Source organism: Lysinibacillus sp. NPDC097214 (assembly GCF_050277945.1).
In the GTDB taxonomy this organism is placed as follows: domain Bacteria; phylum Bacillota; class Bacilli; order Bacillales_A; family Planococcaceae; genus Lysinibacillus; species Lysinibacillus xylanilyticus_B.
On the sequence record NZ_JBNNSS010000002.1, the window covers coordinates 57,672 to 114,335 of the forward strand.

At 34.3% G+C, this 56,664-nt stretch carries 64 protein-coding genes, 1 pseudogene and 1 other annotated feature (2 of these 66 running past the window's edge); of the genes and pseudogenes, 23 read left to right on the forward strand and 42 right to left on the reverse strand.

The window, feature by feature from the left end; genetic code table 11:
• Both ACQKMI_RS04080 and ACQKMI_RS04085 read left to right on the forward strand, forming a co-directional pair.
• Positions 1-373 carry the 3' portion of an ABC transporter permease gene (locus tag ACQKMI_RS04080; protein WP_427487420.1) on the forward strand. 371 nt of this gene lie to the left of the window's left edge, so 373 of the gene's 744 nt are visible here — the last part of the coding sequence; the start codon falls outside the window, past its left edge; its stop codon occupies positions 371-373.
• Between the two features lie 27 nt (positions 374-400).
• Positions 401-1,297: a sensor histidine kinase gene (locus ACQKMI_RS04085; RefSeq protein ID WP_427487421.1), complete on the forward strand. Its 897-nt coding sequence runs from the start codon at positions 401-403 to the stop codon at positions 1,295-1,297.
• A gap of 296 nt (positions 1,298-1,593) precedes the next feature.
• Here ACQKMI_RS04085 and ACQKMI_RS04090 read toward each other — a convergent pair whose 3' ends face one another.
• Entirely contained in the window at positions 1,594-3,573 is a 1,980-nt protein-coding gene (locus ACQKMI_RS04090; RefSeq protein ID WP_427487422.1) for a Na+/H+ antiporter, read from the reverse strand.
• 313 nt (positions 3,574-3,886) lie between these two features.
• Complete coding sequence (locus tag ACQKMI_RS04095) at positions 3,887-4,144, reverse strand: hypothetical protein (RefSeq protein WP_427487423.1); 258 nt, start codon at positions 4,142-4,144, stop codon at positions 3,887-3,889.
• 582 nt (positions 4,145-4,726) lie between these two features.
• On the opposite strand from ACQKMI_RS04095, the gene speD reads away from it, so the two are divergent.
• Positions 4,727-6,232, forward strand: coding sequence for an adenosylmethionine decarboxylase (speD, locus tag ACQKMI_RS04100; RefSeq protein WP_427487424.1), 1,506 nt, complete (start codon positions 4,727-4,729; stop codon positions 6,230-6,232).
• A gap of 97 nt (positions 6,233-6,329) precedes the next feature.
• Here the strand turns inward: speD and ACQKMI_RS04105 are convergent.
• The 5 genes and pseudogenes from ACQKMI_RS04105 to ACQKMI_RS04125 all read right to left on the reverse strand — a co-directional run.
• Positions 6,330-6,520: pseudogene (locus ACQKMI_RS04105) on the reverse strand (IS3 family transposase); the annotation flags it as partial.
• A gap of 415 nt (positions 6,521-6,935) precedes the next feature.
• Positions 6,936-8,414: an Lsa family ABC-F type ribosomal protection protein gene (locus tag ACQKMI_RS04110; protein WP_427487425.1), complete on the reverse strand. Its 1,479-nt coding sequence runs from the start codon at positions 8,412-8,414 to the stop codon at positions 6,936-6,938.
• A gap of 471 nt (positions 8,415-8,885) precedes the next feature.
• Positions 8,886-9,941: a Cfr family 23S rRNA (adenine(2503)-C(8))-methyltransferase gene (locus ACQKMI_RS04115; RefSeq protein WP_427487426.1), complete on the reverse strand. Its 1,056-nt coding sequence runs from the start codon at positions 9,939-9,941 to the stop codon at positions 8,886-8,888.
• 147 nt (positions 9,942-10,088) lie between these two features.
• Positions 10,089-10,250: a hypothetical protein gene (locus tag ACQKMI_RS04120; RefSeq protein WP_427487427.1), complete on the reverse strand. Its 162-nt coding sequence runs from the start codon at positions 10,248-10,250 to the stop codon at positions 10,089-10,091.
• Positions 10,251-10,428: 178 nt separating this feature from the next.
• Positions 10,429-11,019 carry an undecaprenyl-diphosphatase gene (locus ACQKMI_RS04125; RefSeq protein ID WP_427487428.1) on the reverse strand — a complete coding sequence of 197 codons (591 nt, stop codon included), beginning with the start codon at positions 11,017-11,019 and terminating at the stop codon, positions 10,429-10,431.
• Between the two features lie 332 nt (positions 11,020-11,351).
• Between ACQKMI_RS04125 and ACQKMI_RS04130 the strand changes: the two genes are divergently transcribed.
• Positions 11,352-11,750: a glucosamine 6-phosphate synthetase gene (locus ACQKMI_RS04130; RefSeq protein WP_427487429.1), complete on the forward strand. Its 399-nt coding sequence runs from the start codon at positions 11,352-11,354 to the stop codon at positions 11,748-11,750.
• Positions 11,751-12,045: 295 nt separating this feature from the next.
• Here ACQKMI_RS04130 and ACQKMI_RS04135 read toward each other — a convergent pair whose 3' ends face one another.
• The 3 genes from ACQKMI_RS04135 to ACQKMI_RS04145 form a co-directional block, all read right to left on the reverse strand.
• Positions 12,046-12,822 carry a class I SAM-dependent methyltransferase gene (locus ACQKMI_RS04135; protein ID WP_427487430.1) on the reverse strand — a complete coding sequence of 259 codons (777 nt, stop codon included), beginning with the start codon at positions 12,820-12,822 and terminating at the stop codon, positions 12,046-12,048.
• 149 nt (positions 12,823-12,971) lie between these two features.
• A complete protein-coding gene (locus ACQKMI_RS04140; protein WP_427487960.1) occupies positions 12,972-13,409 on the reverse strand; it encodes a DJ-1/PfpI family protein in 438 nt (145 codons plus the stop codon).
• A 307-nt stretch (positions 13,410-13,716) separates the two neighbouring features.
• The gene (locus ACQKMI_RS04145; protein WP_427487431.1) at positions 13,717-14,337 is read right to left on the reverse strand and encodes a TetR/AcrR family transcriptional regulator; all 621 of its coding nucleotides are present in this window, start codon (positions 14,335-14,337) and stop codon (positions 13,717-13,719) included.
• A gap of 154 nt (positions 14,338-14,491) precedes the next feature.
• Between ACQKMI_RS04145 and ACQKMI_RS04150 the strand changes: the two genes are divergently transcribed.
• Positions 14,492-15,661 carry a YhgE/Pip domain-containing protein gene (locus ACQKMI_RS04150; RefSeq protein WP_427487432.1) on the forward strand — a complete coding sequence of 390 codons (1,170 nt, stop codon included), beginning with the start codon at positions 14,492-14,494 and terminating at the stop codon, positions 15,659-15,661.
• 629 nt (positions 15,662-16,290) lie between these two features.
• On the opposite strand, the gene ACQKMI_RS04155 is transcribed toward ACQKMI_RS04150, so the two are convergent.
• The 3 genes from ACQKMI_RS04155 to ACQKMI_RS04165 form a co-directional block, all read right to left on the reverse strand.
• Entirely contained in the window at positions 16,291-16,500 is a 210-nt protein-coding gene (locus ACQKMI_RS04155) for a hypothetical protein (RefSeq protein ID WP_323646167.1), read from the reverse strand.
• 334 nt (positions 16,501-16,834) lie between these two features.
• Positions 16,835-17,365, reverse strand: coding sequence for a GNAT family N-acetyltransferase (locus ACQKMI_RS04160; protein WP_427487433.1), 531 nt, complete (start codon positions 17,363-17,365; stop codon positions 16,835-16,837).
• A gap of 105 nt (positions 17,366-17,470) precedes the next feature.
• Complete coding sequence (locus ACQKMI_RS04165; RefSeq protein ID WP_427487434.1) at positions 17,471-18,334, reverse strand: GNAT family N-acetyltransferase; 864 nt, start codon at positions 18,332-18,334, stop codon at positions 17,471-17,473.
• Between the two features lie 474 nt (positions 18,335-18,808).
• On the opposite strand from ACQKMI_RS04165, the gene ACQKMI_RS04170 reads away from it, so the two are divergent.
• Positions 18,809-19,981, forward strand: coding sequence for a multidrug effflux MFS transporter (locus ACQKMI_RS04170; protein ID WP_427487435.1), 1,173 nt, complete (start codon positions 18,809-18,811; stop codon positions 19,979-19,981).
• A gap of 79 nt (positions 19,982-20,060) precedes the next feature.
• On the opposite strand, the gene ACQKMI_RS04175 is transcribed toward ACQKMI_RS04170, so the two are convergent.
• The 3 genes from ACQKMI_RS04175 to ACQKMI_RS04185 form a co-directional block, all read right to left on the reverse strand.
• Positions 20,061-20,567, reverse strand: a complete 507-nt coding sequence (locus ACQKMI_RS04175) for a hypothetical protein (RefSeq protein WP_427487436.1) — start codon at positions 20,565-20,567, stop codon at positions 20,061-20,063.
• Positions 20,568-20,815: 248 nt separating this feature from the next.
• A complete protein-coding gene (locus ACQKMI_RS04180; RefSeq protein WP_427487437.1) occupies positions 20,816-21,259 on the reverse strand; it encodes a GNAT family N-acetyltransferase in 444 nt (147 codons plus the stop codon).
• A 25-nt stretch (positions 21,260-21,284) separates the two neighbouring features.
• A complete protein-coding gene (locus tag ACQKMI_RS04185) occupies positions 21,285-21,602 on the reverse strand; it encodes a MazG nucleotide pyrophosphohydrolase domain-containing protein (protein ID WP_427487961.1) in 318 nt (105 codons plus the stop codon).
• Positions 21,603-21,749: 147 nt separating this feature from the next.
• On the opposite strand from ACQKMI_RS04185, the gene ACQKMI_RS04190 reads away from it, so the two are divergent.
• Positions 21,750-22,325: a TIGR00730 family Rossman fold protein gene (locus tag ACQKMI_RS04190; RefSeq protein WP_427487438.1), complete on the forward strand. Its 576-nt coding sequence runs from the start codon at positions 21,750-21,752 to the stop codon at positions 22,323-22,325.
• 258 nt (positions 22,326-22,583) lie between these two features.
• On the opposite strand, the gene ACQKMI_RS04195 is transcribed toward ACQKMI_RS04190, so the two are convergent.
• Entirely contained in the window at positions 22,584-23,165 is a 582-nt protein-coding gene (locus ACQKMI_RS04195) for a hypothetical protein (RefSeq protein WP_427487439.1), read from the reverse strand.
• Positions 23,166-23,505: 340 nt separating this feature from the next.
• Between ACQKMI_RS04195 and ACQKMI_RS04200 the strand changes: the two genes are divergently transcribed.
• On the forward strand, positions 23,506-24,258 hold the full coding sequence (locus tag ACQKMI_RS04200; protein ID WP_427487440.1) for a hypothetical protein: 753 nt from the start codon (positions 23,506-23,508) through the stop codon (positions 24,256-24,258).
• An 89-nt stretch (positions 24,259-24,347) separates the two neighbouring features.
• Here ACQKMI_RS04200 and ACQKMI_RS04205 read toward each other — a convergent pair whose 3' ends face one another.
• Positions 24,348-25,565 carry an ROK family protein gene (locus ACQKMI_RS04205; protein WP_427487441.1) on the reverse strand — a complete coding sequence of 406 codons (1,218 nt, stop codon included), beginning with the start codon at positions 25,563-25,565 and terminating at the stop codon, positions 24,348-24,350.
• Positions 25,566-25,844: 279 nt separating this feature from the next.
• Between ACQKMI_RS04205 and ACQKMI_RS04210 the strand changes: the two genes are divergently transcribed.
• Both ACQKMI_RS04210 and ACQKMI_RS04215 read left to right on the forward strand, forming a co-directional pair.
• A complete protein-coding gene (locus ACQKMI_RS04210; protein WP_427487442.1) occupies positions 25,845-26,663 on the forward strand; it encodes a purine-nucleoside phosphorylase in 819 nt (272 codons plus the stop codon).
• Between the two features lie 287 nt (positions 26,664-26,950).
• Complete coding sequence (locus ACQKMI_RS04215) at positions 26,951-28,198, forward strand: nucleoside permease (protein WP_427487443.1); 1,248 nt, start codon at positions 26,951-26,953, stop codon at positions 28,196-28,198.
• 152 nt (positions 28,199-28,350) lie between these two features.
• On the opposite strand, the gene ACQKMI_RS04220 is transcribed toward ACQKMI_RS04215, so the two are convergent.
• Together ACQKMI_RS04220 and ACQKMI_RS04225 are read right to left on the reverse strand one after the other, a co-directional pair.
• Positions 28,351-29,016: an HAD family hydrolase gene (locus tag ACQKMI_RS04220; RefSeq protein ID WP_427487444.1), complete on the reverse strand. Its 666-nt coding sequence runs from the start codon at positions 29,014-29,016 to the stop codon at positions 28,351-28,353.
• A gap of 26 nt (positions 29,017-29,042) precedes the next feature.
• Positions 29,043-29,225 carry a transmembrane Fragile-X-F protein gene (locus ACQKMI_RS04225; RefSeq protein ID WP_427487445.1) on the reverse strand — a complete coding sequence of 61 codons (183 nt, stop codon included), beginning with the start codon at positions 29,223-29,225 and terminating at the stop codon, positions 29,043-29,045.
• 229 nt (positions 29,226-29,454) lie between these two features.
• Here ACQKMI_RS04225 and ACQKMI_RS04230 point away from each other — a divergent pair, with 229 nt between their 5' ends.
• The 4 genes from ACQKMI_RS04230 to ACQKMI_RS04245 all read left to right on the forward strand — a co-directional run bounded on the left by ACQKMI_RS04230 (position 29,455) and on the right by ACQKMI_RS04245 (position 33,511).
• Positions 29,455-30,600: a hypothetical protein gene (locus ACQKMI_RS04230; RefSeq protein WP_427487446.1), complete on the forward strand. Its 1,146-nt coding sequence runs from the start codon at positions 29,455-29,457 to the stop codon at positions 30,598-30,600.
• A gap of 347 nt (positions 30,601-30,947) precedes the next feature.
• A complete protein-coding gene (locus tag ACQKMI_RS04235; protein ID WP_427487447.1) occupies positions 30,948-32,105 on the forward strand; it encodes a hypothetical protein in 1,158 nt (385 codons plus the stop codon).
• 336 nt (positions 32,106-32,441) lie between these two features.
• On the forward strand, positions 32,442-32,753 hold the full coding sequence (locus ACQKMI_RS04240; protein ID WP_427487448.1) for an RNHCP domain-containing protein: 312 nt from the start codon (positions 32,442-32,444) through the stop codon (positions 32,751-32,753).
• Between the two features lie 512 nt (positions 32,754-33,265).
• Complete coding sequence (locus ACQKMI_RS04245; RefSeq protein WP_079560313.1) at positions 33,266-33,511, forward strand: YkuS family protein; 246 nt, start codon at positions 33,266-33,268, stop codon at positions 33,509-33,511.
• 150 nt (positions 33,512-33,661) lie between these two features.
• Here ACQKMI_RS04245 and ACQKMI_RS04250 read toward each other — a convergent pair whose 3' ends face one another.
• From ACQKMI_RS04250 to ACQKMI_RS04260, 3 genes are all read right to left on the reverse strand, one after another.
• Positions 33,662-33,961, reverse strand: a complete 300-nt coding sequence (locus ACQKMI_RS04250) for a YfzA family protein (RefSeq protein ID WP_427487449.1) — start codon at positions 33,959-33,961, stop codon at positions 33,662-33,664.
• Between the two features lie 105 nt (positions 33,962-34,066).
• Positions 34,067-34,726, reverse strand: coding sequence for a CPBP family intramembrane glutamic endopeptidase (locus ACQKMI_RS04255; protein ID WP_427487450.1), 660 nt, complete (start codon positions 34,724-34,726; stop codon positions 34,067-34,069).
• Positions 34,727-34,792: 66 nt separating this feature from the next.
• Positions 34,793-35,182, reverse strand: a complete 390-nt coding sequence (locus ACQKMI_RS04260; RefSeq protein WP_427487451.1) for a RidA family protein — start codon at positions 35,180-35,182, stop codon at positions 34,793-34,795.
• A 208-nt stretch (positions 35,183-35,390) separates the two neighbouring features.
• On the opposite strand from ACQKMI_RS04260, the gene ACQKMI_RS04265 reads away from it, so the two are divergent.
• Positions 35,391-35,897, forward strand: coding sequence for a tubby C-terminal domain-like protein (locus ACQKMI_RS04265; RefSeq protein ID WP_427487452.1), 507 nt, complete (start codon positions 35,391-35,393; stop codon positions 35,895-35,897).
• Between the two features lie 165 nt (positions 35,898-36,062).
• Here the strand turns inward: ACQKMI_RS04265 and ACQKMI_RS04270 are convergent, their stop codons facing one another.
• The 3 genes from ACQKMI_RS04270 to ACQKMI_RS04280 form a co-directional block, all read right to left on the reverse strand.
• A complete protein-coding gene (locus ACQKMI_RS04270) occupies positions 36,063-36,290 on the reverse strand; it encodes a hypothetical protein (RefSeq protein ID WP_427487453.1) in 228 nt (75 codons plus the stop codon).
• 747 nt (positions 36,291-37,037) lie between these two features.
• On the reverse strand, positions 37,038-37,973 hold the full coding sequence (locus tag ACQKMI_RS04275; RefSeq protein ID WP_427487454.1) for a PD-(D/E)XK nuclease family protein: 936 nt from the start codon (positions 37,971-37,973) through the stop codon (positions 37,038-37,040).
• Positions 37,974-38,176: 203 nt separating this feature from the next.
• The gene (locus ACQKMI_RS04280; protein ID WP_427487455.1) at positions 38,177-38,917 is read right to left on the reverse strand and encodes a sulfite exporter TauE/SafE family protein; all 741 of its coding nucleotides are present in this window, start codon (positions 38,915-38,917) and stop codon (positions 38,177-38,179) included.
• A 254-nt stretch (positions 38,918-39,171) separates the two neighbouring features.
• On the opposite strand from ACQKMI_RS04280, the gene ACQKMI_RS04285 reads away from it, so the two are divergent.
• The gene (locus tag ACQKMI_RS04285) at positions 39,172-39,669 is read left to right on the forward strand and encodes a DUF1648 domain-containing protein (RefSeq protein ID WP_427487456.1); all 498 of its coding nucleotides are present in this window, start codon (positions 39,172-39,174) and stop codon (positions 39,667-39,669) included.
• 258 nt (positions 39,670-39,927) lie between these two features.
• Positions 39,928-40,647, forward strand: coding sequence for a metallophosphoesterase family protein (locus tag ACQKMI_RS04290; protein ID WP_427487457.1), 720 nt, complete (start codon positions 39,928-39,930; stop codon positions 40,645-40,647).
• Between the two features lie 199 nt (positions 40,648-40,846).
• Here ACQKMI_RS04290 and ACQKMI_RS04295 read toward each other — a convergent pair whose 3' ends face one another.
• The 7 genes from ACQKMI_RS04295 to ACQKMI_RS04325 all read right to left on the reverse strand — a co-directional run bounded on the left by ACQKMI_RS04295 (position 40,847) and on the right by ACQKMI_RS04325 (position 44,379).
• A complete protein-coding gene (locus ACQKMI_RS04295; protein WP_427487458.1) occupies positions 40,847-41,470 on the reverse strand; it encodes a hypothetical protein in 624 nt (207 codons plus the stop codon).
• A gap of 168 nt (positions 41,471-41,638) precedes the next feature.
• Positions 41,639-41,824 carry a hypothetical protein gene (locus ACQKMI_RS04300; protein ID WP_427487459.1) on the reverse strand — a complete coding sequence of 62 codons (186 nt, stop codon included), beginning with the start codon at positions 41,822-41,824 and terminating at the stop codon, positions 41,639-41,641.
• Positions 41,825-42,034, reverse strand: coding sequence for a hypothetical protein (locus tag ACQKMI_RS04305; protein WP_427487460.1), 210 nt, complete (start codon positions 42,032-42,034; stop codon positions 41,825-41,827).
• Between the two features lie 62 nt (positions 42,035-42,096).
• On the reverse strand, positions 42,097-42,705 hold the full coding sequence (locus ACQKMI_RS04310; RefSeq protein WP_427487461.1) for a CPBP family intramembrane glutamic endopeptidase: 609 nt from the start codon (positions 42,703-42,705) through the stop codon (positions 42,097-42,099).
• Positions 42,706-43,032: 327 nt separating this feature from the next.
• On the reverse strand, positions 43,033-43,434 hold the full coding sequence (locus ACQKMI_RS04315; protein ID WP_427487462.1) for a hypothetical protein: 402 nt from the start codon (positions 43,432-43,434) through the stop codon (positions 43,033-43,035).
• Between the two features lie 60 nt (positions 43,435-43,494).
• Complete coding sequence (locus ACQKMI_RS04320; RefSeq protein ID WP_427487463.1) at positions 43,495-43,923, reverse strand: GNAT family N-acetyltransferase; 429 nt, start codon at positions 43,921-43,923, stop codon at positions 43,495-43,497.
• A gap of 15 nt (positions 43,924-43,938) precedes the next feature.
• A complete protein-coding gene (locus ACQKMI_RS04325; RefSeq protein ID WP_427487464.1) occupies positions 43,939-44,379 on the reverse strand; it encodes a GNAT family N-acetyltransferase in 441 nt (146 codons plus the stop codon).
• Between the two features lie 113 nt (positions 44,380-44,492).
• On the opposite strand from ACQKMI_RS04325, the gene ACQKMI_RS04330 reads away from it, so the two are divergent.
• Positions 44,493-45,890 carry a PLP-dependent aminotransferase family protein gene (locus ACQKMI_RS04330; protein ID WP_427487465.1) on the forward strand — a complete coding sequence of 466 codons (1,398 nt, stop codon included), beginning with the start codon at positions 44,493-44,495 and terminating at the stop codon, positions 45,888-45,890.
• 15 nt (positions 45,891-45,905) lie between these two features.
• Here ACQKMI_RS04330 and ACQKMI_RS04335 read toward each other — a convergent pair whose 3' ends face one another.
• The 4 genes from ACQKMI_RS04335 to ACQKMI_RS04350 all read right to left on the reverse strand — a co-directional run bounded on the left by ACQKMI_RS04335 (position 45,906) and on the right by ACQKMI_RS04350 (position 49,385).
• Positions 45,906-46,304 carry a DUF5412 domain-containing protein gene (locus ACQKMI_RS04335; RefSeq protein ID WP_427487466.1) on the reverse strand — a complete coding sequence of 133 codons (399 nt, stop codon included), beginning with the start codon at positions 46,302-46,304 and terminating at the stop codon, positions 45,906-45,908.
• 182 nt (positions 46,305-46,486) lie between these two features.
• Positions 46,487-47,710 (reverse strand): GNAT family N-acetyltransferase, encoded by a 1,224-nt coding sequence (locus tag ACQKMI_RS04340; RefSeq protein WP_427487467.1) that lies wholly within the window; start codon positions 47,708-47,710, stop codon positions 46,487-46,489.
• A complete protein-coding gene (locus ACQKMI_RS04345; RefSeq protein ID WP_427487468.1) occupies positions 47,707-48,435 on the reverse strand; it encodes an AAA family ATPase in 729 nt (242 codons plus the stop codon). Before ACQKMI_RS04345 ends, ACQKMI_RS04340 begins: the two co-directional genes overlap by 4 nt.
• Positions 48,436-48,473: 38 nt before the next feature.
• A complete protein-coding gene (locus tag ACQKMI_RS04350) occupies positions 48,474-49,385 on the reverse strand; it encodes an EamA family transporter (protein WP_427487469.1) in 912 nt (303 codons plus the stop codon).
• Positions 49,386-49,531: 146 nt separating this feature from the next.
• Positions 49,532-49,731 (reverse strand) — a binding site (T-box leader).
• Between the two features lie 241 nt (positions 49,732-49,972).
• On the opposite strand from ACQKMI_RS04350, the gene ACQKMI_RS04355 reads away from it, so the two are divergent.
• The 3 genes from ACQKMI_RS04355 to ACQKMI_RS04365 all read left to right on the forward strand — a co-directional run bounded on the left by ACQKMI_RS04355 (position 49,973) and on the right by ACQKMI_RS04365 (position 52,422).
• Positions 49,973-50,188, forward strand: coding sequence for a hypothetical protein (locus ACQKMI_RS04355; protein WP_427487470.1), 216 nt, complete (start codon positions 49,973-49,975; stop codon positions 50,186-50,188).
• 379 nt (positions 50,189-50,567) lie between these two features.
• Complete coding sequence (gene fumC / locus ACQKMI_RS04360) at positions 50,568-51,959, forward strand: class II fumarate hydratase (protein WP_427487471.1); 1,392 nt, start codon at positions 50,568-50,570, stop codon at positions 51,957-51,959.
• Positions 51,960-52,314: 355 nt separating this feature from the next.
• Positions 52,315-52,422 (forward strand): YjcZ family sporulation protein, encoded by a 108-nt coding sequence (locus ACQKMI_RS04365; protein WP_079561094.1) that lies wholly within the window; start codon positions 52,315-52,317, stop codon positions 52,420-52,422.
• A gap of 317 nt (positions 52,423-52,739) precedes the next feature.
• On the opposite strand, the gene ACQKMI_RS04370 is transcribed toward ACQKMI_RS04365, so the two are convergent.
• Positions 52,740-52,961, reverse strand: a complete 222-nt coding sequence (locus ACQKMI_RS04370) for a hypothetical protein (RefSeq protein WP_427487472.1) — start codon at positions 52,959-52,961, stop codon at positions 52,740-52,742.
• A 187-nt stretch (positions 52,962-53,148) separates the two neighbouring features.
• Between ACQKMI_RS04370 and ACQKMI_RS04375 the strand changes: the two genes are divergently transcribed.
• Positions 53,149-53,742: a YdeI/OmpD-associated family protein gene (locus ACQKMI_RS04375; protein WP_427487473.1), complete on the forward strand. Its 594-nt coding sequence runs from the start codon at positions 53,149-53,151 to the stop codon at positions 53,740-53,742.
• Between the two features lie 141 nt (positions 53,743-53,883).
• Here the strand turns inward: ACQKMI_RS04375 and ACQKMI_RS04380 are convergent, their stop codons facing one another.
• The 4 genes from ACQKMI_RS04380 to ACQKMI_RS04395 all read right to left on the reverse strand — a co-directional run bounded on the left by ACQKMI_RS04380 (position 53,884) and on the right by ACQKMI_RS04395 (position 56,171).
• On the reverse strand, positions 53,884-54,501 hold the full coding sequence (locus ACQKMI_RS04380) for an NUDIX hydrolase (RefSeq protein WP_427487474.1): 618 nt from the start codon (positions 54,499-54,501) through the stop codon (positions 53,884-53,886).
• A 69-nt stretch (positions 54,502-54,570) separates the two neighbouring features.
• A complete protein-coding gene (locus ACQKMI_RS04385; RefSeq protein ID WP_427487475.1) occupies positions 54,571-55,227 on the reverse strand; it encodes a GAP family protein in 657 nt (218 codons plus the stop codon).
• Positions 55,228-55,262: 35 nt separating this feature from the next.
• A complete protein-coding gene (locus ACQKMI_RS04390) occupies positions 55,263-56,003 on the reverse strand; it encodes a MerR family transcriptional regulator (protein WP_427487476.1) in 741 nt (246 codons plus the stop codon).
• 18 nt (positions 56,004-56,021) lie between these two features.
• Positions 56,022-56,171, reverse strand: a complete 150-nt coding sequence (locus ACQKMI_RS04395; RefSeq protein WP_427487477.1) for a hypothetical protein — start codon at positions 56,169-56,171, stop codon at positions 56,022-56,024.
• Between the two features lie 150 nt (positions 56,172-56,321).
• Between ACQKMI_RS04395 and ACQKMI_RS04400 the strand changes: the two genes are divergently transcribed.
• Positions 56,322-56,664 carry the 5' portion of a DUF4097 family beta strand repeat-containing protein gene (locus tag ACQKMI_RS04400; protein ID WP_427487478.1) on the forward strand. 323 nt of this gene lie beyond the right edge of the window, so only the first 343 of its 666 coding nucleotides appear in the window; its start codon is at positions 56,322-56,324; the stop codon falls past the right edge of the window.

Here is a 56,664-nt window from a genome sequence, read left to right on the forward strand (position 1 = left end):
TCTTTCTCATTTTAACGATATGCCTGATTTAAAATACTTTGCTCAAATAATTATTTTTACCATGTTATATGCAGCAGCATTTGCATCAATTATGATGGCATTAGCAACAGTGTTTACGGATAGCGGAAAAACGATTGGGTTGCTAATCTTAATATTCCTTTTATTTGATGGTGTAATGTTCATATTAGCTAGTAAGATCACTTTATTTGAATATATTTATAATTATTCGGTATTTAAGTTATCATATGACTTCATTAATATTAATGCTTTGGAAAACATTGAAGTATTTAAATTAGCGATCGTCCCGATTGTAACTTATGTAATATTTGGATTACTAGGAGTTTTGGTATTCCAAAAGAAAGAAATTAAATAAATAAAAAAAAGAAAGGCGAGTGAAATGATGATCTATATAGTAATTATATCTGTTTTAGCTGTATTTTTTATCCTCATTCGCTTTTATTTATTGAAACTGGAACTAAAACGAGTTACTCGACAATTAAATCAGTTAAACAATAAAGTAATCTCAAAGAAAATAGACCTAACTTTTTATGACAAAGATCTTGAGAATTTAGCAAAAAATATAAATGACCAAATTGATTTAACGAATGAAGCAATTTTTGAGAAATTAAGAACTGAAAATGTAATGAAGCAGGCAATTGCAAATATTTCGCATGATATTCGCACGCCAATGACGTCTATATTAGGTTATATACAATTTTTAGAAACCGATGATATTGGTCCTGAGACAAGGATAAAATACCAAGCAAACATTAAAAATGGAGCACTGAGATTGAAGGTTTTATTAGATGAGTTTTTTGAACTATCGACTATTGAATCCGCTGATTATCCATTAAAGGTGGAAAACCTCAAATTAAATAAATTGCTAGTTGAAGTGTTAATTGGTTTTTATGATGATTTCAATAATGCACAGATAGAACCATCCATCCTTATTCCAGAGGATGAAATTTATATTACAGGCGACTCGTCGGCTGTTAAACGTGTAATTGAAAATTTAATTTCCAATGCGATTAAACATTCGAGTGGCAATGTTACCATTCAACTTGTGAAACATTCATCATCTGTTCACCTTAATATAATGAATCCTGCCAAAGAGTTAAAAGAACAAGATCTCCCTCTTCTTTTTGATCGTTTTTATAAAGTTGATCAAACGAGGACAAAAAAAAGTACAGGTTTAGGATTGTTTATTGCGAAAAGTCTCATGATAAAGATGGATGGAAATTTATCAGCAGAATTAATTGGAGATCAATTACTGATGAAATGTGAATGGAAAAATTGATGTTTCTCTATTGTTTTTATTTAACATTTAATTCAAAAAGAAAATAAGCATATTGGAAGAATAGTTAACTTAATTGTTAGCTGTTCTTTTTATTGTCTAAAAACAATGACTAAACAATGAACTTAAAAAAATTTACGATAAAACATGGATCACACTTTACAGTACTCCTTGGTTATTTAAAACTATTCCAAACGTTGTTATTCAGCTACCATTTTTCGCAATATACCCATCGTTATAAACAGCCAATCCACTAAAGCAAATAAAAAGCCCAGCAAATTATGCTAGGCTGCCACCATTTATTCTTCTTCTTCCAGTAAAATAACACTTTCTAAATTATTTACAAATCTTCTTAATTCTTTTGCTACTTCATTATTTATATCACCAGCTTGATACCATTCATTTATAAGATTTCTTTGTGCTTCAATTGCTATTAAAGCTAAGTATTCCTTTTGTTCTTCCTGTATTGAAGGATCTATTTTATAAGATGAATATTGTAAGTGACGATAATACATCTCTACTTTTTGCGCAATATCTAAAGAAAATTCATTCGTTTCTTGAACATGCTTGATAATTGATGATGACACATAATTTGTTAAATCTTTTTTTACAGTATTAATTTGTTCTACAACATTGGCAGGTAGTTTGCTCATCTTCCTTTCACGTAAAAAATAACGTAAACGACGTTTTAATAAAGTAAATGGACGGTTATTTAACGAGTCTTTTCTTTCTTTAAGACTATACTCGATTTCATGTTGAATGGATCCACTTATTCCATGATCAGCCATATATTGTTTCGTATAGATTATTTCTAGTTCCAACCCAATATTTCTAATTTCCAGTACTTTTTGCTTGTACGCTTGAAGTGCCTCCTCAGACTGTTCTCGCTTAATATTCAATAACATTGCGTTATATTGATTCATTAACCTTAGCGCTATAGGAGCATTTTTTTCATCCGTTTCAAGTTGAATACTATGAATAGCATGTTTGATCATTTTTCGTTTCTCATCCATTAAATTAGACTGTTGGACTGTTTCTTGAGTGTTTAATAAAGGTAAAAATATTGTAGCCATTACTAAAGTGAATAATATAACTCCAGCAGCTAAAAAGATGAGTAATGGACGTTCAGGAAATAATTCTCCTCGATCTGTTAATAGCGGTAATGATAATATCCCTACCATCGTGATAGTTCCACGCACCCCAACAAGTGTTGTCACAATATGATCCTTGATTGTTGTTACTTCTTCGCTTTTAGATAGTTTTTTATCCAGTACATTAAAGAACATCGTCCAAATAAAGCGGATCAATAACACCATCAAACCAATTGCTAGTACATATAAAATAAGTACACTATTGTGTATTTCCTCACTTGCGAGTATAGAATTTGTGGCAGAAGGTAGCATCAACCCTAGTAAAATAAAAATAACTCCATTTAATGTAAAAGTAACGATAGACCAAACATTTTGCGTTACCACTTGTTCCTGTGCAATGATACTTTCCGTTTTTTCTTTAATAATAGTTGCAACAATCCCTCCTGCTACAACTGCAATGACACCTGAAGCATGAAATAATTCTTCTGATATGAAAAATAAAAGAAAGGGTGTTAGAACTTGTAGCAAGACGTAAAATGTTATATCCACAATTCCTATACGACGGAGACGAAGACGTATCCAAAATAATACTAATGCACCAAATATCCCGATAAATGCACCTATAAAAAACATGTAAATAAAGTCATTTGTTGCTGATTTCAATGAAAAATAACCTGTTACAATCGCCGCAACTGCATATTTAAACGCGATTAACCCGGATGCATCATTGATTAAAGATTCCCCGCGAACTAAATTCATAATACGATCTGGAATATGAACTCGTTTGGCAATACCATTTACGGCCACTGGGTCAGTAGGCGATAAAATAGCCATTAAAGCAAAGGCAGCCGCTAAAGGAATCGATGGAATCATCCAGTGAACAAAAAGACCACCAACAATAGTCGTTAATAATACTAATACAATAGCGTTTCCTAAAATCGGTAATCGCATTTTCCATAATTGTTCACGAGGAAAATGTGCCCCATCATAATAAAGCAACGGTGCAATAAACAATAGCAAAAACCATTCTGACTCAATCTCAATGGTGAAATTTTTTGCTACTAAAGCAACAATAACTCCAACTGCAATTTGAATTAGAGCAATCGGAATGAAAGAAATATAATGTGCTAGAACATTTGTCACTAATAATAATACAAGTAGCATTAATATCGATATTAAGATTTCCATGCACGGTCTCCTTTTTATAAAGAATGATGCCTTCAATTTTTCAAAGTCCACCAAATTTTAGCCGACTAATCCCCCTTTTACACATATTTGCTGTAAAATATAGCTTTTTTAACAGTTAGTATTTATTTCACAGACTGTTTTACTCTCAATTTCTCCGCCATTCAGTGTTTTATACGCTACAATAAATAAAGTTAAAGCCGTTTCCATATAGCGAAACGTTTTTTTTGTAATAAAAATAGTAACAAGAATCATTTTTTGAATCAAGAATATTAATAATAATAATTGTTAATTATACTAAAACTTGCTTAAAGGTTTATTTTGATACTTCCATCTTCTTTTTACTTTTTAAGCATAAACCTAATCCTAACTCTATCACTGCATTCACAATTGAAAATATGAATATATCATTGTTACCAGCAATAAATGCATCAATCGAAATTGTTCCTTTCAGCTTTTGAATCGCATCAGCATTCATACCTATCATCTCAGTTTTATACTCTTCCAGCATTCCCTTACCATGAAATTCTGTACGATTCGATATCAACGTAACAATAAGACTTGGACACTTCATCTGGTTTTAGTGCATTCAGTGCGTTTGTTTGTAGAGACATTTATACCATTCCTACACCAATTAAGCGAATGGCATATGTTAAACAAATAACCTATGAAGCAGTTGCTAATCCCAAATTACCTAAAATCACTGAAGACACAATCATTAATGGAAAACCGACAGTTCCCATTAACCGGTGCTAATAACCGTCTTACTTGAATTAACATCTCAAGACATAATAAAAAGCCACACCATGGATGTAACCTTTATATCATCTAAATCCTTTCCTATTAAATTACAATGTTAAGCAAAATTTCTAAAACTTGTTAAATTTCTATTTCTATTGTATAGTAAAAATACTATTTTATTAAAGGGTGAACTTTTTGTTAAATGTAGAATTCTAATCTAAATCAACTTTATAGCTTAATTTTGTTGAACAAACCACCTAATCAGGTGTTATTTGTTGTGCAAAAAATAGCAAGATTAGAATTAGTTAGCTTCGTATAAACATTTTAGCGCGACTAATTTTAGTCGCGCTTTTTCTATTTGTTGATTTAGATAATTTCAATTTTTTCTATTCAAAATTGAGAGGACGAATCTACAATGCAAAAACAATTACAACAAATTACAGCTAATATGCTGCTTGAAGAAAATTATCACACATTAGAAAAGGCTTTACTCGCATTATATTTCCATAAAAATTGTACAACCAAATCTTTAGCTTATATGACAGACTTACCAATACCTATCGTTTCTGCAATGAAGAAAGAATTTTCCAAGCAAGGATGGGGTAAACATAGCTTAACGAAAAAGGGCCAGCTAGCTATCTCACAATATTTTCAACTCTCAGATGCTAATGCTAATCTTTATTTTCAATTAACGACAGATGATACATTTCGTACAGAATGGATTGCACAAAATATTAGCGAGTTAAGCACTATTTATGATGCTAGACCTACAGCTGACGTAGCAATAGATCAAGCCAAATGTACGGTTGATACAGCATTAAAACGTGCATTGCTCGCACTAGACTATACGATGCTACTCAATAAGCGCATTTTATGTTTAGGCGACGATGATTTTATTAGTATTGCATTAGCATTTTTACTAAAGAAAATCGCTCCACATTCTGCAACTAAAATCGTTGTATTAGATATTGATAGACGAGTTTTAAGTACAATTAGTAACATAGCTAAAGACTACGAGCTTCCGATTAAAGCAGATTATTATAACGTTCAGGAGCCTTTGCCTAAAACATACGCCCATCAGTTTGATTGCGTATACACAGATACGCCATATACCTTGATTGGTGCACAGCTCTTTTTATCACGTGCAATTAATGCGCTAAAGCCAGAAGCAATGCGGCATGTGTTTTTTTCCTATGCTAAACGTAGCTATCAAAAGCAGCGGGAGCTACAGCAAAGCTTACAAGCTATGGGCTTCGTGATCAATAGTATTAAATACGACATAAACACCTATGAAGGTGCGCAGATTTTAGGCGCTACAAGTCAGTTTATCGTATTACAAACAACTGAACAAATGATTTCCCACATTCCTAATCAGCGTAAATTTACGCGCCCTATTTACACTGGAGAAGTTGAGCGAAAATCAGTCGTTTATCAGTGTATTCATTGTAAACACTCACTTACAGTAGGTGCTGACAATCAGTACACTACGATTACTCAGCTTCAATCCCGTGGTTGTCCTAGCTGCAAAAATAAAAAGTTTTTACAAATAAAGAGAACAGTACAAAAAATGCAGGATCAGCATGCATTAGGCCATCATATTTTATTAGAGTTGCATGATTGCGATGTTGCATTACTTAATGACTTACAAAAAATTAAAACAATTATGTGTCAAGCTGCCCACAAAGCAAAGGCAACGATTGTAACAGAAAATTTCCATCATTTTTCACCTTACGGGGTTAGCGGTGTCGTCATTATTCAAGAATCACATTTGACGATTCATACGTGGCCAGAGTACGGCTATGCTGCAATAGATGTTTTCACTTGTAACAGTAAATTAGCTCTACAAGAGGCAGTACAATATATTACTGAGCAGTTTAATGCAGGAAATGCCACACAGCATTACGTATATCGAGGTAAATAGAAAAATGAGTAACACTATAAGCCCTTTAAATGCAAAAGCAAAAGAAAAACAACTTGTTAAAATGGCACCTACGTCAAGGACACAATAAAAAAAGAGATTAAGCAACCAGAAGGTGATCCCTATATTGAATAGGGGTCATCTTTTTTAAGTTCCACTGATACCGATAATTGTTATAGTAAACCATTTAATGATTTATTTTTGACTTAAGCTCTTTTAATGTTTTACAAGATCGATAGTCTACTTTTCATCTTTTAAATGACCAAAAAACGACTCTTGGGGCGCATTGTCCCCTTGTCCCTGTATCTTGAATTTTAAAAATACCTGTACATAAAACACTCTTTTTCAAGTGTCCCAATATTACATCGTATACATTACTACCCCACCCTAATACTGAGCTTGGACAAACGTTAAGTATCATATATCTCTGTCATTTCATATGTGAATAAACCGATATTTGACAATAAATAAAAGAATCCATTTTGAAAAAAGATTGATCAAAATGGATTCTTCTTTAAAAGGTTTTAACTTTCATAAAGTGAAACTTTAATTAGTGGGGGGTTTTCTTCATCCCCCACTGATTATTAGTTGAACGAATAGGGCTTTTACGGGCAGTTTATCTCCCACCTAACTTTTTTGCTTTTGCCGAATTTTGAGGTGGATGTATTACTGCCCGTTAAAGCGGGATATAATAGTTTGATCATTTTTACAGAGTTATCGTTTTTGTTGCAATTGTTTGTTGAAATGCTTGATCATGCTCAACAAACACCATTGTGGGATTAAATTTTTTAATAAGCTCTTCAATCTGCATGCGCGAATAAATATCAATAAAATTCAACGGTTCATCCCAAATATAGATATGCGCTTTTTCACATAAACTTTTGGCTATAAGTAGCTTTTTCTTTTGTCCACCAGAATAATGAGATATATCTTTCTCAAATTGAATTCGGTCAAAGTCCATCTTACGTAGGATAGATTTAAATAACGTTTCATCAATTCCATGCTCTTCAATAAAGCCCGATAACATTCCCTTCAAATGAGAAGTATCTTGTTGGACATAGGAAATAATGAGACCTGAACCTACATACATAGAGCCTGTATGCTGTATCGGATCTCCTTGAATGAGTTTGAGGATACTACTTTTTCCGCTTCCATTCTTTCCATCAAGTACAATTCGGTCACCTTGTTCAAGTTTAAAGCTAATTGGCTTATTCACTATTTGGTCATTGTACTGAACAGACACATCGGCCAAAACAATCAATTCATTTGCATGAAACGACAGTGACTCTAATTTTAATGACTCGGTTTTTTCCACATTTTTTAGCAGTTTTGACTTCTCTTCAATAGCTTTTTGCTGCCTTGATTCAATGTTCTTTGCTCTCTTCATCATCTTCGCTGCTTTATGTCCTACAAAACCTTTGTCTAACTTAGAGCCTGAATTCGTTGTTCCATTTTTGGAAGCTTCCACTTGATTAGACCAACCTGATGTACGCTTTGAAGACTGTTTTAATCGCCCTATGTCTTTTTGTAGACGCTCATTAGTTGCCTCTTCGTGTTCTTGCTGTCGATCAAAATTCATCTTCCAAGAAGAATAGTTACCACTCTGAACTTCAATATTTGCCCTATTTATAGATAAGATATGGTCAACACATCCATCTAAAAAGTTTCGGTCATGTGAAATTAAAATAAACCCTTTTTTCTTTCTTAAATATTCAGAGACCATCTTTCGAGCTTCCGTGTCTAGATGGTTAGTTGGCTCATCAATTAATAAAAATTGACCTTCAGTCAAAAATAGTGCAGCAAGCAACACCTTTGTCTGTTCTCCATTTGATAATGTTTTAAAAGGTCGATACATAGCCTCGGCATCAACGTCTAGATAGGATATTTCACGAAGAATTTCCCAATCTTCTGCTTGGGGGCAAATTTCTTCCATGATTTCATGCGTATATTTATTTTTATCCGAAACTGGATAAGGGAAATAATTAAATTCTACTGAAGAATTGATTTTCCCACTATACTCATAATTCCCTAATAATAAATTAAAGAATGTTGTTTTTCCTCGTCCATTTCTACCGATAAATCCAAGTTTCCAATCCGTATCTATTTGAAAGTTTACATTTTCAAAAATATTGTCAAAGCTGCTTGGATAAGAAAAAGTTAAATTTTGAACTTGTATCATTGACATGATAATTCCTCCTTTGTATAGCTATACTTTTTACTTTTTATACAAAGTCGGTATATCCATCCATTCTAAATTTCTCCGTATAAGTTTGACGGATATTAACGACTTGTACGGAGCATTACATGCGTAACAATAGTATCTGAATCGCCCATTTCTCTCTCCCCTTTTCTGATCAGATTATTTATGAGAGCATAAAAAATCCTCCCAATTTGTTAATTGGAAGGATTAGTCTTTCACTTATATTAAATAAGTGTTCTTTTTTGCCATCGGAACCATGACAAATAAAACGTAAACTGATTTATAAAAATGGACAGACTAATCCTATATTTTGTAATTTGAAGTTTGAAGTTGTTCATTTCAAATAAAAATATAGTTTAGTTAATCATCGTCCATTCATCAGTCCTCTCATAATTTGTATTTTCATTTTACCAAATTTTTTTATGAAATACAATTCAGTATCATTTTCATTTAAAATTACTGCTTGTTGCTCTTTTGGTAATTACCATACAACTGACCACAAGCAGCATCGATATCAATGCCAAATTGACTTCTAATCGTTACATTAATACCGGATGATTTTAAATTTTTGTAAAAATTCACAACATGATCTTCATCAACTTCTCCAAATTGTAAAGGAGAACTGACGGTTGGGTTATATCTGATTAAATTTACATGATATAAACGCCCTTCTTTAAATCGACCTTTTAATAAACTTACTACTTCTTTCGCATGGTCATTAGAATCATTCACACCAGGTAACAAAATATAAGCAATATATACTTTTCTTGATGTTATTCGTATATGCTCATCTAATGTGTCCATTACATCTAATAATGGATATTTATCATTAATCGGCATTAACTTACTCCGTTGTTCATTAAAAGGCGAATGTAACGAAAACGTCAAATTAACTTGCGGATAATTCAGCGTCATTTTTTTTATACTTGGGATAATACCAATAGTTGAAATAGATATCCTACGAGGGCTTAAAGCAAACAATGTAGAATCAGTAAGTACATCTAAGGCATCAAAAACTTGTACATTGGCTAACGCTTCACCCATTCCCATAAAAGAAATACTATCAATGGAGTGACCTAGTAAGTAAAAATGGAGGATTTGGTCAGTTATTTCATCTGAAGTCAAATTTCTTTTTAATCCAATGTCACCTGTTGCGCAAAATTTACATCCAAAATTACATCCGCACTGAGAAGATATACAAAACGATTCCCACCCAGCTTTATATTTCATGTTGACCGTTTCTATTTTTTCATTTCCTGGAATTTCAAACAAGACTTTAGTAACTTGCTCAGAATGCTGTTCCTTTAAAGGAACAACATCTAAAATAGACTCTCCAAATTCCTTTACTAAAATTTCTCTTAACGATTTTGGAAGTACATTCATTTCGTTGAAATTATTTATTCTTTCTTTAAAAATAGCATTCAATAGTTGCTTCATTCTAAAATCACGATAATTGTGTTCCTTTAAAAAATCTTTCATTCTTCTATACTTATTGTTTAGTTTTAATTGCATCTCTCTCATCCTTCCATAAAACTCTCTATTTTTATAGGAGTAAATAGAAAGGAGTTGTCTATCCCTTAAAAACAAACGCAAAAAAGCACCGCTAAATTACCGGTGCTAAACTTTAAATAAAATATGCTCAAATAAATGAACAACGACTTAAGTCATTGCTTTGTCATTTATTTGCCATAGAGTGAAAGCGCCGATAACTGTTTTTGTATGATTGTATAGCTTAAAAAAGGACAGACTACTCCCTTTGTGCGCTAAATCATCACCAATTTTCACGTTTTTACCGAATAGAATTCTAAAAACAGTTAACATTGCTTACACCTCCTTTTGCTAAATTCAATATTGAGTAATCTAACATATAAGCAAATAAATGTAAAGTGCAGTTCGTTATTACAAATTATTAATCTATATATTCTTTCCTTAACAAAACAAAGAGCCACATAAAAATGTGACTCTTTGCTTTGCTTTATTAATTTCCCTGACGTAGATTTTAATGGCTGAATTTTGCTAAAAAAGGGATTCGTTTCGTTAGTCTATTATAGATATTAAATAGGATTTGTACGACCGGCTCCAATTTTTCAGAAAACTTGATAATAACTAAACTTGCCCCAAATGACAGAAGGGCTCCGCCAATCACGTCCGCTGGATAATGTACACCGACATAGATACGAGAAATACCTACTAGAATCGCCCATATCAATACAGGATACTTCCACGAGTCTTTTCGTAAAAGCAACGTACATGCTACGGCGAATACTAATACTGAATGATCACTTACAAACGAAGAATCATTAGCATGTGGTACTAATTGATGAACACTATATGTGATAAATGGTCGTGGATGATAGTAGACCATGTGAATAAGTGCATTTAAACCCAATCCTAGTAAACATGTAAAGACAATGTATAAAGCAGTATATTGTTTTTCTACCCTTTTTTCTTTGTTTGCAGTAAACCATAAAAATAACATGAATACGATTACGACATAAGGAACGCTATCAGTGATGAAAATCATCCCTTTATCCAGAAAAGGATAGCGACCCGCTATATCATTAATCCATTGAAATAGTCCATAATTCATTTTGTAAATCTCCTTACTTTTAATTTCTTAGTAAATAAAGTTCTCCAATTCATTTTGACATGTAACAAGTAATGTCTTTTCAGGAACTCAATGTTCAACATTGCACATAAATCACATAAATCTAGTTGAATACTTACTTACGTTCATAAATGACGTCATTATAAGCCTCATAGTTTCCTTCAATATTTAGAAATAAAAAAACCATTCATCACAAACTTCCGTCGAAATGGCGTTTTCTACAATATTAAATCTTAGACTAGAAAATATTATTGTAAGCTAGCAAAAATAAGCGTAAAGATGATAAAATATTCTCATAAAGGGGGCTTGCAAATATGGGGAAATTAAGCAAAAGGAACATTCTATGGATTGTGCCAATCGGGATTTTAGGGGTATTCTGGTATTTTTACGGTCCACAAAAGGACATTACAGATAATGAATATATTACATATGTTAAAAACTATTCATTCGAAAATAGTAATAAAACGTTAGAATCTGGCTTTTCCAACGTTTGTAAAAATCCATATTGGGTGTATTTTGAAACTCAAAAAGGACAGGACGTTGTAGAATTTAAAGGAGATTGTCCTGTCAATAATAAAACTGAAAAAGTGAATGTTCAATTTTTAGTTGATCGGGATATGACAAATGTGAGATACGGTGCAATGCTAGTCGATAATAAAATGCTGGAGGAAGCGGATCGAGATAAATACCTAGTCGCATTAGTAGGTAAATAAATAGATCAATTATGCCTAATTGCGTCCGGAATCGGCTTAGGGCCAACGTGATGTTGGTCACTCAGTCATTGCCACAGGACGTGGCGTTCTTAGACTGAGTTCCTCTATTACAGTGGGTGTTTGAACACCTGCTGAAAGAAGTTAAAAGCTCTCGTTTGAATAGCGCACGAGAGCTTCATTTTATTGAAATGACGGATATGAAGGTCGAACCGACGAATAGTAGAGCCCTACTGACGGATTGAATTACTAAACTGACGGATAACACCTCTCTACATTGATAAAGAACCCTTATTTATCACTTTACAGCTTTCCAAATGGTCCATCTATCCTTTTCCACAATAGAACTCTTAGTTGAAATGGACTTATCAATATAATTCACTAATTCACTTAATTCTTCTACGTCTAACTCGTGTAAAATACTTCTACCTGTTCTTTGCCGTAAATCGTTTAACAATTGCTCTTTCTGTTCATACACATTTCTTGTTTCCAATAATTTCACTTCTGTAATCTCACTAAAACCAATTTCCTTAAGGGTCTCAACTACTAAATCACTACTATGTCTGCGTTTAATTTCTTGTTCCTTTAATTTTGGAAACCGTTCAAAGAAATAGCCTCTAATATGGCAGTCATCCCCTTTTAGTAGACAATCCTCAGGAGTCCGGTCTTGGATAATATAGACCCCTTTATCCTCCAAAATCCTATATGCCTCTTGAAAACAAGCCTTTACATCTTGGATGTGATGAATTAAAGCTCGTTCCAGCACTAACTGAAAGCTGTCATCGTCTAAGCCTGTCGCCAATGCATTTCCTTGCTTGAAAGTTATATGATGATATTGTTTACAGTTTTCTTTTGCCCCAACGAGCATTGTCTGTGAAAAATCCACACCGATCACAGAATTTACGCCCATATCGGCTAATGCTTTAGCGTAAATTCCTCCGCCACAGCCAATATCCGCAGCCCTAGCAATACTCGTGATAGGGACAAGTTCTTTCATTGTTGCAATCCATGAGTGGTCAGCATCCCGAGTTGTATAAGTAGTTTGATTGTCCTTATTGTGAAAATCAATTCCCATCTTCATCACTCTTTTCTGTTTTTAATACCAATCTTTCTGGATAATCTTGCTAACACTATTTTACAATTTCTCTACACATAAGTAAAATTAATGTTAATTATAAATTACCATAAGTTATTGTTATCAGAAATTAACAGTGATTGAAATCATTATTGTGAAAATTCGATCGTTTCAGCTGTCCGCTTCGCTACGGATTCCCCCATAATTTGCTCAACAATATATAACGCCATTTTAATACCCGATGAAACCCCGCCTGAAGTTATGAGGTTATCATCATGTATAACTTTGCTTCCCAATACTACTTGAATCTCAGGATATTTTTCTTGTAAATTTTTCAATGCTAAATGATGAGTAGTTGCTTTTTTTCCTTTTAACAATCCAGTTTGCCCTAAAATATACGCACCCGTACAAACTGAGCATATGTATTCACTATTTTTATGTTTGATAATCCACTCTTGGATGTTTTTGTTTTTAATCATCGTTTGTACAGCTCTTAAAGGCCCTCCTGGAATGATTAGAATATCTAAATCAGGACAATTGTCAAAACTAAAATCAGGTACTACTTGTATCCCTGAATGCGTTTTAATTTGCTTCCCAGTTCAGAAATAGTAAGCACTTCAAATGATTTCGTAGGTAATAATTCTTCTTTGTAAAGAGTAAGTGCTTTCTCTACTTTATTCTTAGTTGTAAGTGATAGTACTTCTGCAGGGCCGTAAAAAATCTAAAACATCTACAAAATCATAAAGTAAAACACCAACTCTTTTTGTTTTCATTATAATATCACCCACAAAATTCTCTTTATGTGTAATTTTAATTTAATTATCTAATACTCTTTGTTTATTCAACTCATTTTGCGACTCCTTCTTCCTCCTCAAAGCACTTATTTGTCTACTCCTACTCGCTATCTTTTTCAATAATTGAACGTAATCCACTAGCTTCAAAAGGTCCGTTTATCATTGTTTCTACCAACATAGTAGCAATTTCCTCTGGAGATTGTTGCATATCGTGTTGCAGCCAGTACGTAATAACCCCTAAAAGGGCATTTGAGTTATACGCTAATATTAATTCAATTGGAAACCTCCATTTACTTTTATCAATACGATTAACTAGATAAGTATTGAAGTATCTCACGAAAAACTGTCTCATTTTTTCATGGAAAAATGGATCACCATGTGGACCTAATATTAATTTTAGGAAATCAGCTTCTTCATAAAACACTTGTAAAATTTGGATCATTATAGGCAATCGTTTATGTTTAAACTGATTGATATTCAAATCTAACCGTGCACCTTCATCTAAAATGACATTGAATTTTTCAAAAATTTCGTTCTCGTACTGTTCTAATAAATTGTATTTATCTACGTAGTGTAGATAAAAAGTTCCACGATTAATATTGGCACGCTCCGTAATATCCCGAACCGTGATTGCTTCAAAATTCTTTTCAGAAAGTAAAGAAAAAAATGCTTGTTTAATGTCATTTTTCGTTCGTATAATTCGTCGGTCCGTTTTTGTCATGAAATCATTCCTTCCTTTTATTGAACACATTTTTTTATTTGTTGAGTATTGAACACTTTTGCAGCTTTTGATTATAGGAAGTTATTTTTTTAGAGTATATAATCAAGCTAAGAAATAATCAACACGATGTACATTATCTGAAAGGAGAATTATTATGAAAGAAAATAAGTTTTTCGGTGTAGCCTTTATTGCTGTACTCTTATTATCCTTCATTTTTGTAGCAACACAAATTCCTGGAGCCCATTCATCCCCTAAAAATCTTCCAATCGGTCTTGTTCTTGAGGATGAGGGTAACATGGGGCAAACGTTTGTCGAGATGATTCAAAAAAATGCACAAGCAACAAAGGAAGTTCCCTTTAAATGGGTAGTATTAAAAAATGAACAAGACATGAAAGAAAAATTAGCGAATCAAGAATTATATGGAGCTATTTATATCCCTAAAGATTTTTCTGAAAAGTATGCTTCATTTCAAACACCAACACCTACATCAGCAATGTTAAAAATTTATATAAACCAAGGAAAAAATGCAAACGTTGCAACTATGGTTACTCAGGCTTTATCAACAATGGTCGAAAAAATGAATGCCAATGTCAGTGCCCAATTATTAGCTGTTTCTGAAAAAAATAATATGGCGTTAAATGCTAATCAAGCACGTACTTATTCAACGCCTATCCAAAACGAAATAGTCACTGTACATGAAACCGGTAAATTAGGCAATGCACCGCTATCATTCTTCCAGCCGATTTGGATCAGTAGTTTAGTCAGTGCTATTCTGTTGTGGTTCACTGGAAGAAATCGTAAGTTTAATTCTGCATTGGAACAAATGAAATTCCGTGGATTCCAGGCTCTAATGGCCATTATCATTGGTTTATTTGGAGGATATTTATTAACTTGGTACACCACTTGGATGCTGGAATATGAGTTTTCAAATTTTACCCATGTTGCTCTATTTTTATCACTGACTTTTACTACATTTATTTTATTAATACTAGCGATCACTACATGGATTCAATTTGCAAGTTTACCGATTTTTGTGCTATTAATGTTCTTTGGTTTACCTCTTCTACAAATCGCACCAGAAATGATGCCAAGCTTTTACGCTGATTGGATCTATCCATGGTTACCGTTCCGCTTTATGTTTGAAGGATTAAAGGAGATTCTTTTCTTTAACGGAGAACTTTGGGGCACAGCAGCAGTTACATTATGCTGGATTGCTGTTGTAAGTATTGTAGTATTACTTCTATCTGTAGTAAAACGTAGTTCCTATGTAGAAGGCGGTTCATCTGAAGGAATACCTTCTGTTATGGAAGAGGAAGAAGTTTAAGATTGATCATATTGCTCGTTATAAGATGAAGCCCCAAAAAGGGGTGTCTAATCGTATATGGTAAAAATCCGTTTCGCTAACTTTCCCTGCTTAGGCTCGTACTCTTTGTTGCACACACAATTTGTTTTTTGTGTAAAAACCAAGCGTCAGTCTCGGGAGTCTGTACGGATTTTTACCTTTATATTTCTTTAATATAATTTTATATTTTTTACAAAAAGTATAGCTACAGAGTCTCATTTAACAGTAAAATCCCCAGAATTAGTTTTAACATTTATTGTATTAATACCAACCCCAATAGTCCCAATTCCCTTCTGTTCTACTGCTTTTATTCTATCTATTAAAAGCGTCTTTCCCCTTACCTATTTTTTACAAAAATCTTAATTTTATAAGAAAATTAAATTCCCCTCTTTTCTGAAAACACCTTTTGGTAAAGAGACTAGTATCCTACTCGTTTCACTTTACAAGACAGGGAGACTAACATAACTAGGATATCTGGCATGAAACATTGAAGGATAAACACAAAAGTAATTAGACAATGAGTGAATCCTTACTCCTGTAAAAAAAGCCAATATTCCAACAAAAAACTCATGCAATGATCATTACTTTTTGCATGAGTTTTTTTATTTTGTTTATTTTACGGACTGGATAATGTTTAGCTCAAGTATTCGAATTTCCTTGTTTAGCTTGGTAATGGCTGCTTCTATTTGTTCAAAGCGTTCCAAATGACTTTTACTGACATTGTGCGTGGGTAGAGCTTCTTTTAACGCTGCCTGCCCTGCATATAGAATTTCAAGTAAATCCAACTTTTCAAAATAAGCTGCGCTATATTGTATCTCCATTCTATCAAAGCCCCTTACTGTTACTTTTTCACTACTAATAAAACGATGCCTTTACTAGCACTATAACCGAAAAAAGTAAGCACAAAACCATACCTTAGTTATCATTTATTATCCAATAAAAGATATACCGATACTAAAAACATATTTACATAGGTTAAAAGATTTATTATCAATAAAGTGAAACTTTAATCAGCGGGGTTTTCTTCATCCCCACTGATTATTAGTTGAATGAATCGGCCTTTTACGAGAAGTTTAGCTCTCACCAAACTTCCTTATTTTTCTAATTTCTAAGGTAGGAGTATTACTGGCCGTTAATAAGGGAGTAAGTAATTCCTTATCTATTGTTTAAAATAGAATAGACAAATGTATCGTGTGCCTGCCCATTTTGATACATATAATCTCTAAGAATCCCTTCCTGATGAAATCCTATTTTGGTTAGTAGCTTATTAGAAGCTTCATTTTCTATAAATACAACAGCACCTATACGAGTTAGCCCCATTTGCTGAAAGCCATACGACACAATTTCGGTAACCGCTTCTTGCGTATAGCCTTTTCGCCAATAATCAGGATGAATTTCATAACCGATTTCTGCTCGTCTATGTATAGGCGACCAGGCATGAAAACCAATTGTCCCGACTATACCCTTTTCTCCCTTCCTTTCAATGCCCCATCGTATTCCTCTTTTTGCAGCAAAGTTCTTTGAAAATAAGTCCACTAAACCTTCTGCTTGCTGTAACGCTATAAATGGTTCTTGTCCGTAATAGCGTGTGACTTCTTCATTAGAAAAGCAATTGAAAAGGCTTTGCGCATCATCCTGCGTCAGCTCTCTTAAAATAAGTCTTTCGGTCTCTAAAATTGGAAACAAATACTTCTCCCCCTTTAATTACATTTATTCTCCACACTTCCGTTAAAATCCTTTAATACAAAAAAGCACACCCAATAAAACGTGTGCTCACTTTGTTTATATGTTTTATCCAAAAATTTGTGCAGCTATAGCAAATAGTGTAGCATTTCTAGTCGGCATTTTTTTAGCATGCAAAATCATCACTGGAGGTTTTTTTGCCTCTGTAAAACCACTTTGCTCTAACCATTTTATAAATTCAGCATGACCGGATGGTACATCAATTCTTAATTTTCCAATATGATCCTTCGCTAAAGTATTAATGATGAGACTAGCTGTTAGAGAATCAGGCGCAATAATAGGGCCTAAAATTAGATTGAGTGGTCCTAAAATGGACAATCCAAAGCCTATAATTTTCCCATGAGAATCTTTCACAACGATACATTGCTTCGATTGTTTTATTCTATTCTGTAGAAAATTACTTCTTTTAACTCCAAAGGCTGCTGCATCTAAGCTGACAATATCGGCAAAATTGTGCTCATAAAAATCTTCAATCGTATACTTGTTAGAAGCTAGGTTTTTGTCACTGAAATAGTTGCTATTCAGATATTTATGTACATAATCAACAGTGGCAAAGCCCATTTTCTTATATAACGGTTCACCCTCTTCCGTTGCGACGAGCATAACTGCCGTAAGTTCTGAAACACTTTCAATACATTTTTGAGTTGCTAATTTCCCAAGGCCAAGCCCTCTGTAATTTTCATGCACAATAACCATGCCTATAGAAGCTACATTTGAATCATATATGATAATGGCCGCACTTGAAACAATTTCTCCCTCAGCATTTTTATGCCCAAATATTTCGCCAGACTTCATCACTGTTCTAATTTCAAATTCATCGTAATCCCACCCGACAGAGTCAGATAGTGCAATTAATCCTGGAATATCATTTTCTTCGAATACTACTAACTGTAATTGATTAAATGTAGTCATTTTTCCCTCTCCCAACCAAGAACGTTTGTTTCTATTTTATATGTATACCCTTTTATGCACAAGTTTAAATTTTTCAAAAATTTAGATTCATCATTGAAAGTTAGTGATAACATTTTTAAACGTTATAATTTGAAAAAGGTCCAGGAAGCTTTATTCTGTGTGAAAGCGAAGCGGCAGCAACTGTTTTATTTGTGCGAAAGCGTAGCGACAGCATCAAACAAAGCGCCCAGCCGGAACGGAAATCAACCACACGGTATGTGAAGAACCTAAATATTGTTATTATTTCTATATATACCTTTTAAAAATAAAAAATATCTATATAATAGAACCTAGACTATGCACTCCTACTTTAAGCATATTTAGGTGATTGAAAATGACATCTTACGAACGAATACTTATAATGGTCCCGCCGTTTCCCTAGCTACGTCTACTCTTTTCTAAAGAAGTAGATTTTGCTTGTAGGAGGGCAATAAGTTGAAAAAACATGTAGCACCATCTTTATTATTAATGATTGTTCTTGTAGCTTTTCCACAGATTAGCGAGACAATCTATACACCATCTTTACCTGATATTTCAGATGCATTAAATGCTTCAAATCGCTCTGTACAGTTAACTTTAAGTATTTATTTTATAGGGTTTGCTATCGGTGTCTTTTGTTGGGGATGGCTTTCTGATTTTATTGGACGAAGACCGGCCATGCTAGGCGGTTTAATTTTTTATGGTATTGGAAGTTTCATGTGTTTTTACGCAGAAACGATCACTTTTCTATTAGTAAGTAGATTCATTCAAGCTTTTGGGGCAGCGACAGGCTCCATTATTACGCAAACCATTTTGCGAGAAAGTGTATCCGGCAGTAAAAGACATGCGATGTTTGCACAAATTTCTGCAGTCATTGCGTTTACTCCTGCTGTAGGGCCGCTGATTGGTGGCTGGGTCGATCAAGCACTTGGTTTTAGAGCTGTTTTCTTTGTGCTCGTTGTGATGAGTATTTTGTTGTTTATCTACGCTTTTTTCAGACTTCCTGAAACAACAGATAAATCAACGAGAAAAAGAATAACTATTTTTCCAGTTGTAAAGCGAATGATTTCATCTCCAAGAGTTCTTGTCTTTGGATTGCTAATTGGTGGGATAAATGGTGTGTTATTCAGTTACTATGCTGAAGCTCCTTTTATCTTTATTGACCACTTTAATTTATCTCCAGGACTTTATGGATTCCTTGGCATAATCGTGGCTCTTGCCTCTATTATTGGTGCCATGATTTCCAAAAGATTGGTCAGCAAATATCAGCCGGAAAAAGTTATTCATCTCGGTTGTTTTGTCATGACGGTCGGTGCTTTATTACTACTAATCGTTAGTATTTTACCATTGCCTACTATCGTCTTACTAATGGGAATATTAGCGACCATTTTTATTACGTTATTAGGATCAGGAATAGCTCTACCTAATTGCTTAAGCCTTGCGCTTGTCAACTTTCAGGACGTAATCGGGACAGCTGGCGCGATTTTCAGCTTAGGCTATTACTTACTCGTAAGCTTCATAACGTCAGGTATGAGTTTCCTGCATAATGGTTCTTTGATGATGATGCCACTATATTTTTTCAGCTTAACGATGATACTGTTCATATTCGGAAGAAAATTTATTGATTAAACTATTATAGCGGGAATAACTAAATCAATAGCACTTCCTTTACTGGCCACCCTATATATCTATTAGGGTGGCTTCTTATTTACTGAAAATAATGATTGACTACTTCTTCAGCCGAATGAAAAATAATATTGCTTTGAGTTTTATAAATAAACGTTGGTGAAGTACAAGCTTTTTCGAGACTTTTTGCGTACTTTAATGTATCAGTCATTTGCTCAATAATCTCAGAATAGCCATCTATGTTATTTGAGATCTTTGGCATCATTGTATCGGAAACGTCTAAAACAATGGAAACTTGATCCTCCGCATAACTATTTAAATTAATGAAAAAGCACTCTTCCAAATCTTTCGAATGCTTGTCAACATTAATAACTGCTTCATTATAATTTGCGATTAGTCCAGTAGATGTCATAGTAATGGTAAAGCCTTGTTCGGTTAATTTTTTATTAATGGCATCTAACAATGTATTGACTTCCGCATCCATTTTAGGTGTTACAGTTGTCTGCATTAAATTATCACAATTTTGATGAATGGTATCAATTTCAGCTTGCTTTTCCACGAGTAATTTAAAGTTTGATATCGAGTACACACTAAATCTCCCCTTTATTATAAGTTTGACATTGGAGAGTATTTTTAGTCATCTTTCAGCTATATATTTTTTCGAACAGTGCTCTAATTTAGAAGAGCATGTGTGGCAAGTCTGAGGTAGTTGCAGGAACTCGGAGAAAGTTATTGAGTGGTTAGTTGTTCAGTTAATATTAGGGATTCGAAATTCGTGGATATGTAAGGAGGGAAAAGCAGGCTGTCGCAAAGAGATAATAGACAGCCTTTCTAAACTTATACCAGTTTTTTTACCATTGTAAAATAGCTACTGCCCGGCGGATAATCTTTTATTTCTCCTACAACCTGATAACCTCTCGCTTCATAAAACGTACGTGCTTGGAAGTCATATGTAGTTAATAATGCCTTCGTAGCACCCATTTGCTTGGCTGTTTCTTCTGCTTTTGTCAATAGCTGTCCCCCGATGCCTTTTCCACGAAATTCTTGACTAAACCAAAACTTATTGATTTCTACCCATCCCCAATACACTTCAGCTGTGATGCCACCAATCCATTGCTGTTGGCAATCAGTAACGATCAAATTTAACGGAAGAATAGTACCCTTTTGTCTACTTTCTTTATGGTACGGCGAATGTTCATCGTTGTACTCTTTAAGCTTTGTATTTAGAAACGTAGTAAATTCATCGTGTTTTTCCAATAAAATCTCTACTTGATAATCCATATGAATCCCCTTTCCATATGTATTTCTATGCTTTATAACGCTCCATTAGCTTTTCCTGATGAGCTGAAAAAATTTCTTCAAGTGAAATATCATATTTATTAGCTATAACTATAATATTCCCTATAACATCTCCAAGCTCCTCTACTAATTCTTGCTTATTTTCTTCATAGGATTGAATCTTTTCATCTGGTCGATCCCTACCGATTTCCAACGCTCGTATAGCTCTTGCTACTTCTCCAGTTTCTTCAGCTAGAAAGCCAATACGCGTAAAAATACTTAAATCAGACCAACCACGTGTATCATAGTAATCCTTCAACCATTTTTGAAACTCATTTAATTCCATTTCTTCTTCCTCCATTTCTTTCCTCTTAAAAATAAATTATACTATAAAAGTGAAACGTGAATCGATGAGGTTTTTTATCCCTCGCTTCTTATTAGTGTTCACTAACCGTTATTGCGGAAAAAACTTATTAGATACGGAGGAACCATTATGGATAGTATTGCAGTATTTTGCGGATCAAGCATCGGTGCTTCTGAGGCATATAAAGAAGGCGCTATTCTTCTAGGAAAAGAATTAGCGAAACGTAATATTACCTTAATTTATGGCGGAGCGAGTGTCGGTGTGATGGGAACAGTAGCAGACACGGTTCTTCGTGAAGGTGGCAAGGTCATTGGAGTTATTCCGACGTTATTAGAGGAACGTGAAATTTCACATAAGCATTTAACAGAGCTAATTGTCGTTAATTCTATGCATGAACGCAAAAGCAAAATGATGGAACTAGCTGACGGCTTTATTGCTTTACCTGGAGGACCTGGTACATTAGAAGAGTTTTTTGAAGTATTCACTTGGAATCAAATCGGCCTTCTGCAAAAGCCTTGTGGTATTTTAAATATCAATCATTATTATGATTTACTCATTGGGTTATTTGACCATATGCAAAATGAACAATTTTTACAAGCCCAATATCGAAATGCACTACTTGTAGATAAAGACGTTATGGCATTATTAGATAAATGTGCAGCCTATGTTCCTCCTGCCGTTAAAACTTATCAAACAAATAAATGAATACATTTAGGATATTGTATTGGATTTAATAAAAATTCTTCTCTATCTTACATACTCAAAAAACAGCTGAACAGTTCAGTTGCATTCAGCTGTTTTTCATGTTGTTGATAACCCTATTTTGCCAATAATATCGGGGTGTAGGCTCTTCGGCGAAACGAGTGGTTGATTTCTGTTCCGATAGTTGAATAAAGAAAAAAGAGCTGCCTATGCAACTCAATCATCTTATTAACGCACTCGTTAATGAAAAAAGTCTATAGTTTAATTACTATTGTTGACCTTAAATTCTACTTGTGCCTTTAGTTTATATTCTTTCTTTTTTTCCGTTTCCTCGTTAACTATAACATTAAAGTATACATTGCCATTTACAACATAATGTCCCATTGGAAATTCCTGATTCATAATTCGCTTCATAAACTCTATGTATTCTTTTTTGTCCTCTGAACCGTAACCGCCACTCCCCCTATATTGTGTACGAAGTGGTTCTCCCTTAAGAATAACGGTACGTATTGCTGGTTGGTCCATAGCGTAACCTATTTCGTAATTTCGTGTCGTCTCCAACATTGGAAAATAAAATGGCGAAGCTGCATGAGATATTTCAATCTTTTCTTTATCACCTATGTATTCTAGTTCGGCATATATTTTTATAGGTTCATTCTCATCGTACTCAGCTTTTTCTGTTACAAGTCTATAAACAAATTCTCCCTCAGTGACTTCCGCTTTCGTTCCCAAGTTTTCGGTATTAAGCGTTTCACTATCACCATTCTTGTCATTGTTTTGTTGGCAACCAAATAAACCAATTGATAAAAACATAAAGGACAAAATCAAACTAATTTTTTTCAATATCATCACTCTCCCTCATAGAGTCAAGGTGCGTTTTAATGCACGTATTTCCCTTCTATCCATCTTGCATTAAACTGCTTCGTTTGTTCAAGAACATTTCTTCACAATCTTTAAAACGATTTGAACATAAATATCCAACAGAAAAATCAACTCTAAGAAAAATGAACTGCTCCGTTAGTGAAGTATTTATTTTTCTATGTATCCTCTTTCTAGTAAATTGAAATAATTACTATATAATGTTTTTAAAGGAATATATTTTGTTCATACCGAAAGCATAGGGATTTTTTCTAGTTGCAGGATGTTTTATGTTTTCAGGTAGTAAGAGAGGAGCCAATAGAGATTGAAAAAAGAAATGGGTACGTTGTTATTGTTGAGTGCTGTTATGTTTTCAGGGTGTAGTCCAGATAACAAGGAGGATACTACTCAAGAACAAGGTTCAGGGGAGACGCCCAGTGAACAGGTAACTACACAGCAGGATGCAAAATTAATTGGAACTTCTGAGAATAAAGAAATAAAACTATATGAAGCAACAAATGGCGTAAAACTAGATTTTAATGGTAAAGAAAAGGATTTTAATTGGTCGTTCGATAATTCTGGTGTATTGAACCCACCACAAGTGTTTTATACGGATGTTACGGGGGACGGAAATGAAGAAGCCGTCATTATCATTCATACGGGTAAAGGAACAGAGTTAGATAATTATAATATTCATGTTGTGAACAAGGACTTTACTGAAATAAAAGTTCCCGAATATGAGGAAATTGTTGCTAACCATATTGAATCAAAAGTTGTTAAAAAAGATGATGGTACATTAGGGATTGCCGTTAAAGCTCAGGGAAAAGAATTTAACGTTGATTATGATGCCAATCCAGAACCAAAACTAGAGTTAGAGAAGGATGAACTTGGTTTTGGTGCCATCACTATTTATTATTTAGAAAACCAAAAAATAAAATTACACCTTGCTGCAAGTGCATTCCCAAAACTTGATGGGCGAGTGTCTCAAACATTTGTAGCTGATTTCTTTATCACATACAAATTTGATAGTGCTAAGAACGAATTCATGGTTGATCAAATTGAAGTAAAACCAATTTAAATATAGAAAGAAAAGCTGACCATTTCGCTATACGGTCAGTTTTCTTTCTATTTATGTGAATCATAAAAGGTAATTAGCATCGCCATTATTCATGGCAGAAGCTCTTCAGTGAAATAATCTAATACCATACAGCCGGCTCCTTGAGCAACGATATTGTATGCTGTAGTTGATTTCATAATCTGGACATTGCTTGTAGGATAGTGCATTAGTCGATTTTGTGCTGTTTCAGAAGCTACTTCGTAGAACAGCGGTTTTGGTACTAAGGTTCCTCCACAGATGACAATATTTGGACGCATTAGGAAAATTAAATTACTGAGGCCGATGCCAAAATAATAGGCTGCATCCCTCACTACCTCTAAACAAAGTGGATCTTCCTGCTCTAGGGCATTTAAAATATGGTGAAAATCGATATCTTCTACATCATCAACCTTTTCTTGAAGAAATGAAAAATGACCACGCTTCAATTGCCGTACTACTTCATTACGAATGGCTGGCAAGCTGCTATATGCTTGTAGACAGCCGTATGCTCCACACGAACAAAGTCTGCCATGTACATCCACTATAACATGTCCAAAAGCATCTGCCATTTCGTTTTTATTACTTACCAATCTACCTTGTAAAATAGTACCGCAGCGAATCCCCATATCACTTGAGACAAAAATTAAATTATCGGTTTTATTCCAATAGTGATTACGGTATTCAGCTAATGCTGCTAAATTGGTTCCATTATCTAAAAATACATGGGTATCATTTTGTTGTTGTAAATAGTCGACAATATTTAGATGATCCCACCCTCCTGCTGGGAACAAATGAGAATTGATGATGGCTCCACTCTCTTCGTCGATTGAATCAATGACCCCAACTCCAATTCCTAGAAGTTTATCTTTTTGGATGTTGTGTTTAGCCAATAACTCATTAACGCATCTCGTGACAAAATTCAACGTGTACTCCCCCGTACACTGTAATTCCATCTTTAATTTTGCAACATCTATAATATTTAATTTTAAATCTAGGAGTAACACTGTTGTATATAAACTCGTTATTTCTACTCCTATCAAACAATACTTATCAGGATTGATGACGTACATTAATGGTTTACGCCCACCACTCGACTCTCCAGTGCCACTATCGTATATAAGCCCCTCCTGCACAAGCTCATCTAATAATCGCGCACACGTTACGTGTTTGTATCCAGTTAGTTCGGTAAGTGTATTGATCCGAACTGGCCCTAATTTACGAACTAAGCTATATAAAAGTTTTAGACTTTTTGTTTTCGGTGATGTTAATCCCTCAAATTGCTTTAACATATACTCCTCCAAAAAATGACTTAATAGATTACCCTTATTTTATACGATTTCTTATGAAAGAAGAAGTTGGATAAACTAATCTTTTTTCATTATATACAAAAAGAGATATACATATCGATGGTTAACCTTTTGTTCATCAGTCATTTAGTGCACACTTTTTTTCAAAATGATTTTAAGTTATTTACATTAACTATATTATCGATTACACTGTTTTTAATAGATTGTTATTTGAAATGGAAAAACAATTTATTGAAAAGAATATTTAAGGAGGAATATTAAATGCATAATTCGCAGAATATTTCGGAAACTAAAGATTTTATCATGAGTAAAACTGACCACCGTCCAACAATCGGTTTGATTTTAGGTTCGGGGTTAGGAGCTCTTGCAGATGAAATTGTAAACCCTTTCATAATCCCTTATAGTGACATTCCTCACTTTGCAAAATCGGGAGCAGTCGGTCATGCGAACGAATTAATAATCGGAGAATTAATGGGACAGACAGTCGTGGCTATGAAAGGTCGTTTCCATTATTATGAAGGTTTCACTTTAGATGAAGTCACTTTTCCAGTACGTGTAATGAAAGCGCTAGGAGTAGAAAATCTAATTATTACGAATGCCTGTGGTGCCATTAATACAAGCTTCTCCCCAGGTGATTTAATGTTAATTACTGATCATATTAATTTAGTCGGAACAAATCCATTAATTGGACCGAATAATGATGAATTGGGCACTCGTTTCCCTGATGTTTCTCAAGTATACAATCTTGATTTACGTAATATTGCTTCTACGGTAGCTAAAGAGCAAAACATTCATTTACAAGAAGGTGTTTATGCTTGGTGGAGTGGACCAGCATACGAAACTCCAGCAGAAATTCGCATGATTCGTACTCTCGGGGCAGATGCTGTAGGGATGTCGACAGTGCCGGAAGCAATTGTAGCAATTCATGGAAACATGAAAGTGCTTGGCATTTCCTGCTTAACGAATATGGCCTGTGGCATTTTAGATCAACCATTAAGTCATGATGAAGTCATTGAAGTGGCAGCTTTAGTTAGAGATAAATTTATCAAACTAGTAAAAGAAACAGTTGCAAGAATGTAAATCCTCTTTATTTATGGTTCATCACCAAAAATTAAAACGTATGTCATGAATAAAAGTTGATTGCAGTGAAAGCTGGTTAATTCTGAGAGCACAGCGTCACAGGTCCTAGAGAGCAATTGAAGCGGCTCATATGACGCCCAGCCGAACGGAAATCAAACCCACAATATGGTGATGAGCACTTTTTATGCACCCTTTTTATCTAAATTATAAGAAGTTAACGAAAGCACAGTATTCAATTGCATTCAAAACATCATTGGGCTTCATCACCATAATCAGGGGGTAAAAAAATGGGAATTAAATCACGTCTTAGAGTAATGATTTTTCTTCAGTTTTTTATTTGGGGTTCTTGGCTTGTTACACTCGGCTCTTACATGATCAATACGTTGGAGTTTACTGGCGCGCAAGTTGGCGTCGTTTATAGTTCAAAAGGTCTTGCTGCAATCCTTATGCCGAGTCTAATTGGTATTATCGCCGATCGTTGGGTAAAAGCTAATATTTTATTTGGTATTTTACATTTCCTTGGCGCGATTGCATTATTTACTGCTGCTCAAATTTCTGATCCTTCTATTATGTTTTGGGTCATGTTTTTTAACTCACTAGTTTATATGCCAACGCTTGCTTTATCTAATACGATTTCTTATGTTTCCTTAGAAAGCAAAGGGCTTGATATAGTAAAGGACTTCCCGCCTATTCGTGTTTTCGGAACAATTGGTTTTATTCTTGCCATGTGGATTATTAGTCTTGCGAAAATCGAATTGAGCAACATTCAGCTATACATAGCTGGGGGTGCTTCGGTGTTGCTTGCACTGTATTCGTTTACACTTCCTAACTGCCCAACATCAAATATGAAAAAGGACAAGTCTTTGATAAGTCTTTTAGGATTAGATGCTTTTGTCCTTTTTAAACAAAAGAAGATGGCTTTGTTTTTCCTTTTTGCAATGCTTTTAGGTGCTGCATTACAAATTACGAATACATTCGGCAATCCATTTTTACATGACTTTGCGTTAAACCCTGACTATAAAGACAGCATTGCCGTTAAATATCCAGCGATTTTATTATCCGTGTCGCAAATGTCAGAAGTCTTCTTTATTCTAACCATCCCATTCTTCTTACGTAGATTTGGAATAAAGAAAGTTATACTAATCAGCATGCTGGCCTGGACTTTACGTTTTCTATTCTTCGGTTTCGGTAATCCAGCAGGTGTCGGATTCCTCTTGTTAATACTATCTATGATTGTTTACGGTTGTGCCTTTGATTTCTTTAATATTTCGGGAGCCATTTTTGTAGAAAAAGAAGTGGATCATCGAATTCGCGCAAGCGCTCAAGGCTTATTTAGCACAATGGTAAATGGAGTTGGCGCCTATGCAGGGGCTATTATTAGTGGAAATGTAGTGGATTATTTCACTGTAGATGGCGTAAGAAACTGGCAAAATATTTGGTTGGTTTTTGGAGCTTATACGCTCGTTCTTGCAATAGCCTTCGCGATAATTTTTAAATATAAACATGATAGCGAAGCAATGAAAAATGTAACTTAGCTTTAATAAGTGGAGGTTTTCTATCCTCATAAAATTCCTTGTAGTTAAATAGGTTAATGACAAAAAAGGCCAGTCTATAACACTTATAAATCACTGGCCTTCCCTATTTTTTTTAACAACTCTTTCAGATGGTATATGGATTATTAGTCTTTTCAAGTCTTTTGCAAAGCCTTTAAAACTTCTTGAATTTCTATTAAATTATCAATGAAGTAATCCGCTTCAACATTTTGCCATGCATCATTTCGTTTCCAAATAGCCATCATTCCTACTTTTTTAGCGGCTTCTACATCATTAAAAGGATGATCCCCTACGTACAGACTATCATTAGCGGATACGCCTAGTTTCGATAATGCTCGATCAAATATTTCTGCATTCGGCTTTTTGATACCCTCCCATTCAGAGATAAGAATCACTTCAAAATCATGTTCAATTCCTAGCGCTCGTATATTATCTAGTTGAAATTGACCATATCCATTCGTTATCATACCCAATTTTAAGCCTTGTTTTTTCAAATTGTGCAACATGCTATGCAAATTTTCAAATGGAACACAGTGATTTTTAAATTCCTGTAAGTAGTCCTCTAACATCTCTTCCGAAAACAACTTAATAGAAAACTCTTCGATTAACTGCTGATAGACTTTATCTTTCCATACATATCCATGATTATCGAGTTCAATAAAGCGACGAACATAAGTCTCTTTTAAAATATGTGATAGATGTGGCTTTAAGCGCTCGTATTGCTGATCTATAAATGAGTGAACAGAACTATCACGATCTAACAATGTTCCATCTAAATCAAAAATCACTGCATGAATCATTAGTATGCCCCCCTTTATTTAGCTCCTCAACTACGTTTTTTCACTGCCACTACGGCTATTAAAACCATTACTAATTTCATCACCAAAATGAATGCGTAAATACTAAAAGATATGATCGCTGGCAAAAGAACTAACCACCAAGACCATGCAATAACACCTGTTAGTTTTAATACTACAAAGACAATTGTTAATACTTCAGCGATTCCCAAGTTCGCACCACCTATCAAATTGGAATACAAGATCAATAGATCATATAGAATTAGTTTCTTTCCTAAAACTAGACTGCTGCTCAAATTTATTGTTATACAACTATTTAAGCACTTAGATGGAATGTTTTAAAGTTTTAAACTTTTTAAAAAAATGATGAACCTTTCCATTTGGTAATTCGTCTAAATATTGGAAACAATAAGTTCCAGAGTAAAAAAGGGAGAAATGATCATGAAAACACCGATTAAAAAATCTTGGATGATTGCTTCAGCACTAACAATAGGAATGGCCGTTCTAACACCGCTACAAGCAGGAGCTACTTCAGTAGAACCAACAACTGATGTTACTGTTCAAATCGAACAACAAATTACAGGAACGATTAAAAGCATCAACGGAGACGGGATTAACTTAAAAGGTAGAGACGGTAAAAACTACTACATCAGTTTCTGGAAATTTTCTGAAGAACAACTAGAGCAAATGAACTTAGTAGAAGGACAGGAAATCACAGTTGAAGGTGGTGTAGCAGAGGATTATTCAGACTTCTACACTTTTGAAGTGTATAAAAAGTACTTGCCTAAAGAAGTAACAAATGAAGATTTATCAAAATTAGAAAAAATGTTTAATGAAATGAAGAAGTTAGAAAAAGAATTGTACAATGATATGACAGAAGCAGAGCTAGACAAGAAATTTGAGGAAATGAATAAAATTTATGAAGAAATGCATAAAATCACGAAGCCATATTATGTAGCTAATTGGCAGCCTCAACCATTTGAAGAGTTGCTAGAAGAATACGGATTTAGTGAAAACAATATAGTTATTGCAGAAAATGATAAAAAAGAGCTTAAAGCTATTTATGAAGAATGGGTAAAGCTTGAAAAAGATGGTCAAGAGGAAAAGTCTACGGAAAAAATGAAAGCATTTAATAAAATACTTCAACCATATCTTGATGAACTTTATCCACCTGAAACATTTGAAGAATACATCGAAGGCTTTAATTTAGATATCTCAGCTGAAGATTTAGCAAAACTAAAAACTATTTATGAAGATGTTCGAAAAGCAGAAAAAGATGACAATTCTGAATTGCTTAGTAAACTATGGGAGGAATTTTATGACACCCTTGATCAATTCATAATACCTCCAACGTTTGAAGAATATATGTCTAACTTTGAATTCAAAGTTAATAAAGCTGATAACAAACAATTAAAACAACTTTATGATGAAATCTTAAAGCTAGATAACAAAGAAGATTCAGCAAAGTTGGAAGAAAAATGGGAAGCATTTCACAATATTTTAGAGCCATATTTTGAAGCAAATAGAGATATTCTAATTTCTGCTTCTAAACTATCAATTAACGGCCAAGAATACCTACCACAATAAGTAAAAGAATCGGGTGTCTCAACAATCATTAAAATGACTGTTGGGATTCCCCTTTTTTGTTGATTCCACAAAAATTTTTTTGGGTTTTATTCAAAGTCTTTCCCGCAGTATAATCATCTAACTTCTATAGCAAAAGTATAAGAAGAACTTCCTTTAGCCCCCTTCCATAAATATGATAAATATCCCCTTTCTCTTTTGGCGCAGAAAAAACACTATCTTCAATTCACTTAACATGGAATGTTAGAAGCTTTTTAACTTTTTCAAAAAATGAAGAACCTTTTTATTTGGTAATTCGTCTAAATATTGGAAACTAAAAGTTCCTGAGTAAAAAAAAGGGAGATATGTTCATGAAAAAACCGATTAAAAAATCTTGGATGATTGCTTCAGCACTAACAATAGGAATGGCCGTTCTAACGCCACTTCAAGCAGGAGCTACTTCAGTGCAACCAACAAATGATGTTACTGTTCAAATCGAACAACAAATTACAGGAACGATTACAAGCCTTAACGGATTAGGGGTTGAGCTAAAAGGTAGAGATGGTAAAAACTACTATATCAGCTTCTTTAAATTTACTGACGAGCAACTAGAACAATTGAACTTAGTAGAAGGACAGGAAATCACAGTTGAAGGCGGAGTAGTCGAGAATTATGCAGACTTCTACACTTTCGAAGTTTATAAAAAAGACTTGCCTAAAAATGTACCAAATGAAGAGTTAACAAAATTAGAAAAAATGTTTAGTGAAGTGAAGAAGCTAGAAAAAGAAGCTTCAAATGCGATAACAAATAAAAAGATGGACGAAGCTGAAAAGAAATTTGAAGAAATGAATAAAATTTATGAAGAAATGAATAAAATCACGAAGCCATATTATTTAGCTAATTGGCAGCCCCAACCTTTTGAAGAGTTTCTAGAAGACTACGGATTTAGTGAGAACAATATTGTTATTGCAGAAAATGATAAAAAAGAGCTTAAAGCTATTTATGAAGAATGGGTAAAGTTAGAAAAAGATGGTCAAGAGGAAAAGGCTAAGGAAAAAATGAAAGGATTTAACAAAATACTCCAACCATATCTTGATGAGCTTTATCCAACTCCAACATTTAAAGAATATATCGAACGCTTCGACTTATTAGATATCCCTGCTGAAACTATAGCAAAACTTAAAAATATTTATGAAGATGCACGAAAAGCACAAAGAGAAGAAAATTATGATTTATTTGGTGAAATCTGGGGCAAATTCCATGACACTCTTAGTCAATTCATAATACCTCCAACGTTTGAAGAATACATGTCTAGCTTTGAATTCAAAGTTAATAAAGCGGATAGCAAACAATTAAAACAACTTTATGAAGAAATCTTAAAGCTAGATAGAAAAGAAGATTCAGCAAAGCTGGAAGAAAAATGGGAAGCGTTTTACAATATTTTAGAGCCATATTTTGAAGCAAATAGAGATATTCTAATCTCTGCTTCTAAATTAACAATTAACGGTCAAGATTATCTTCCACAATAACTGCCATATAATAAGGGGTGATAGATTGACGCTTTATCTATTCAAAACAATTGCTCGTTAGGGGACGAATGCCGAAGTCAGTGATTATAGGAGAACACCTACTAGTGGAAGATGGAGCGGTCCGTCTTACAGTGGTTGACACAAAAGCATAAAATCAATCGTGGTCCGGATCAAAGGATGAAAAAAGTCTTTGTGAAGCAGGTACTAGAAGTAATCGTTTTGAAGAGCAAGACGGTGAATTCGTACATTCCCTATAAAAGCCTGATACTGCTATTGTAGAAAAAGAAAACGGAACCCTTCCTCCAATGTTGAAATAACATTTTGGAGGAAGAGCAATTGAGTAGAAAAAATGAGAATACAGCATTTCAATGTGAAAATTGTAGTACGATGGTTGAACCATTAAGCAACGGCAGTTTCAGAAATCATTGTCCAAATTGTTTATTTTCGAAACATATGGATAATGTTCCAGGAGACAGAGCGAGTACTTGTAAAGGTTTGATGAGACCAATTGGAGTCGATTATACTGGAAAAAAAGGCTTTCAACTTACCCATCAATGTACAAAATGTCAAAAAATGAGTCGAAATAAAGTTGCTGTTGATTCCATTCAAGAGGATCAAATTATTCAATTTATGCAATCGATCATTTAGTTACGTATTTATATTATGTAAAAGACACATTGGAAATTAACTTCAATGTGTCTTTTATAATAATATGCCACTTTTTATCGTATTCATTTTACTTCTATAGCAATAATATAAGAAGAACTTCCTTTAGCCCATCTCCCGAAAACACTATAAATATAAGCCCCCTTTTCTTTCGGTACAGAAAAAACATTACCTTGTACTTTTACTACCTCAATTTCATCGCTGCTTAACCATTTATCTACTTCTATTCCCTCGATAGGTGGTTTCTTGAAATTAATGTTAATTTCACGTTGAGGTGAAACAGAAAACGGACTAATTTTTTTATTAGCAATAATTTCTGGTGGTGGAATTTTATCAACACATTTTTAAAAGATCCCTCCTTACATTAAATTTTATTCTTTGATTTAGATTCAATTCAAATTTGACGCGTTTTTTATTATGTATAACAAAAAAATGAATGTAGTGAATAATTAGCAATCCTATATGACACATTACATATAGGAGGTGGAAGAATAATGACTAGAATAATTGGTGTAGAACAATCATTAACAAACGTTGAAGACGCTTTAAAAGCAAAAGGTTATGAAGTTATTCAGCTTCGTACTGAAGAGGATGCAAAAAAATGTGATGCTTGTGTAATCACTGGGCAAGATAGAGATATCATGGGCATTAGCGATCCTGTCATGGCAGGACCTGTAATTGACGCTGATGGTCTTTCTGCTGACGAAGTAATTCAACGTGTCGACAAATATTTCCACTAATAAATAACTAGGTGCTGTCGCTATAGCCTGTTGACTATAGAGCAGCACCTTTTAATGTTTATGTCGATTTTAGAATGCACATTTATAAATTCGTCAATTCGGGTCTTTTATATCTTCTTTGAAACTTTTGACGGCCGCCTTTTAAAGACTTTACTTTTGTGGACTTGGTGAAAAAACGTTCTTTATCGCACCTAATATTCCAGGCACAAGTAAGGTAATGCCAAAAAAGAGAGTAAATAAATTGAAATGTTGTGTGTCATAAAAGGTAAACCACTCTCTGAAAAATGAAGATTCAGTAATTCTTCCAAATAACGTTCCACTAAAATCTCGAAAATTAGGAATCCACCCTGTTGCTTCTAATGTAATAAAGATTATTTGTGACAATACAAATACACCAATAGAAGATACCCAAGCTCTTTTCAAAAATGGAATCTGTTGTTTCTTAGCCAAGTAATATCCCTCCCTCTATTTAATACTAGTTTTAGGCAAAAGAGAAATCAAGGTGATAATTCCAAATTTAAACAGTTTTTCTTTTTGAATCAAGTTTTTTCATGACTAAATAATAGTAACAAAAAAATTATGAACGGCATGTAGTAAGATTACAGCCCATAATGAACCAGTCTTTTTATAGACAAATCCAAAAAGTAAGCCCAAAAGAAAAACATATAAATGAGAACCAAATTGAAAAATTATATCATTGTATATCCAAATTGGATAATGTACAACTAAAAATAATAGAGCAGTAATGATATTTGCTTTCCAAAAAGCTAATCTTTTATTTAGCTCTTGTAAAATAAAACCCCTAAAAACAATTTCTTCAGCAATCCCCGCCATAATAAAACTATTTAGGTAGTCATCAAGAGATAATGAAAATTGAAATGATTGCTGATTGATGAAATACGTTTGAAAAGTAAAATAAAAAGCAACTAATAGCGAGAGCATTACTCCCCAAAATAAACCTTTAATAACATTAACGTTCATTCTTAAGTAGTCAAATGGCTTATTATGTAAATAATATTTTATATATAACCAAGTTGGAAAAATCCATACGACGCCCTTAACTAATGCTTCTATTAGTGGAGATATTATTTCTCCATACGAATATATGTAGTCGATTAACCATAATTCTTTAATTGTCCATACAAAATAAAATATGAGTATAAATCCTATCATGGTTTTTACATCATTATTTTTCTCTTTGTTTGTGATAATCAATTTTGCATTGCCTCTTTCTCTTTGTTTATCGAATATAGGTTCCGCGTGCTTAAGGCAACAATAATTTTAAATATCTTTACACGCCCAAGCATCCACCTCTACTTTAAAAACTGGTGCTGCCAGAGCTACTACATAAATCATTGTCGTACAAGGGAGATGTTCCCCTAAAAAATCGCCAATAATTTTTCTTCTTTGCTCTGCTTCAAAGTCACCAACTAAATAAAAAACCAATTTTGTTAAATCTCCAACTTGCATCTCGGCAGACTCAAGGTTTCTTTTTATATTCTCCAAAGCTAACTGTAATTGCTCTAATGGATTCTCAGGTACTGTTCCATCTACCTCCAATCCAAGTTGACCCGACAAAGTAAGCCACTTTTGAGGCCCTGTGACCTCTATTTGATGTACGTACGGTGCTACTGGTTTATGTACTGTTTCTGGGTTTCTTGAAATTTTCAACATGCCACCATTCCTTTATTTCTTATTGTAAAATTCTGTATTTTATTATAACACAAAATCCATTCGTAACTACTGAACAAACCAGAACCATAGTTCAAAAACAAATTGTAACTAATTACCGTAAAACTTATTTGGACAAGGATATCAACACATATTAAAATTGATAATAATCGAATTACTTAAGAGAAATCATTGAGGTGAGACATCATTGCAGATTTATTCATATAGCATCCCAGAATCAGATTTCTATCACACAAGTATTCCTATTTATAACAAGGACAATCAAGTTATAAGTATCCTCAAAAAAAATCGCCATCGTTTCCTAACACAACTATTTCATATGCTTCTACGATATGGAATGCCCTACTGCTATAATGCTTTTTCAATCGATAATCATCCAATATACAAAATTGATTGCATATTTACTGGTGTTCGTTATACACTTTATAGCTGCAGTACAATGGATAAGGTTTCAATTACACAAAATCGTGTGCAATTAATTGAAAAGGTGCAATCTTTTATGCTCAACGGGGACGTGTACCAATTTGAAAAAGATTACACCTCTTCTGGAACCTTAACTTTAAATGGTGAAAAAATTGCTGTAATTAGAAATTTAGATAATACAAACACAAATTTAACTAATCGTATCGACATTGAAGCAATCAATGATGACATCGCATCTCTAATTGCTATCATGTATCAAACATTTGTATAAAAATTTTTGAAACAGTTATTATTCATGCGCTTTTATGGCAGAATTGATTCTACACAAGTTTGTAAATTAATCCTGTCTTTATAACGCGCCCTTAAAATTTATTTATCCTTTCAAAGCATAATAAAAAGCCACACCTTGCTAAAAGATGTGACTAAATAAATTTGATTAATCAAATTCTAAAACATTTTTTTCTACTACTACTTTGTAAACATCTATTGTACTAATTAAAATCGTTTTATAATGTTCTGTTTCAGTAAATGAATACCAAGGTTTCTCATTGAACCCATTAGAAATTTCTTCTGTAAATGTTTCTTGTTCAATATTATTCTTGATTTTATACTCTTCCTCATGACCTTCGTTATAGTAAAACTTCACTTTATATTCATACTCCATAAGTCAACACCTCCCATCTATCTATATAATGGATTGTAATGACCAGAAATATGAGCATAATAAAAAGCCACCTCTATTTATGTATGACAAATTATATTACTTTCTCCGTATTAATTTGTGTTAAATAGCTCTTACTGTACAGTATGGTACTCCGTATTTATAGAACTATAAATGTTAATAAAGATAGGTATTTAATTAAGGGCTCAATATAAAAACACTTTAATAAAGTAAATAATTAAACTGACAGCAATAACCGTATTGATCACCAACGCAATCTTATATTGAAATCTAATTTTTAATAAAGACACCAGTATATTATGAAGAAGTATATATATTGTTAATACAACAAAATGCATTATAGAAAACACGAAACTCATTGTGACTAAAGAAAAACGACTTAAATCTCCTGGATAACTATCTGCAGCTGTAAAACGTATACTGCCCACAAAAAGTACAGTTATCCATTGCATATAGTAGGTTAAGATAAACACTATTAAAAAATAAAGGACATAAGATAAATATTTAAAAAATGACTTAATATGCATTTCACACTCCTTAACTAAACGAGAGTATTGAACTCATGTATGATTAATTTAAATAACGATATTACTAATAGCTTTGTTTCATATTTCCTATAGCCCGTTATACATAATTAAAAAAGCACCGAAAATTATCGGCGCTTTCGTTTTTCTTTGGTTCTTTCGAGTTTGATGACTTTTTTGTTGGTCACTCGCTCCATTTTCAGATTTAATTCTGCGCACATAATTCTTTAAAATTGCACCCTTTACAGTGCCATTTTTCAAGGGTTTGCTCAAATTCCTCAAAGTCTACAGGTTCATTCGAGAAAATATCCGCCTGATATTTTTTCATTTCCAGCACACTTCGCTGGAACGTATGTAAAATATTGTCCATATCAAATGCTGTAAAAGTGTATTTTTTTCGTTTGCCCGTCAATAAATATTCATTGTAAACATCAATCTGGTCTAGAGATACGCGATATTTCTGCTGAATATAGTAAGCATAGAGTGCTAACTGTTGTCGATCATCATCGGACTCTCCACCTGTTTTCCAGTCGATAATAATCCACTTGTCTGTCATCTCATCAAAATAATGAAAATCCATTACGACAAAAACTTGTACCTCCTCGATTTTCATGGAACGAAATTGTTCAGGCTCACCGATTCGTAGCGAGCCTTTATTTGCGGTAACTTGCTGGAACGTCTCACTATTAAGAAAGTTGTCAAACACAGCCGTCATGCGCTCCTTATAGTCCTGTACAAGTTCAGGGTTTAACTGCCCTTCGTAATAAATTTCTTGCATCATATAAAATTTATTTGGCTTATGTCTCCATAAATCTACATGACGTGTAGAATCGATAAAAGCAGCATTGAGCTGGCCACGTGCACGATTGACTAATTCAGCAACAGTCGGAGTCTCACGAGTTTGTAAATAATCATTGATCGATTGCTCTATTAAATGATGGACGATTTGCCCAAATAAAATCGGCATCGATTGAAGTTTTTTTAAGCGATAGACATGTTGATGATATGGCTCGACATTGTAACTTAGCCAGCCATTATGAGAAAAATAATATTCATAGCCATATTTTCGTGCACAGCTTGTTAACGTTTTATGACGTGACAGTGACCACGAAAAAGATGGATATGGTGTGATTTCAAACATGTATACCGCCTCCTTATATCTGTTTTATCAATTTCACCTTGGCGTAATTGCGTCTGGATTTTGAATTGTGCTCGCACAATTCATTCCCTTCAAAATCCGTGACATCCGCCGGAGTCTTTATCTTTATACAGTAGATGTTTGAATACCCACTGAAAAGATATTATATCTCCATTTATCTCATCACCTTCATAAGTGGATGTCTTCTACTGAATAAAGATAAAATCATAACCGAGCTGTAATATCAGCACAATTGTTACAATACGCAGCAATAGCTTTACTTGATTTGCATTAACCTTCCTTGCAAGGATAATTCCTATTTGCGCACCAATTACAGAACCAACCATTAGCACAATTGTCAAAGGCCAATCAATTTTACCTGTGGCAATATACGTAATCGCGGCTCCTGAGCACATCGCAAAAACACCTACACGCGACAGACCTACTGCTTTCATATAAGAGATTTTCTCATGTGCATATGTATAAAGTGCCAGCGTACTACTACCAGGACCGAACATCCCATCATAAAAACCAACTCCAAGTAGGATTGGACCGTTTTTACGATTCATTGTAAAGCTTTCTTTTTCTCCAAATTCAGCCCCACCTAAAAAGGACATAACAAGGGCAAAGCCTAATAAAATTATGGCGATAAACGTTAATGTTTGACTGCTCATAAATGATGCAAACAGACCTCCAAGTGTACCACCTACTAAAGAAACAAGTAATACTGAACGCATTTCTGACCATACTATTTCTTTTCTTTTATAAATTGTGTAAAAGCTTGAAAAAGCACTGACCATATTAGAAACCTTATTCGCACCGATCGCTGAATGTACTGGTACCCCTACTAACATCATAGTCGGTAATGTTATTAACCCGCCACCTCCAACTAACGTGCCAATGACATTGCCAATGATTCCAATTAATAAAAACAACAAGTATTCCATCTAACCCTTCTTTCTATGACACACATGATGGTATTCTTATGATACAGTATAACAGACTGCTACTTAACTTCTTGCAGCGAAAGTGAAACGTAAGCTACAAAATTATCCAACCTCTATAGTCGGTGAGATGAATGCAGGTTTAAGTTACTTTTCAGCAGGTATCCAAATATCCACTAATAGAAGTTAAAGCCGATTCCAGACGCAATTATGCCGAGGCATAATTGATGATGTAAGATGAAATATGAGGTGAACAAATGCTTGAACAACAAAAAACGCCTACACCACGCTTTTGTAAATCGATAACGCTTATTGTCGCGACTATTTTTTTAGCTGGCATTACGGCAACGCTCATTCAATACAGTAAGCTCCCCGCTTCTATACCGGTTTTGCAAAGCTTTAAGAGTGAACATGCGCAATTTGGTCCGAAAATCGCCATCTTTTATTTACCTTTCATTGCCTTAATGCTATTTTTACTTTTACACTACTTAGAGATGAAAGCAGCTTATCCGATCCTACGCAAAAATAAGCCTAGCTTATCTCATATCCAGCGACAAAATGGAATCATTACCTTTTGTCTCATCAAAAATAGTATACTCTTATACTTTACATATTCATTATTCAATGATTTAACAGTTGCATTAGGCCATGATCGTATTTTACAGCAGTGGCATGCTTATGTATTTCTATTTGTACTAAGTACAATATTTACAATGGGGATCGCGCGTGGCATTTTATTGAATAAAAAGGAATAGATATGCCCTACGCTGTACTAAATATGATAAATAACAGCAAATGTAGATTAAAGAAAGTTGTACTGTTTATAAAAAATATTTTGCCCCTTTAGATATGAATTGTCTAAAGGGTTTTTTTGTGTTCTTTCATTTTGAAAGACGAGCTTCAGAATGTGAACATCTTTTTTTCGATTCATCTACTTTTTAAAGGATTAAAATGCAGTTTGTCGAATAGAAACAACTATAAAGAATAGACGGAATTTATGAGGGGGAAGTTTTGTGACAAAAATTGCGATTATTTCAGATATCCATGGGAATAAAACGGCATTAGAAGCAGTTTTAAATGACATTCGATTGAGAAAAATTGAAAGAATTTTTTGTTTAGGTGATTTAATCGGCAAAGGGCCCCGAGGATCTGAATGTATAGAACTCGTACGAAAGAACTGCGAACTAGTAGTTCGAGGCAACTGGGATGTATTTATTCAATCCCCTACTGATAATGATAATATACAGTGGTACAAAGATAGATTAACAGAAAAAGATTATCAGTATCTTGGTTCATTACCATATAACATTGATCTTGAATTAAATGGACAATTAATAAGGTTTTTTCATGCATCTCCAAGAAGTGAATTTGAACGTATTTCGGTTAATCTTTCAATTGAAAAGCGTTTATCTATGTTTGAGAATAGTGAAATAACAAATTCAATCAATAACAAGAAACTTCCTGATATTGTATTCTACGGCGATATACATACGACTTTTTTACATACATTTAAAAAGGGTATTCTGTGTAACGTTGGGAGTGTTGGAAATTCACTTGACTTAACTTCGGCTTCATATGCGATCCTAGATGGAACACATTCAAACAATGCCATTCAATTTATTAGAGTAGATTATGACAGGCAAGCTGAGCTTATGATTGCAGAAGAGTTGGGGTTGCCCCAATTAGATAAATATTATGATGAAATTATGTTAGCAAAATATCGAAATGCTTAGAGCCATTTTTATTCTGGGACGATTGTAAACTGAAACAAAAATTCGATAGATAAGATTCCATTTTGATCGATCATTTTTCAAATGGATTCTTTTTATTTGTATACATCCATAAGGCTTTTTTAATCATACTACTTTATTTCAAAACTACAGAAAAAAAATAGGCTACTTGACGCCAAACAGCATCGAGTAGCCTAATATTTTACAGATCAGTTTTCATATGTTCAAATGTATGTATTAACGCATATTTTTGTACGCCTCGGGCAAAGTCAATGCTTTCTTTCTGATACTGATCAAACGCGGCTTCATTCTTCACCTTGTACGCATAAACCGCTTCAATTGCTGGCTGCATCCACTGCTTTGTAAGGTGATCGCTTCGCATGTCTATTGTTCGTCCTTCAAGTGCGGCGATATAACATTTTGCATAGCTAGTTAATGGCTCTTTATTTATTTTATTTGCCGCATCCTTTGCTTCCTCTAAATTCTCTTCCGTGATCGCCTTAATAAATATACAGTTATACTTCATTGCTGGCTGCTTATACTTTACAATTGCTGTTTCTAATGAGTGTAACTGGTCTTCCTTTGTACCATAAGCAACTGCATATAGGTAGGCAAAAAAAGGATGCTTCTTGCGATCTTTTACTAACTTATCCACCAATTTCATATTATTAGTCCAGAATACAATATGTATATGTCTATAAATCATTGCAATGGCGATAAGGATAAAAATGCCGAGTGAAATAGATAGGCGAACCCCAGCTAGTGATAGTAATAGTGCCAATATAAATATGACCAAATAAAATATGGCTAGTTTTGTAATATTCATAATTCCACCTATTGTAATTTCCTTCGCATTTTTCGAGAAAAAATAAAGCCTGCTCCAAGGAAGAATACAAGCGCCATAAATTTCATGAGAGGAATTATAAATACCTTGCTAATTACAAAAACAACAAGGATATAATAGACCACCATTGCCAGTAAAAATAATGTTAATTTATTCACTTTGCTTCCTACTTTCATTTAGTGCTGCTTCAATGGCCGCTAGCGCTTTCGGTCCCATCCCGTGTAAATTTTTTAACGTTGATAAATCAACCTTTTCCATTTGCTCTAATTGTGTATACCCTGCCGCATTCAATGCACGTATAGCAGGCTTCGCTACACCCTTTGGCCATTCCGTCATTTATGCTCGTCCCTTCTTTTTTCGTCTAGTAAGGATCTCTGTTCCTATAATACCTATTACTAGTATAGCTAGTGAGGCGATATGATAATCAACGAAAAAGGTCGTAAATGCTATATTATAGTAATGGCAAATGGCAGTGATAATACGCCCTCCCATTAATATTAAACCGATAATCAAGCATCCTTTTACAACTTGCTCGATGAATTGCATTTCTATCACTCCTCTGCTTTATTATGCAATCGAACATGATGAAATGCAAATGAGCTAGGCTCTTAGAGCATATTAAACATTGCCATGAAGGCGGCAATCAGATTGGCAATGCTATGGATGCCCCAGCTTGTTATGATGGAACCATTAGATTTTCGTTCATTTATCCACCCCATTAAATAACCTACAAATGCGGTTGCTATAACAACTAATACTAGAACTCCAAAAGGAATAAAAGAAAACATCAACAATCCATGTAAAATGCCAAATAGTAAACTTTGCATGATATTTCCCATTTGAAAACCAAATTTATGCATGAATCTTTTCAATAAAAAGCCTCGGAATAACAGTTCCTCTGACAACCCCGTTTGTACAATTGAATGGAAAAGTGCTGGAATGAGCGCTGAAAAGCCAAGTCCTGTAAAACGATTGGTCGCTAAGGTTGAACTATCTAGGTAGAAATAGCTGATTGTAGTAAGGGGTACGAATAATAAAATAATAATGAATAAAAACCATAGAAAATAATTCCCTTTATTTTCAATGACAGGCTTTTGAAGGCCGAGCCATGTTAAAAATGATTGTGCCTTTCTTGCTGAGAAAAACCACCAAATAAACGGAATAACTGAAAATAAAATGACTTGAATAATTGCATTTATCGCACTTTCCAAAACCATAACTTTTCCCCCTGTTCATAATGTTTTCCATGAAGAATGACAAGCGATGGTGAAAAGGTTTTCTCGGAAATCACTAGTAGATCTACTTTATCGCCTCTTGTTTTTCGAGATTCGCCGGTATCACTCACTATTCTGCTTCTTAGTGTTCAAAATTCGTCAATGGTCAATATTCCTGTCCTTCTTCATGTTAAGCATATTAAATAGCAGAGTTAAAATCAAGATAAAGTTTAATGATAATCATTAAATAATTATCTTTTATGACTAAAAATTGAATGTTAATCAGTATTTACTCATAAAAAAATACGACTAGAAGAACACTAGTCGCTTTTATTTTTTATTCGGATTTCTCTCAATAAAATCTGTAACCTCATCTTTTAATTCATAAACTAAATCAAAATAATGATGTTCGTTCATCGCCCCCTTCTTTCGCCATTTTTGCATTTCTTGATAGTGAAATGTCACAAAATAATTTATTATTTCACGTTGGTCAATCCCTTCCCTTTTTGCCATATCGACAATCGAAAGTCCCTCTTTCCAATATTGATCATACACTTCTTGCGTAATCCCAAGAACTTTACAAATAGCAGCATAATCGTACTTTACATGGTAAACAACCTGTCCTTCCTCACCATTTGCATGTTGTTGAATTACATTATTTGCATAACCAATTGGTGTAAAACTCATCATAACTATGCTTATTAGTAAAAGCTTTTTGAACGTTACTTTCATATAAACCTCCTTCATGTTTCCATTAGTGTGTGAGGTTTAAAAAATCATATTCCTTCTGGGTCACAATGCTTTTCGGAATGAATAACACCATTTCTCATACCCTAATCGCTCTTCATAAAAGCGATGTGCACTAATCCTTTGGATACCAGACTCTAAAGCAATATAGTGCGCCCCATTTTCTTTGCCCCATTGATGCAGATAATGCAATAGTTTCTCACCATAGCCTCTTGAACGATACTGCACATCCGTTACTAAATCATAGACAAAAATATGGCGTTCACTGTAAAAGTTGACTCTCCAACTTAACCCGGCGACTGCCACCATTTTCATGTTTTCGTATAAAGAAAATAACATATAGCCATCTTGAGTCATCTCCGTTAACAATAGTAGATACTTTTCTACTGTTAATTCCGTACGAAGTTGCACCATAACGGTATATGCATCCACCCACTCCTGCTCCGTTGTTAATTGTTTGATTGTTACAGTCATTATTCAAACCTCCTTTTACCAATATTTAATATAATGAAATACTCCATCGTCTATTTTCATCCCGAGCTTCTCATATAGTTTTTGAGCACGAACGTTGTCTGTCGCTGTTTCTAAACCTATATAACGCGCATCTTTCTGTAAACAATACGAATAGCACTGTTCCATTAGGGCCTGTGCTACCCCTTGCTTCCTAGCATGCTCTACCACAAATAGATCGTTTAAAATAAACGCCTTTTTCATTGCAACAGATGAAAAAGTAGGATAGAGCTGAACAAAACCAACTGGCCGCTCATCTATATAAGCTAAAAAAATGGCCGACTCCTCCTTATTTAAACGCTCCAATAGAAACTGCTCAGCCTGTTCTAAGTCAGATTGTTGATCGTAAAATTCTCGATAGGCATTAAATAATGGCACCACTTCCCCAACTGTTGCTAAAGTTACTCTACGAATCTCCATGCACTTATCTCCCCATTTCTTTTTTATAGGTCATTCTAGTATTATGATAAATAATATACTGACATCCAAAAAGAAACAGTTCTAGACTTTTCAACATGTCAAGGAGGGACTTTATGCAAGATTTTATTTTCTTATTCACAGATCGAGAGGCAAAATATAAACAAATTTATGAGCAAGTCAAATGGTTAATCGAGCAAGGGAGATTGAAAACAAATGATTCCCTTCCTTCTATTCGAAGGCTAGCCGATACTTTACATGTCAGTCGGAATACAACATTAACTGCTTATGAGCAGCTCGTAGCGGAAGGATACATACGTGGGGAAGGACGAAAGGGTTATTTCGTCAATGAATTTGAACAAGTGTTTCTGCAGGAGGAGGAACGACCAAACCTTACTCAAAATACGAAAAATAACCTTGCAGATATTATCATTGACTTTCGTGCTGGCGCTGTCGATCAAAAGCATTTCCCTTTAAAAATATGGCGTCAAACGGCTAATCAAGTGTTACCTTTAAACGAGTGCTATCAATATGGCGATTCTTTCGGTGAGCCCCTTTTAAAGGAACAGCTTGTACACTATTTACTTCAAGCTCGTGGGGTTCATGTAAATGAAGAGGACATAATTATTGGTAGCAGCACGCAACAAATGTTAATTTATCTAGGATTTCTATTAAAGCAGGATTTCCAAAGTGTTATTTTAGAAGACCCTGGCTACAACGGTGCGCGGGAAGCATTCAAGCTTCATGACTTTCATATAGAGACATTACCTGTGTTGGAAAACGGTGCACAGCTTGAGCATTTAGCGCAGTTACATTCACGACTACTCTATGTCACCCCTTCACACCATTTCCCATATGGTGTTTCCATGAGCATTCAGCAACGACAAGCTTTAATTCAGTGGGCCAAAAATGTTGATGGATATATACTTGAGGATGATTATGATGGTGAATTTCGTTATACACAACAGCCATTTCCTGCTCTCGCCTCCATCGACAAGTCACGTGTTATTTACATGGGGACATTTTCAAAATCATTTTTACCAGCTATTCGTTTAAGTTATATGGTGCTACCAAAAGCACTTGTTCAGCCATATAAAAAACGCTTTGCTCATTTTGAACATAACGCCTCGTCCTTACATCAATTAACAATGGCGAAATTCATGGAACAAGGCGAATGGACACGACATATTAAAAGAATGCGTATCACCTATAAACATAAAATAAATACACTTGTAGAGGAACTTAACAAGCAATTCGGAGAAAAAATTTCGATTCTTGGAGAGCAATCTGGGCTTTATATATTGGTTAAGGTGCATACACCATTTTCTGAAGAACAGCTCATTCAAAATGCACAACAACACGGAGTAAAAGTCTACCCTACGAGCCCCTATTTTCTACAACAGCCAAGTTCAGTGCCGATTATTCAATTAGGCTTTAGTAAGTTAAAAATAGAGGAAATCATCCTAGGTGTGCGACTGCTAAAAAAAGCTTGGATCACAAAAAACAAGCCATAACTGCAATGGTTATGGCTACTCATTTTCTCGATAATCATATGTTTCATCAGGCATATTCAATGTCACACCGTTAATACTGACCGTATCATCATCGCTCCATTTAATGTAAGCTTCACTTTCTCGATATTGCCAATATATTTTCTTAGACTTTCTTTTCTCATGATTGAATATTAATTCTCCCAATACCGCATAAGAAGTTGTTGCACCAGCATCTGAAACATAAGCTTTCACCGTATAGGTTCCTTGTGGTGATGTAGATTCAGCAATCAAATCTTGTTTAAATCTAGACCAATCGAAAAATAACCAATACATACCATAACCAAAAATGCCAACAAAAATCAAAATCCAAATAAGTAGCACTAGAAGAGTTTGTTTGTATACCTTCTTGCATTGCAGCTTCTCGGATTCGTTCATCTGTATCCCCCAATCTTTTTATAGATGAAACGATTTAAGAGAAGTAGATGTTTCCTTAATAAGGAAGTAAAAAATTACTTATTCTCCGGAGCAGTTTCTTCAATGACCCGATCACTTTCCCTCTGAACTCATAAAAAAAGGAATCTGCACAGCCTATCTCTGCACAAATTCCCATATATTTGTTAAAAATAATCAATAAACGTTGGAATGCCAATTGGTAGTACCGTCTCTAGTAAGGCAATTTCAATGGCATTGCCTTGTAAACGCTCAATTTTTTCTAAATAGCTCGGTCGTTTATAGCCTAGTAACATCGTGGCAAGCGTTTGGACCGTTAGCTGAATAGCATTTTCAGACTGTGTCTCACTCACCATTTCGACTGCGACTTTCCCATTTCGCTTTGTGATGACAAATGTGCCATTATTCCATGCCACAATGCGATCAGTAACAGCAAGACGAAGCTGAAAATCATTTCCCGTAAATGGATAGCGTAACAGAAATTCTTTTACATCTACAATTCGTGCCATAAAATAAGGGGATACCTTTTGAATAATTTCACTATCTTCTAGTAAAAAGGCAACGGCTTCATTGCCCGTTGTTTTACCATAGACATTATAAATCATCGAGCGATGTGCTGAGACAAAATTCCATAAGCCTTTACGCGCCTCTTCCTGCAAATAGACAATCTCATCGATGTAGAAATTTTCTTCCATAATGCGGTAAAACATATAACCCTGTGGCAGGTCATCCTCATCATAATACACTGCTGCCTGGAGGTTCACATCACTATCAATAAATTTTTCTTCCCAAAAATCTTCTTGAAACTTTTCATTCCAAGCAATGCTATTACGTACCATGACTCCGTGTGTCTTCTTGGCATAGCGCGCATAAATGGTCACAACATCTTCATGTTTCGGATCGACACGGCGAATTTTACCGTTTAAGCCTTTATGGTGAGGAAGCTGCGTATCCTTGATCTGAAATTCCACAATATCACTCATAATTTCCCAGCCCTTTTTTCGGTAATACGGGATTGAATATGGGAATAAATAGGATATGCATTGTCCTTCATTGTGCATCCGCTCCAGGCTCTCAATAATAAGGCTCTCCATCAAACCATGCCCAGAATATTCAGGGTACGTTCCGACTGCAGTAATGCCTCCCATTTCATAGATCCTACCATGAACATTTACCTCAAAAGGTAGGCTTAAAATTTGAGATACAAGATGCGAACCATCGAACCAACCAATGGCATGCCCCTCATTAAATTGCTTACTTTTGGCATTTACAAAGCGACGATCCTTATGAATGGACATGGACATTTGAAAAACATAATTAAGCAAATCGATTGACTGTGCCATTTCATCTAATCGTATTTCTCGCATGACTAAGCCTTTACGTTGATTCATGATTCTCTCTCCTCATCAAATAACTCTGAAAAAATGGATTCCGGTGCATTTAAAAAGCGCTTCGTGACGATGTAATGAATGGTATCTTCATAGCGAATAGACTCAATGTCCCCATTATCAAAACTATAGATTGTCGCATTTGGATAGCCAAGCAAAATAGGTGAATGTGTGGCAATAATAAATTGTGCCTCATGCTCCAAATCCTTCATAATTTTAAGGAGACTAAGCTGTCTAGTCGGTGACAATGCCGCTTCAGGCTCATCCAATAAATAAATGGCTTTCCCCTTAAAGCGATGCATAAATAGCGATAAAAAGGATTCGCCATGTGATTGATGATGTAGGGACTTACCACCAAAAGCATTATATCTCCTTGAATCTTCTAGCAAATCAATATGACTGGCAAATTGATAAAATGTTTCCGAGCGTAGAAAAAAACCATTCATTACTTTCGGCATCCACGACAAACGGATATATTCCCCTAGTGAAGACTCCGCCTTATGTACTTCATATAAATTTTGACGACCACCACCCGCTGTATTAAAATCACAGCGATCCGCAATTGCCTCCAGCAGTGTTGATTTTCCAGAGCCATTTTCCCCAACAAAGAAAGTCACATTCGTAGGAAACTCTAGCTCCTGTAAATCCTGCAAACTTGGTATATTAAAAGGATACTGGTCTTTATCTACAATATCACCCTGTAATACCTTACATGATTTTAAATACATTATGTTTCCTCCCTTACTACTATTATACCGCGCTTACTCTACTCTGAAACCGCCCTTTTTTCTAAATACAAGCTACACACGCCTAAAATAAACAAAAAACTTATTCCTAGTAGGGATACGGGCGACCATGATAGCCTTGTATCAAACATCTGAAAGAAGAAAGTGAATATTGGAACAAAGCATAAACTCATCATTACGATCAAAGTCGAACAATACTGAATACCTATTTGCAATAAATACATCGGAAGCATGACACCCACTGCCGTTACTGCGATTATCCATGAAATATTTCCCGAGAAATATTTAAAAAATATGTCGAAAGTCGCGAAAAAAGATAATAAAATTATGCCATAATAACGATTGGCTAAAATCATCGAAGTCGTCCAACCTGCCTCACTTAATCTCTTCGAATATATTGTACATAGGACAGCTCCAGCTCCACAGCCAACACTTGCTATTAATGCTAAGATCACGGGCCATGTTATGTCCATTTGAACAGCTGATTTCCCGCTAACAACTGCTACTATTAATATAGTACAAGCGATAAATGTCCCTATGGCAATTACCCACTGTGCTTTCGGAATTGATTCCTTGGCGAAAACGGCTAACACCAAGACAAAAAGTGGTCCAATGCCCATCTCAAGTGCACTTACAATCGCCGACTCTACATATTTTAAAGCGAAATAAAACCCCATAAATGCTAACACGGATGCGACATTCAACTTCACTACATCATTTATATTTCCCTTCCACCGATTAGCTTGTTTCTGTTTACGTGCAAAGAAAGAGAAATATATAGCTGTTATAAAAAAACTAATGCCAGTAAATAAAAATGTCGGTACTTCCTGCACCTGCTTTGCATAGAAAACCTGGCTCATCGATGTTAGAAGTGCTGATAAAACAAGTGCCATTAACCCCACTGTCGTTGCCTGTTTTTTTGTTATTCCCATTCCATTGTCCCCCTTTTTTCGACACTCATCTTTATGTTTTAACGCTTTGTCGATGTAGTTGGGCTTTCAAGAAGCCATTTCTAGTGAAGCGTTTCCCATTTCTCCAGTTCCATTTCCCAAAATAAAAAAACCTCGTCTCCAAAAAACATAGAGACGAAGTTATCCGCGGTACCACTCTGATTAGCTAAAAAGCTCACTTTACTATAACGGTAGTAGCCGTTTATGCTTACTTTCTTCAGCATAAAAACTCCTGGACGAGTTCATCAATGGTTTGCGATGATTTTCACCAACCATCATCTCTCTAAAGCAAACTACACTCATTACTACTTCCAATCATTGTTAATTTATTTCGATACATCATAATCCATTTTCATTTTTTCGTCAAGCCACTAAAATGCTTCCAAAATAGGATCCGCCGCAGTATTACAAATGTTCTATACGATAGATTCATATCATACATTGAGTAAAACCTTCCCCATTCTAATAAAAATATCTGTCTCTTTTTCATTACAAACGAACATTCAAGGAAGGTAAGAAACTCAAGCTTTTTTCTAGGTTTAATAAAAAAAGTTATAAGGAGAAAAAATATGTTTGTAACTCACTTTTATGAAAACAAAACGTCCGTTTTAAGTCAGCTACTAGTTAGTCTTCCTACTGTCGAAGAGAACATAAAAATTAAAGGTCGTAAAGCAAAAGTTGTTCAGATTACTCAAATAGACGACTACAACTATCAAGTTAGTATCATTTTTGAAAAAATACCTAAAAAACAGCCATTAAAAGAAATTGGGAAGAAAAAGAGATAGCTCTTCCCTTTTAATCTGCCGACGCTATCATTTAATGGTAGCGTTTTAACTTTTAAAAAGCGGAATCGAGTTCTACTAAAACTTTCATTGCAAATTGTTCTTCATAAGCATAAATATATTCAAGCAAAGTATTTGACTTTTCAATTGATAACGATTATCATTATCAATAGATTATTTCTTTACTCCAAAATGCTTAATTCAGAATCCCCCTTATTTTTTTGAAACAAGCATGTATCAAACGGATATTCTTACATCAGACTAAGAATATCCGTTTTTTAACTTCTTTGTGCAAGCACAAAGCCGAATCGGACACAATTATGCCAATGCAAAATTGATGATTATTAATTGGAGATTTACATAAATAAAGGAGCTGTTTTACATGGATTATCGTATTGAAAAAGACACAATGGGTGAAGTTAAAGTACCTGTAGATAAAATTTGGGGTGCTCAAACGCAGCGCAGTAAAGAAAATTTCCAAATCGGTACAGAAAAAATGCCAATTGAGCTAGTTCAAGCAATGGCTATTTTAAAGAAAAGTGCTGCGCTCGCCAATAATAAACTGGGTAAACTTTCAGATATTAAAGCAAATGCGATTGTGCAAGCAGCTGATGAAATTTTAAATGGTCAATGGGACGATCAATTCCCTCTTGTAGTTTGGCAGACTGGTAGTGGTACTCAGTCTAATATGAATGTCAACGAAGTAATTGCACATCGAGCAAACCAAATTTTACAAAATGCTGGAGAAGCTGATCGTATTCATCCTAACGATGATGTCAACAAATCTCAAAGCTCAAACGATACTTTCCCAACTGCTTTGCATATTGCAGCAGTGTTAAAAGTAGAAGATTATTTACTTCCTCGTCTACGCTTACTAAAAGCGACACTGGATGACAAAGCAGAGCAATTCAAAGATATTATTAAAATCGGTCGTACTCATTTACAAGACGCAACACCACTTACTTTAGGTCAAGAAATTAGTGGCTGGGTAGCAATGCTTGCTAAATCTGAGCATATGATTGTCCAAAATATTGAATATATGAAAGAACTAGCGATTGGCGGAACAGCAGTTGGTACGGGTATCAACGCACATCCTGAATTTGGTGAGCGTGTAGCAACGGAAATTAGTGTTCTTACTGACAAACATTTTACTTCAGCCGCAAACAAGTTCCATGCACTAACAAGTCATGATGAAGCCGTTGTCGCACATGGCGCATTAAAGGCTCTTGCAGCTGACTTAATGAAAATTGCCAATGATGTTCGTTGGTTAGCGAGCGGTCCTCGTTCAGGTATCGGTGAAATTACGATTCCAGAAAACGAGCCAGGCTCATCTATTATGCCTGGTAAAGTAAATCCAACGCAAAGTGAAGCGATGACAATGGTCGTTACACAAGTCATTGGCAATGACGCAACAATTGCCTTTGCCGCTTCCCAAGGTAATTTTGAGCTGAATGTCTTCAAGCCAGTCATTATTTATAACTTCTTACAATCCACTCGCCTACTAGCAGACACAATGAAATCATTTAATGATCATTGCGCTGTAGGAATTGAGCCAAATAAAGAAGTGCTTGACCATAACTTACAAAACTCATTAATGCTTGTAACTGCATTAAACCCTTACATCGGTTATGAAAATGCGGCTAAAATTGCGAAGAAAGCCCATAAAGAAGGCACAACATTAAAAGAAGCAGTAATTGCATCAGGGTTACTAACAGACGAACAATTCGATGAATATGTAGACCCTGCGACAATGATTTATCCAAATGTAAAGTGATATAAGCGCACGTTTTTGGGGCAAGATTGGGGCTATATAATTTGGTGGTTAATGTGTAGGATTGGGGTTAATTCTCCAGTCCTTTTTATTTTCCCTTCCACAAAAAAACTGCCACATTCATAAGAACATGGCTAATCTTCACAAACTGCTAAATATTTCCTCATAGGCACCGTCAGCATCCATTTGGTTAACCTCCTATAAAGGATAATAAAAAGCCACGACTCTTAGCGAGTATGACTTTAGTTAGTACCTAAACAGTGTATTTTTAAATCTTTTACTAAGCATCCCTAGGATAAATATCGCAATTCCCTTTGACAACTGTACATATAATAAATTATAGAGAGGAGGCTTTATTATGTCTGAATATTACGGAAGTGGAACTGGTTCAGCATTTGCGCTAATTGTTGTTCTATTCATTCTTCTGATTATTGTCGGCGCTACTTTCATGATGAAAGGTTATTAATACCAATTACCACCTATAATGCTCATAACTGTAGTAAGGGAATACTAATTTAACCTTACACCTTCAATTCTTTACTTAGGGTCACTATCCTCCGGGTGATCCTTTTAATTTTTCCTCTTTCAAGATTCTGCGCCTTATGCCATCTCGGAAAAAATTCGCTCCAAGCCATAGAGACACCCCCCCTATTTGCATGTTAACAAACCATATAAAATGACCCTTAACAAATATTTATTAAGTGAGCTTTAAAAAATCTTAATTTATCACTTATCTCCAACTGGCTTTAATAAATTCACAAAACAAATGTCGATTCGTATTTGTCATCTAAATTTCAAAGTTACATTTAGATCACCATTAATTCCAAGACCTTCTGAAAATAAAACACTTCCCCTTTCTACTGTTCTTATGGAAGCAGATTCTTTTAACGAATAGTTTTTCCCTTCCGTATTTTTTGTTAGCTCAAAACGCAAGTCTTTTTCGCATCTTTTCGTCTCAGCGATATTCATATCTGTTCCTGGGAACTTTTCACAAATTGGCGGCAATCAAATGGCAGAAGCACAATACCAATTCTTCAACAATTGCCCATTATTTGTATTTAAAAAAGAAGCACTCGTTCCACTGAAGTGTTTTCCGTAATGAGCGAAATTAGTTCCCTATTTTTAGCTAGACATGACACTAATTATTGTTTTATTATAAATCGATTAGATAATTGTAGAGGGGTGTTCCTTGATGACAAATAGTAGCATGAATCCGAAGGTTGATGAATTTTTAAATAAAGCTAAAAAGTGGCAGGAAGAATATTCGGTGTTGAGAAATATCGTTCTTAACTGTGAGCTGACCGAAGAGTTTAAATGGATGCATCCTTGTTACACGCTTGGAAACAAAAATGTCGTGTTAATCCATGGATTTAAAGATTATTGTGCGCTTCTGTTTCACAAAGGTGCCTTGTTAAAGGATACCCATGGGATTTTAATTCAGCAAACGGAAAATGTACAGGCCGCGCGCCAAATTCGTTTCACTAGCGCCCAAGAAATAGTTGGAATGGAAACCATCATAAAAGATTATATTCATGAAGCCATTGAAGTTGAAAAAGCAGGTATAGAAGTGCCAATGAAAGAGCATAAGGAATACATCATTCCTGAAGAACTTCACATTAAATTTAATGAAATGCCTGCCTTAAAAACGGCTTTTGAAGGATTAACGCCAGGACGACAAAGAGCATATATTTTACATTTTTCTCAGCCTAAACAATCCAAAACTCGAGTGTCAAGAATCGAAAAATACACGCAGCACATTCTCGATAGTAAAGGATTAAATGATTAAGTTTTTATAGTTGTTTTACACTATTAAAAAAAGTCCAATTTCTTAAACATTATTATTAAGAAATTGGACTTTTATCATTACATAGGAATAGTGCCGATTGTTTATCATAGTTAATTCAACGCTCCCATAAACTTATCACTATTAATCAAATATTGTATCTTTATTAGGGTCCCTTAAGAATTCAAAAAGCATTTTGATTTGAGTATCTGTATTTCTCCCTAAAGAAAGCTTTGGTAAATGATCTTCATTAAAAAATTTTACTCCGTTTGTTTCCAAACCATTTCTTGCTTGCCCGCCAATAATCTCACATTGAACAAATAATTTATAATAATGATATGGTTGAGGTGAATGAGGGTGCTTGTTCATATCCAATAAAGCAAGTAATTTCGTAGGAACTACATCGAATCCTGCTTCTTCTTTAATTTCTTTTACAATGTTTTCACTAGGCGATAAACCTATATCACAAAAACCACCTGGTAAAGACCATCTATCATCAATTTTTTCTCTTACCATTAGAATTTTATTGTTATGAAAAACTACTCCTCGAACATCTATTTTAGGTGTTTGATACCCCGTTTCATTCGTAAATAAATCCTTGATTTTTTCCATTTCTACCCCAGTGTATTCTCTCATTATCTGAGCACTTAAATTTCTTAATTCTTCATAACGTTCAATATCGTAAACATCTTTTGAAAAAGTTAATCCTGCTTGGGAAATTGATTGTATCTTCTTAGCCCATTCTAACCATTTATAACTCATGACGAATACCTACCTTTATAAAATCAACAAAATGATTAACGTTGTATAAAAAAGAATTATCCGTTACATTCACAAATAATCAATAGTGTAAAAAATTAATATCACTCCTACTATACACATAATCCAGGATAAGGCAGAGCTTGAACTGCTTGTTATTTTATTCCGAAGATTAACTAAGGTAGGGTTTATCCACTTTCCAAACAATTTATATCCTAAAAATATAAGCAGCGCTGGTAGAACCATAATAAAATTGTATGCTGCTATAATTGGAAGCCACTGATAAAAAGGTAAATCTATTGTCGTTAATAAGCCAATAGCGGCAAAATACGGTAAAGCCATGCCTGCCTCAATGATAAAAGTCGTAACACCAATAATAATAATTGAGAATATGCTTTGAGTTTTCGGCTTTGGTATATTACTTTTTTTATTTGCAGGGATAAAAAAGCTAGCAGTAAATAATATCACCCCTACTATGAAGATTAGCCAGCTAAATATTTTATTTTGAAAAATGTTTGAGAATGTTTCAATAATAAAATTTAAGCCTAACATCATGATGATACCTAATGAAAAATAGAGTAGTACAACCGTAAATAGATATGCTAATAGTCTTGATGTTAGATTTTTTTTGTCTGTTAAAACGAGAAATAAAGTAACACCAATAATCGTAGGGCTTAATGTATCTAAAAGAGCTAAGCCACCCAAATAAATTAATATATCTGTTCCCATCTTTCCCCTCCACATGAACAATTGTGTTCAATGAACTATGAGTTATTATCGAGATAATATATATATGCCTTTTCCATAAAGTTAAGGATTTCCTGATCGATTGGATATAAATTATATTTTTCGGATTCTTCAGGTGACATTCTAATGTCCCAAAGTTTATCTAAAAAAGCATCTTCGTCATTAAAGTCTTCACCTTTTTTTACATCCATTCTCTTAATGATATTTTGTATTCGTGTATGACTATAACCAAGGTGCATATATTTTTTTAATTGCCCTACTAATGCAATCCACTCTAAAGAGTCTGGATCGCTACTACCCATTTTCGGAAGTTTTTCTAGTGCTTCCTTGTTTTTAAAATTTAATGTATCTCGATTATTATTTAACACTTCTTTAGAATCCTGATTATTATATAAATCCATAATTTTTTTTATCCTAAATTCTTCTCCATCAATCGCTATACCGTTTATTAGTTCCCTTAAACTAATTTCTATGTTAGAAAGACGGTCCTGTTCACTAATTACATAAGATAGCTGTTTCATTAGACTATTCGACCAATCCCATTCTTCCGACTCTAACATCATTTTAATTTCACTTAGTTGAAAACCTATAGTTTTTAAGAATTGTATTTGCTGAAGTTTCTTCAACTCAGTGTATGAGTATAATCGATGACCTCCTTCAGTTTTTGATACAGGTTTCAGAAGTCCAATTTTGTCATAATATCTAAAGGTTCTAACTGATACACCGCTCAGTTTTTTAAATTCGTTAATATGAAACAAGCAAATACCCCTACTTTCTTATTCATTTGTATTATTAAGTAACATGGTTTTTAAAAGGTAACCAATTCCTAAGCCAATTAGTACCCCTGGAAAAGCATTATCAAAAAACAAACCGACTCCAGCTCCAATAATAACGCAAGCATAAATAATAATATCGTCTTTCTTCATAATAGATTCTCCTTTTATTAAAGTAAAAGCTCTACTAACAGTATAAAAGATGACGTTAGGTCACTTTCAAGTCATTTAAACATCTTGTTGTATAAAATTTGAAAATGACCTTACGTCATCTAATAAAATCAATTTTAAGGAGGGAGGAAAATGATGAAACAAACAACCATTCGTTTATTTTTATTACTAATTATGCTTGCTGGTTGTTCAACAAGGGAGGAAGAAGTCGTCGTAAATAAAGAGTCCATAGAAGATATTGAGGAGATTATGATACATTATGCAAGTACAGATGTTGTGTTTTATCCAAGCGAAACAAATGAAATAGAAGCAAATTTAACGGTTAATGATGACGGACCGGGTGCAATAGTAGAGAGATCTTCAAAACAACTATCGATTAAATTGGATTCTGATATTACAAGATTATTTAACCTCAGTAAAAAACCGAGTTTAGAAGTTAAAGTACCCAAACAATTCAAAGGGAAAATAATTCTTG

What these genes read in the sequence shown, in the direction of transcription:
- ACQKMI_RS04085 (WP_427487421.1), top strand. Translation starts at nt 401, where the DNA reads ATGATCTATATAGTAATTATATCTGTTTTAGCTGTATTTTTTATCCTC.
- ACQKMI_RS04090 (WP_427487422.1), bottom strand. Translation starts at nt 3,573, where the DNA reads ATGGAAATCTTAATATCGATATTAATGCTACTTGTATTATTATTAGTG.
- ACQKMI_RS04095 (WP_427487423.1), bottom strand. Translation starts at nt 4,144, where the DNA reads ATGAAGTGTCCAAGTCTTATTGTTACGTTGATATCGAATCGTACAGAA.
- speD (WP_427487424.1), top strand. Translation starts at nt 4,727, where the DNA reads ATGCAAAAACAATTACAACAAATTACAGCTAATATGCTGCTTGAAGAA.
- ACQKMI_RS04110 (WP_427487425.1), bottom strand. Translation starts at nt 8,414, where the DNA reads ATGTCAATGATACAAGTTCAAAATTTAACTTTTTCTTATCCAAGCAGC.
- ACQKMI_RS04115 (WP_427487426.1), bottom strand. Translation starts at nt 9,941, where the DNA reads ATGCAATTAAAACTAAACAATAAGTATAGAAGAATGAAAGATTTTTTA.
- ACQKMI_RS04120 (WP_427487427.1), bottom strand. Translation starts at nt 10,250, where the DNA reads ATGTTAACTGTTTTTAGAATTCTATTCGGTAAAAACGTGAAAATTGGT.
- ACQKMI_RS04125 (WP_427487428.1), bottom strand. Translation starts at nt 11,019, where the DNA reads ATGAATTATGGACTATTTCAATGGATTAATGATATAGCGGGTCGCTAT.
- ACQKMI_RS04130 (WP_427487429.1), top strand. Translation starts at nt 11,352, where the DNA reads ATGGGGAAATTAAGCAAAAGGAACATTCTATGGATTGTGCCAATCGGG.
- ACQKMI_RS04135 (WP_427487430.1), bottom strand. Translation starts at nt 12,822, where the DNA reads ATGGGAATTGATTTTCACAATAAGGACAATCAAACTACTTATACAACT.
- ACQKMI_RS04145 (WP_427487431.1), bottom strand. Translation starts at nt 14,337, where the DNA reads ATGACAAAAACGGACCGACGAATTATACGAACGAAAAATGACATTAAA.
- ACQKMI_RS04150 (WP_427487432.1), top strand. Translation starts at nt 14,492, where the DNA reads ATGAAAGAAAATAAGTTTTTCGGTGTAGCCTTTATTGCTGTACTCTTA.
- ACQKMI_RS04155 (WP_323646167.1), bottom strand. Translation starts at nt 16,500, where the DNA reads ATGGAGATACAATATAGCGCAGCTTATTTTGAAAAGTTGGATTTACTT.
- ACQKMI_RS04165 (WP_427487434.1), bottom strand. Translation starts at nt 18,334, where the DNA reads ATGACTACATTTAATCAATTACAGTTAGTAGTATTCGAAGAAAATGAT.
- ACQKMI_RS04180 (WP_427487437.1), bottom strand. Translation starts at nt 21,259, where the DNA reads ATGGATTATCAAGTAGAGATTTTATTGGAAAAACACGATGAATTTACT.
- ACQKMI_RS04185 (WP_427487961.1), bottom strand. Translation starts at nt 21,602, where the DNA reads ATGGAATTAAATGAGTTTCAAAAATGGTTGAAGGATTACTATGATACA.
- ACQKMI_RS04190 (WP_427487438.1), top strand. Translation starts at nt 21,750, where the DNA reads ATGGATAGTATTGCAGTATTTTGCGGATCAAGCATCGGTGCTTCTGAG.
- ACQKMI_RS04205 (WP_427487441.1), bottom strand. Translation starts at nt 25,565, where the DNA reads ATGTTAAAGCAATTTGAGGGATTAACATCACCGAAAACAAAAAGTCTA.
- ACQKMI_RS04210 (WP_427487442.1), top strand. Translation starts at nt 25,845, where the DNA reads ATGCATAATTCGCAGAATATTTCGGAAACTAAAGATTTTATCATGAGT.
- ACQKMI_RS04215 (WP_427487443.1), top strand. Translation starts at nt 26,951, where the DNA reads ATGGGAATTAAATCACGTCTTAGAGTAATGATTTTTCTTCAGTTTTTT.
- ACQKMI_RS04220 (WP_427487444.1), bottom strand. Translation starts at nt 29,016, where the DNA reads ATGATTCATGCAGTGATTTTTGATTTAGATGGAACATTGTTAGATCGT.
- ACQKMI_RS04230 (WP_427487446.1), top strand. Translation starts at nt 29,455, where the DNA reads ATGAAAACACCGATTAAAAAATCTTGGATGATTGCTTCAGCACTAACA.
- ACQKMI_RS04235 (WP_427487447.1), top strand. Translation starts at nt 30,948, where the DNA reads ATGAAAAAACCGATTAAAAAATCTTGGATGATTGCTTCAGCACTAACA.
- ACQKMI_RS04245 (WP_079560313.1), top strand. Translation starts at nt 33,266, where the DNA reads ATGACTAGAATAATTGGTGTAGAACAATCATTAACAAACGTTGAAGAC.
- ACQKMI_RS04270 (WP_427487453.1), bottom strand. Translation starts at nt 36,290, where the DNA reads ATGGAGTATGAATATAAAGTGAAGTTTTACTATAACGAAGGTCATGAG.
- ACQKMI_RS04275 (WP_427487454.1), bottom strand. Translation starts at nt 37,973, where the DNA reads ATGTTTGAAATCACACCATATCCATCTTTTTCGTGGTCACTGTCACGT.
- ACQKMI_RS04280 (WP_427487455.1), bottom strand. Translation starts at nt 38,917, where the DNA reads ATGGAATACTTGTTGTTTTTATTAATTGGAATCATTGGCAATGTCATT.
- ACQKMI_RS04285 (WP_427487456.1), top strand. Translation starts at nt 39,172, where the DNA reads ATGCTTGAACAACAAAAAACGCCTACACCACGCTTTTGTAAATCGATA.
- ACQKMI_RS04295 (WP_427487458.1), bottom strand. Translation starts at nt 41,470, where the DNA reads ATGAATATTACAAAACTAGCCATATTTTATTTGGTCATATTTATATTG.
- ACQKMI_RS04300 (WP_427487459.1), bottom strand. Translation starts at nt 41,824, where the DNA reads ATGACGGAATGGCCAAAGGGTGTAGCGAAGCCTGCTATACGTGCATTG.
- ACQKMI_RS04305 (WP_427487460.1), bottom strand. Translation starts at nt 42,034, where the DNA reads ATGCAATTCATCGAGCAAGTTGTAAAAGGATGCTTGATTATCGGTTTA.
- ACQKMI_RS04310 (WP_427487461.1), bottom strand. Translation starts at nt 42,705, where the DNA reads ATGGTTTTGGAAAGTGCGATAAATGCAATTATTCAAGTCATTTTATTT.
- ACQKMI_RS04315 (WP_427487462.1), bottom strand. Translation starts at nt 43,434, where the DNA reads ATGAAAGTAACGTTCAAAAAGCTTTTACTAATAAGCATAGTTATGATG.
- ACQKMI_RS04320 (WP_427487463.1), bottom strand. Translation starts at nt 43,923, where the DNA reads ATGACTGTAACAATCAAACAATTAACAACGGAGCAGGAGTGGGTGGAT.
- ACQKMI_RS04325 (WP_427487464.1), bottom strand. Translation starts at nt 44,379, where the DNA reads ATGGAGATTCGTAGAGTAACTTTAGCAACAGTTGGGGAAGTGGTGCCA.
- ACQKMI_RS04330 (WP_427487465.1), top strand. Translation starts at nt 44,493, where the DNA reads ATGCAAGATTTTATTTTCTTATTCACAGATCGAGAGGCAAAATATAAA.
- ACQKMI_RS04335 (WP_427487466.1), bottom strand. Translation starts at nt 46,304, where the DNA reads ATGAACGAATCCGAGAAGCTGCAATGCAAGAAGGTATACAAACAAACT.
- ACQKMI_RS04340 (WP_427487467.1), bottom strand. Translation starts at nt 47,710, where the DNA reads ATGAATCAACGTAAAGGCTTAGTCATGCGAGAAATACGATTAGATGAA.
- ACQKMI_RS04345 (WP_427487468.1), bottom strand. Translation starts at nt 48,435, where the DNA reads ATGTATTTAAAATCATGTAAGGTATTACAGGGTGATATTGTAGATAAA.
- ACQKMI_RS04350 (WP_427487469.1), bottom strand. Translation starts at nt 49,385, where the DNA reads ATGGGAATAACAAAAAAACAGGCAACGACAGTGGGGTTAATGGCACTT.
- ACQKMI_RS04355 (WP_427487470.1), top strand. Translation starts at nt 49,973, where the DNA reads ATGTTTGTAACTCACTTTTATGAAAACAAAACGTCCGTTTTAAGTCAG.
- fumC (WP_427487471.1), top strand. Translation starts at nt 50,568, where the DNA reads ATGGATTATCGTATTGAAAAAGACACAATGGGTGAAGTTAAAGTACCT.
- ACQKMI_RS04365 (WP_079561094.1), top strand. Translation starts at nt 52,315, where the DNA reads ATGTCTGAATATTACGGAAGTGGAACTGGTTCAGCATTTGCGCTAATT.
- ACQKMI_RS04375 (WP_427487473.1), top strand. Translation starts at nt 53,149, where the DNA reads ATGACAAATAGTAGCATGAATCCGAAGGTTGATGAATTTTTAAATAAA.
- ACQKMI_RS04380 (WP_427487474.1), bottom strand. Translation starts at nt 54,501, where the DNA reads ATGAGTTATAAATGGTTAGAATGGGCTAAGAAGATACAATCAATTTCC.
- ACQKMI_RS04385 (WP_427487475.1), bottom strand. Translation starts at nt 55,227, where the DNA reads ATGGGAACAGATATATTAATTTATTTGGGTGGCTTAGCTCTTTTAGAT.
- ACQKMI_RS04395 (WP_427487477.1), bottom strand. Translation starts at nt 56,171, where the DNA reads ATGAAGAAAGACGATATTATTATTTATGCTTGCGTTATTATTGGAGCT.